This is a genomic window from Clostridia bacterium, from assembly GCA_017620395.1.
Lineage (GTDB): Bacteria > Bacillota > Clostridia > Oscillospirales > RGIG8002 > RGIG8002.
In genome coordinates this window covers 1-57671 of record JAFZQJ010000020.1, presented here as the reverse complement: position 1 = coordinate 57671, position 57671 = coordinate 1, and the positions used below count along the sequence as shown (strand labels likewise).

General features: G+C 57.9%; 47 protein-coding genes and 1 pseudogene (1 of these 48 running past the window's edge). 3 read left to right on the top strand and 45 right to left on the bottom strand.

The features are described 5' to 3' along the window. The 5 genes in view from J5441_03770 to rbfA are tightly spaced (at most 44 nt apart) and all read right to left on the bottom strand, a layout consistent with a single transcriptional unit that may run on beyond the window. A protein-coding gene (locus tag J5441_03770; protein MBO4934273.1) for a helix-turn-helix domain-containing protein crosses the window boundary here: on the bottom strand, positions 1 to 893 show its 5' portion. Its footprint begins 193 nt before the window's first position; only the first 893 of its 1086 coding nucleotides appear in the window; it begins with the start codon at positions 891 to 893; its stop codon lies off the left edge, out of view. A 44-nt stretch (positions 894 to 937) separates the two neighbouring features. Continuing rightward, positions 938 to 1858, bottom strand: a complete 921-nt coding sequence (gene ribF, locus J5441_03765; protein MBO4934272.1) for a riboflavin biosynthesis protein RibF — start codon at positions 1856 to 1858, stop codon at positions 938 to 940. After that, positions 1855 to 2718, bottom strand: a complete 864-nt coding sequence (truB, locus tag J5441_03760) for a tRNA pseudouridine(55) synthase TruB (GenBank protein MBO4934271.1) — start codon at positions 2716 to 2718, stop codon at positions 1855 to 1857. Before truB ends, ribF begins: the two co-directional genes overlap by 4 nt. Further along, entirely contained in the window at positions 2715 to 3653 is a 939-nt protein-coding gene (locus J5441_03755) for a DHH family phosphoesterase (protein MBO4934270.1), read from the bottom strand. The genes truB and J5441_03755 overlap by 4 nt, the downstream gene beginning before the upstream one ends. Then, positions 3646 to 4020, bottom strand: a complete 375-nt coding sequence (gene rbfA, locus J5441_03750) for a 30S ribosome-binding factor RbfA (GenBank protein ID MBO4934269.1) — start codon at positions 4018 to 4020, stop codon at positions 3646 to 3648. Before rbfA ends, J5441_03755 begins: the two co-directional genes overlap by 8 nt. Positions 4021 to 4334: 314 nt before the next feature. Between rbfA and J5441_03745 the strand changes: the two genes are divergently transcribed. Next, the gene (locus J5441_03745) at positions 4335 to 5837 is read left to right on the top strand and encodes a carboxypeptidase M32 (GenBank protein ID MBO4934268.1); all 1503 of its coding nucleotides are present in this window, start codon (positions 4335 to 4337) and stop codon (positions 5835 to 5837) included. Positions 5838 to 5937: 100 nt separating this feature from the next. Here the strand turns inward: J5441_03745 and J5441_03740 are convergent, their stop codons facing one another. Further along, positions 5938 to 10431, bottom strand: a complete 4494-nt coding sequence (locus tag J5441_03740; GenBank protein ID MBO4934267.1) for a hypothetical protein — start codon at positions 10429 to 10431, stop codon at positions 5938 to 5940. Positions 10432 to 10973: 542 nt separating this feature from the next. Here J5441_03740 and J5441_03735 point away from each other — a divergent pair. Together J5441_03735 and groL are read left to right on the top strand one after the other, a co-directional pair. Beyond that, on the top strand, positions 10974 to 11258 hold the full coding sequence (locus tag J5441_03735) for a co-chaperone GroES (GenBank protein MBO4934266.1): 285 nt from the start codon (positions 10974 to 10976) through the stop codon (positions 11256 to 11258). Between the two features lie 21 nt (positions 11259 to 11279). Further along, the gene (gene groL, locus J5441_03730; protein ID MBO4934265.1) at positions 11280 to 12908 is read left to right on the top strand and encodes a chaperonin GroEL; all 1629 of its coding nucleotides are present in this window, start codon (positions 11280 to 11282) and stop codon (positions 12906 to 12908) included. A 158-nt stretch (positions 12909 to 13066) separates the two neighbouring features. Here the strand turns inward: groL and J5441_03725 are convergent, their stop codons facing one another. The 39 genes and pseudogenes from J5441_03725 to J5441_03535 form a co-directional block, all read right to left on the bottom strand. Next, positions 13067 to 16162 (bottom strand): tyrosine-protein phosphatase, encoded by a 3096-nt coding sequence (locus J5441_03725; protein MBO4934264.1) that lies wholly within the window; start codon positions 16160 to 16162, stop codon positions 13067 to 13069. 135 nt (positions 16163 to 16297) lie between these two features. Beyond that, complete coding sequence (locus tag J5441_03720) at positions 16298 to 18721, bottom strand: tyrosine-protein phosphatase (GenBank protein ID MBO4934263.1); 2424 nt, start codon at positions 18719 to 18721, stop codon at positions 16298 to 16300. 203 nt (positions 18722 to 18924) lie between these two features. After that, on the bottom strand, positions 18925 to 22539 hold the full coding sequence (locus J5441_03715) for a bacterial Ig-like domain-containing protein (GenBank protein MBO4934262.1): 3615 nt from the start codon (positions 22537 to 22539) through the stop codon (positions 18925 to 18927). Positions 22540 to 22724: 185 nt separating this feature from the next. After that, a complete protein-coding gene (locus tag J5441_03710; GenBank protein ID MBO4934261.1) occupies positions 22725 to 25625 on the bottom strand; it encodes a tyrosine-protein phosphatase in 2901 nt (966 codons plus the stop codon). A gap of 76 nt (positions 25626 to 25701) precedes the next feature. After that, positions 25702 to 28797, bottom strand: coding sequence for a tyrosine-protein phosphatase (locus J5441_03705; protein ID MBO4934260.1), 3096 nt, complete (start codon positions 28795 to 28797; stop codon positions 25702 to 25704). A 559-nt stretch (positions 28798 to 29356) separates the two neighbouring features. Beyond that, positions 29357 to 29893: a DUF2284 domain-containing protein gene (locus J5441_03700; GenBank protein MBO4934259.1), complete on the bottom strand. Its 537-nt coding sequence runs from the start codon at positions 29891 to 29893 to the stop codon at positions 29357 to 29359. A gap of 5 nt (positions 29894 to 29898) precedes the next feature. Beyond that, positions 29899 to 32085 carry a family 78 glycoside hydrolase catalytic domain gene (locus tag J5441_03695; GenBank protein MBO4934258.1) on the bottom strand — a complete coding sequence of 729 codons (2187 nt, stop codon included), beginning with the start codon at positions 32083 to 32085 and terminating at the stop codon, positions 29899 to 29901. 37 nt (positions 32086 to 32122) lie between these two features. Next, positions 32123 to 32626 carry a hypothetical protein gene (locus tag J5441_03690; protein MBO4934257.1) on the bottom strand — a complete coding sequence of 168 codons (504 nt, stop codon included), beginning with the start codon at positions 32624 to 32626 and terminating at the stop codon, positions 32123 to 32125. A gap of 43 nt (positions 32627 to 32669) precedes the next feature. Next, positions 32670 to 33350 (bottom strand): DNA alkylation repair protein, encoded by a 681-nt coding sequence (locus J5441_03685; GenBank protein MBO4934256.1) that lies wholly within the window; start codon positions 33348 to 33350, stop codon positions 32670 to 32672. A gap of 9 nt (positions 33351 to 33359) precedes the next feature. Next, positions 33360 to 33914 (bottom strand): biotin transporter BioY, encoded by a 555-nt coding sequence (locus J5441_03680; GenBank protein MBO4934255.1) that lies wholly within the window; start codon positions 33912 to 33914, stop codon positions 33360 to 33362. Positions 33915 to 34025: 111 nt separating this feature from the next. Next, positions 34026 to 35285 (bottom strand): adenylosuccinate synthase, encoded by a 1260-nt coding sequence (locus tag J5441_03675; GenBank protein ID MBO4934254.1) that lies wholly within the window; start codon positions 35283 to 35285, stop codon positions 34026 to 34028. A gap of 153 nt (positions 35286 to 35438) precedes the next feature. Next, complete coding sequence (locus J5441_03670) at positions 35439 to 36389, bottom strand: hypothetical protein (GenBank protein ID MBO4934253.1); 951 nt, start codon at positions 36387 to 36389, stop codon at positions 35439 to 35441. A 16-nt stretch (positions 36390 to 36405) separates the two neighbouring features. Then, a complete protein-coding gene (locus J5441_03665; GenBank protein MBO4934252.1) occupies positions 36406 to 37059 on the bottom strand; it encodes a hypothetical protein in 654 nt (217 codons plus the stop codon). A gap of 22 nt (positions 37060 to 37081) precedes the next feature. Beyond that, entirely contained in the window at positions 37082 to 37969 is an 888-nt protein-coding gene (locus tag J5441_03660) for a hypothetical protein (protein ID MBO4934251.1), read from the bottom strand. A 63-nt stretch (positions 37970 to 38032) separates the two neighbouring features. Beyond that, positions 38033 to 38548: a hypothetical protein gene (locus J5441_03655; protein ID MBO4934250.1), complete on the bottom strand. Its 516-nt coding sequence runs from the start codon at positions 38546 to 38548 to the stop codon at positions 38033 to 38035. A gap of 64 nt (positions 38549 to 38612) precedes the next feature. Beyond that, positions 38613 to 39005 (bottom strand): endonuclease domain-containing protein, encoded by a 393-nt coding sequence (locus J5441_03650; protein MBO4934249.1) that lies wholly within the window; start codon positions 39003 to 39005, stop codon positions 38613 to 38615. A 48-nt stretch (positions 39006 to 39053) separates the two neighbouring features. Continuing rightward, positions 39054 to 39443, bottom strand: a complete 390-nt coding sequence (locus J5441_03645) for an MmcQ/YjbR family DNA-binding protein (GenBank protein MBO4934248.1) — start codon at positions 39441 to 39443, stop codon at positions 39054 to 39056. Then, positions 39440 to 40486 carry a M42 family metallopeptidase gene (locus J5441_03640; protein ID MBO4934247.1) on the bottom strand — a complete coding sequence of 349 codons (1047 nt, stop codon included), beginning with the start codon at positions 40484 to 40486 and terminating at the stop codon, positions 39440 to 39442. Before J5441_03640 ends, J5441_03645 begins: the two co-directional genes overlap by 4 nt. Positions 40487 to 40504: 18 nt before the next feature. Beyond that, positions 40505 to 40918 carry a nucleoside 2-deoxyribosyltransferase gene (locus J5441_03635; protein ID MBO4934246.1) on the bottom strand — a complete coding sequence of 138 codons (414 nt, stop codon included), beginning with the start codon at positions 40916 to 40918 and terminating at the stop codon, positions 40505 to 40507. Then, positions 40915 to 41484, bottom strand: a complete 570-nt coding sequence (locus tag J5441_03630; GenBank protein ID MBO4934245.1) for a hypothetical protein — start codon at positions 41482 to 41484, stop codon at positions 40915 to 40917. The genes J5441_03635 and J5441_03630 overlap by 4 nt, the downstream gene beginning before the upstream one ends. Before the next feature lie 71 nt (positions 41485 to 41555). Then, positions 41556 to 41864 (bottom strand): hypothetical protein, encoded by a 309-nt coding sequence (locus J5441_03625; protein ID MBO4934244.1) that lies wholly within the window; start codon positions 41862 to 41864, stop codon positions 41556 to 41558. Between the two features lie 23 nt (positions 41865 to 41887). Then, a complete protein-coding gene (locus J5441_03620) occupies positions 41888 to 42178 on the bottom strand; it encodes a DUF4298 domain-containing protein (GenBank protein MBO4934243.1) in 291 nt (96 codons plus the stop codon). A 2-nt stretch (positions 42179 to 42180) separates the two neighbouring features. Then, positions 42181 to 43044 carry a PHP domain-containing protein gene (locus J5441_03615; GenBank protein ID MBO4934242.1) on the bottom strand — a complete coding sequence of 288 codons (864 nt, stop codon included), beginning with the start codon at positions 43042 to 43044 and terminating at the stop codon, positions 42181 to 42183. 15 nt (positions 43045 to 43059) lie between these two features. Further along, positions 43060 to 44628: an ATP-binding protein gene (locus tag J5441_03610; protein ID MBO4934241.1), complete on the bottom strand. Its 1569-nt coding sequence runs from the start codon at positions 44626 to 44628 to the stop codon at positions 43060 to 43062. Positions 44629 to 44641: 13 nt separating this feature from the next. Beyond that, positions 44642 to 46315 carry a serine/threonine-protein phosphatase gene (locus J5441_03605; GenBank protein ID MBO4934240.1) on the bottom strand — a complete coding sequence of 558 codons (1674 nt, stop codon included), beginning with the start codon at positions 46313 to 46315 and terminating at the stop codon, positions 44642 to 44644. A gap of 45 nt (positions 46316 to 46360) precedes the next feature. After that, positions 46361 to 46660 carry an STAS domain-containing protein gene (locus J5441_03600; GenBank protein ID MBO4934239.1) on the bottom strand — a complete coding sequence of 100 codons (300 nt, stop codon included), beginning with the start codon at positions 46658 to 46660 and terminating at the stop codon, positions 46361 to 46363. An 82-nt stretch (positions 46661 to 46742) separates the two neighbouring features. Then, complete coding sequence (locus tag J5441_03595) at positions 46743 to 47369, bottom strand: N-acetyltransferase (protein ID MBO4934238.1); 627 nt, start codon at positions 47367 to 47369, stop codon at positions 46743 to 46745. A gap of 26 nt (positions 47370 to 47395) precedes the next feature. After that, a complete protein-coding gene (locus J5441_03590; GenBank protein ID MBO4934237.1) occupies positions 47396 to 48340 on the bottom strand; it encodes a hypothetical protein in 945 nt (314 codons plus the stop codon). Positions 48341 to 48349: 9 nt separating this feature from the next. After that, positions 48350 to 48901, bottom strand: coding sequence for a GNAT family N-acetyltransferase (locus J5441_03585; protein MBO4934236.1), 552 nt, complete (start codon positions 48899 to 48901; stop codon positions 48350 to 48352). Positions 48902 to 48919: 18 nt separating this feature from the next. Next, positions 48920 to 49432: pseudogene (locus J5441_03580) on the bottom strand (adenylate kinase). Positions 49433 to 49454: 22 nt separating this feature from the next. Then, the gene (locus J5441_03575) at positions 49455 to 50036 is read right to left on the bottom strand and encodes a YdeI/OmpD-associated family protein (GenBank protein ID MBO4934235.1); all 582 of its coding nucleotides are present in this window, start codon (positions 50034 to 50036) and stop codon (positions 49455 to 49457) included. Continuing rightward, positions 50033 to 51232 carry an HD-GYP domain-containing protein gene (locus tag J5441_03570; GenBank protein ID MBO4934234.1) on the bottom strand — a complete coding sequence of 400 codons (1200 nt, stop codon included), beginning with the start codon at positions 51230 to 51232 and terminating at the stop codon, positions 50033 to 50035. The genes J5441_03575 and J5441_03570 overlap by 4 nt, the downstream gene beginning before the upstream one ends. A 38-nt stretch (positions 51233 to 51270) precedes the next feature. Beyond that, a complete protein-coding gene (locus J5441_03565; protein MBO4934233.1) occupies positions 51271 to 52278 on the bottom strand; it encodes an HD domain-containing protein in 1008 nt (335 codons plus the stop codon). A gap of 220 nt (positions 52279 to 52498) precedes the next feature. Next, a complete protein-coding gene (locus J5441_03560) occupies positions 52499 to 53596 on the bottom strand; it encodes an endonuclease/exonuclease/phosphatase family protein (protein ID MBO4934232.1) in 1098 nt (365 codons plus the stop codon). A gap of 68 nt (positions 53597 to 53664) precedes the next feature. Then, positions 53665 to 54558, bottom strand: coding sequence for a GNAT family N-acetyltransferase (locus tag J5441_03555; protein MBO4934231.1), 894 nt, complete (start codon positions 54556 to 54558; stop codon positions 53665 to 53667). Between the two features lie 138 nt (positions 54559 to 54696). Continuing rightward, on the bottom strand, positions 54697 to 55449 hold the full coding sequence (locus tag J5441_03550) for a hypothetical protein (protein ID MBO4934230.1): 753 nt from the start codon (positions 55447 to 55449) through the stop codon (positions 54697 to 54699). 14 nt (positions 55450 to 55463) lie between these two features. Then, entirely contained in the window at positions 55464 to 55673 is a 210-nt protein-coding gene (locus J5441_03545) for a hypothetical protein (protein ID MBO4934229.1), read from the bottom strand. Between the two features lie 74 nt (positions 55674 to 55747). Next, positions 55748 to 56707, bottom strand: a complete 960-nt coding sequence (locus tag J5441_03540) for a hypothetical protein (GenBank protein ID MBO4934228.1) — start codon at positions 56705 to 56707, stop codon at positions 55748 to 55750. Between the two features lie 215 nt (positions 56708 to 56922). Then, positions 56923 to 57671, bottom strand: a 749-nt coding sequence (locus J5441_03535) for a GNAT family N-acetyltransferase (protein MBO4934227.1), incomplete at its 5' end; no start/stop codon positions are given.

Below are 57671 nucleotides of genomic sequence, written 5' to 3'. Positions count from 1 at the left end.
TTCTGGATCGTGAACAGCGTTTCGTGATCGAGACTGTCGATGGTGCCGGACTTGAAGACCTCGTCCATATACATCTCGCACAAGGTCGTCGGCAGATGGTAGATAAGACGCGCTATGCCGAGCGTCGCGTAATTGACGACGTTGTTCTCCGTCTCGAAGACCTTTCCGACCTCGATGGCGGTCTGCGCTTCCTTGAACGCACGGGCAAGCTCCGCGACCGAGGATACGACGTTGCTGACGCCGACGGTCGCATCCGCGAAAAACTCTCCCTTAAGAGTGTCAACGATCGAGAAGCCGAGTTTGTTTAGCGTCGTCGGCTCCTTATGCTCTTTGACCTCCTTGACGATGGCGATCTCATTCTCGCTGATGCGGATGACAAAATCCTGATTCTTCTCGGGGAAAAGATTGCGGATGACGTCGAAAAGCGATATGTCGGTCCGCTCGTCGATACGAACGAGCATAACGACGCGGTCGACCTCGTTGTTGATCTGGAGCTCCCCTATCTTGTTGCGGAGCTCGCCGGGAAGTATGTTATCGAGCAGCACGTTCTTTATGAACGCGGCCTTGTCGTATTTTTCGTCGTAATACGCCTTTATGTTGTCGAGAGACACCGACAGGATCGCAGCGGAATACTTTGCGCGCTCGTCGTCGCCGTCGACGAAGACGGCGTAATCCGCCTTAGTCAGCCAACCGAGCTTTTTATACGTCCTGCCGGCAAGAGAAAGGGTGTCGTTGGTGTACGACAACTCGTCCATTATGCCGCCGAAGGACTTGCCTATCAGCGAAAGGTCGCTGCATGAAACGACGACGTTGTTATCGTCGATAACGCCTATCGTTCTGCCGACAACGTCCTTCATCTGCTGGATCACAGTCTGAAACAGTCTGTTTGACATTTCTCATCTCTCCCTTATTGTAAACTTGAAGATTGAATCAAGATTTAACCGTTAAGTATCTTTTCGGCGGTTTCTTTGTCGCGCTCGATCCTGAGCCTCAGCTCTTCGAGGCTTTCAAAGTAAACCTCGCCGCGAATGCGGGCTATGTACTCGACCTCCACGATCCTGCCATAGAGGTTTTCGTCGACTCCGAAGATGTGGGTCTCTTCGGTGACCTCCTGGCCGCCGACCGTCGGACGTGTACCGACGTTCGTGACGGCGCCGTGCCGCACGCCGTCGATGATTGCCCGGGTGGCGTAGACGCCGAAGCACGGAATAAGTCTCCCCTGCGGGAAACGATTGTTGATAGTCGGGAAGCCTATGCTCCTGCCGATCTGCCTCCCGTGCTCCACGGGGAAATCGGTCGAATACGGGCGTCCCAGCGCTCGTGCGGCGGAAGCGACGTCGCCCTCGACAATGAGACGGCGTATGCGCGAACTGGAAACCGGCTCGCCGTCGAGCTCGACCGGCGGTATGACGGTCAGCTCCGCGCCGTTCGCGCTGAGCAGCTCGCCCAGCTTTTCAGGTCCGGCGGCGCCGCCTTTGCCGAAGCGAAAGTTGAAACCGCAGAAAACGCGCTTCGCATTCAGCTTGCCGATGACGATCTCCTCGACAAAGCGCTCCGGCGTGTATTCAAATCCGCCGTTTTTCAGGTCGAAATAGCATATCTCGTCCGCGCCGCATGCGTATATTCCGCGTTCGCGGAGCGCGTTGCTCATTATGCGCGGCGCACGGGCGCGTGTTTCGATGAAGTCGCCCGGCAGATCGGGAAACGTCAGCGCGCGGGCGGTAAGTCCGCCTTCGGAAGCGGCGGACGCCGCTTCGCCGATGACCTTCGCGTGACCTATATGTACGCCGTCGAACGTTCCGAGCGCAAGCGCGCAGGGCGGCAGCGGCGTTTTTATATCATCGCAGTTGAAGATCAATTCGCTTCCTCCTTGATAACGTACATCGTGCGCACCTTCATCCTTCCGCCCTTGCTGTCGAAGAGACCGAGGAAGCCGTGGGCGGCGTCGAACATCTTGTACGTCCCTTCCGGAAGATCGGTAGGGTTGCCGGCTCCGTTGAGCAGAAGTCTGCCCTTGCGGTTGCTGACGGTGACGCTCTCGAAACCGGTCAAGGCGTTCTCCACGGGAAGCATATGCTCCGCGAAGTTCGACTTCGCCTCCTCGAGCGAAACGCAGTCGTCGACAGTGAAACCGCTGCCGGCAAGACGGCGGAGCTCCCACAGGCACGCTCCGCAGCCGAGCTTCTCGCCTATATCGCGGGCGAGGGCGCGTATGTACGTTCCCTTCGAGCATTCCACCTCGAAGGTGAGCGTATCGCCTTCCGCGGAAAGCGGAAGGATCGAGTATATCTCTATCCGGCGCGGAGGGATCTCAGGCGCTTTGCCGGCGCGCGCGAGGTCGTAAAGCCGCTTGCCGCGCACCTGTATCGCGCTGTACGCCGGGGGCGTCTGAAGCTGCTCACCGACGAAGGACGCGAGCGTTTCCTCAGCGTTCGCGAGGTCGGGCGCGGAGCCCGAAACGGTCACTTCTCCCGTGCGGTCGAGCGTGTCGCTCGTCACGCCGAGTTTTACGGACGCACGGTACTTCTTTCTGCCGACGGTGAGGTAGTCCTGAAACTTCGCGCATCTGCCGAAAAGCAGCGGCAGCACGCCCGTCGCGAACGGGTCGAGCGTTCCGGCGTGTCCGATATGGCTCTCGTGAGTCGCCTTGCGCATAACGGCGACGACGTCGAAGGAGGTGAAGCCCTCCGGCTTGTCGATGCAAAGTATACCGTTCACGCGTTCCTCCGCAGCTGATCTTCCATAGCCGCCTTCACCCTGCCGAGACAGTCGGAAAGCTCTCCGTACACGTTCGCGCCCGCGGCGCCCTCGTGCCCGCCGCCGCCGAAAACGGCGCAGAGCGCGGAGCAGTCGAAGCCGGGGTTGGAACGCGCCGAAATCTTGTATTCATTCTCGCCCGTGCGGCGAAGCAGGACCGCGCCGACGACGCCGTCCACCTTGCGAAGTTCACCGGAAAGTCCGTCGTAGTCGTCCTCCGAGCAGCCGCGCAGGTCGACGTGCGAAACGGCGAGTCTGCCGCCGGCGAATATCTCGACGTTGCCGTAAAGCTGGCTGAGCAGCTTCACGCGCTCCGCCGAAACGGTCTCGAAAAACGCTTTGTTCATCGAGCTGAAGTCCGCGCCCGCTTCCATCGTTTCGGCGGCGGCGCGCATGGTCTTCGGCGTGTTGTTGCGGTATCTGAAGCAGCCGGTGTCGGTGCTCAGCGCGGCGTAAAGCGCCGTCGCGATCTCGCGCGTCATGCCGACGCCGAGGATGCCGAGCAGTTCGTATACCATTTCGCCCGCGGAGGCGGCGTTCTCGTCGAGCGCCGTGAACTTTGCGTAGCGCTTGTTGCTCTTGTGGTGGTCGATGCAGAGGTCGGCCCGCTCACAGTACGGCGCGAGTCCGGCCGCAAGCTGTGTTTCGGCTACGTCGACGGCGACTATGAAGTCCGGCTCGAACTCCACGGGAAGCCGCTCCGCGCCCGAAACGCATATCAGGCTCGGCGGGATCTCGTCCGGATTCGCGACGAAGCAGCGCTTGCCCAGCGCCATCAGCGCGTGCAGTAAGGCAAAGCCCGCTCCGACGGTGTCTCCGTCGGGGTGCGCGTGAGTGATTATCATTATGCCGTCGGCGGCTTTCAGCATTTCGGCCGCCCGCTGCAGATCAGTCATTCTCTTCCCTCTCGGTATGCTCGTGCGCGACGCTGTCGTCGATAAGCTTTGATATGCGCGCGCCGTATTCCATCGAATCGTCCGGTATGAAGACGAGCTCGGGCGTGTGCCGCAGGTCGAGCCTGTGCGAAAGCTCGCCGCGGATAAAGCCCTTCGCCGCTTTCAGCGCCGCGACTACCTTCTGCGTCTTCTCCATGCCGGAAAGCGTGCTGACGTAGACCTTCGCGACGGACATATCCTTCGACATTTCGAGCCGCGCAATGGATACGAACTTGCCTTCAAGCTCGCGGCTCTTGACCTCTTTGAATATCGAATCAAGCTCGCGCTTTATGTTTTCACTTGTGTTCCTGAACGCATGAGACGCCATGATTTCTCCGTTCCGCGGTTACACCGCTCGATTACGGCTGATTGGCGATAAGGACAATACGCCTGACAAACGGTCAAATCCGGTGTTTTCCGGCTTGTTGTCCTCGCCGTGCTATAACCCATTATTCAACATTTTATATTATAACACCTTTTGTGAAAATATCAAGGAATCTGACAAAAAATTATATGAATATTTATAAGAAATATACAAATATATTTTGACCGCCGGCGCGGCAAAAGGCATTTTTCACTTGTAATCCCCCGCCGCGTATGCTAAAATAGCATTGTGAAACGATTGTATGAGGAGGAATAATAATGACTGCAAAGGAAGCGCTCGAAAAATACACCGCGCTGGAGAAGACACTTTTCGCTCTCGGACACGCGGAATCAATGCTTTATTACGACGGAGCGACCGTCGCGCCGAAGGGCTCGGCGGGAGTACGCGCCTCCACGTTGGGCGAGCTTTCGCGCCTGACCTATCAGTTCGCGACTTCGCCCGAAACGATCGAGATCGTCGGCACGCTCGCCGCTGATCTCGATTCGCTCGACGCCGTAACGCGCCGCAAGGTCACGGAGAACGTCCGCGACCTCGAGCGTATGCGTCGCGTGCCGGAGGACGTCTTCGTCGAATACACCGAGCTTTCCGCCAAGGCAGACGCGGTCTGGCACGACGCCAAGGAGAAGAACGACTTCGCATCCTTCGAGCCGTATCTGCAGAAGATGTTTGATATGACGAAGCTCGTGCGCAGCTGCGAGGAACCCGGCAAGGACCCTTACGACACCGCGCTTGACGCCCACGAACGCGGACTCGACCGCGCGACCTGCGACGCCTTCTTCGCCGGACTGCGCGAAAAGCTCGTGCCGCTCATCAACGAGGTCAAGGAGCACGCCGACCGCGTCGACGACACGCCGCTGAAACGCCGCTTCCCCATCGAAAAGCAGCGCAAGTTCTCCGACTTCGTCATGGGGCTTATGGATATCGACCCGAACCACTGCGTGCTCGGAGAAACGGAGCATCCGTTCACCATCGACTTCTCGCGCGACGACGTGCGCATCACGACGCACTATCACGAGAACGCCTTCGCTTCCTCGATGTACTCGGTCATCCACGAGGGCGGCCACGCGCTTTACGAGCTTCACACGGGACGCGAGCTCGCCGGCACCGAGCTCGGCAGCGGAGCATCCATGGCGATACACGAGAGCCAGTCCCGCTTCTACGAGAACGTCATCGGGCGCAGCCGCGAGTTCTGCTCCCTTATCTACCCCTGGCTGAAGGCGGAGTTCGCGCCCAACCTCGACGACGTCAGCGAGGACGATTTCTACCGCATGATAAACAAATCCGAGCCGTCGCTTATACGCACGGAGGCGGACGAGCTGACCTACTGCATGCACGTTATGGTGCGCTACGAGCTTGAAAAGCGCATGTTCACCGGCGAGTTGAAGGCGAAGGACCTCCCCGCCGAGTGGAACCGGCTCTATAAGGAATACCTCGGCGTGGACGTGCCGGACGACAGACGCGGAGTGCTGCAGGACTCCCACTGGTCGAACGGCAACATCGGCTACTTCCCCACCTACGCCATCGGTTCCGCCTACGGCGGGCAGTATATCGAGCGCATCAACCGCGACTTCGACCTCTTCGCCGCCGTCAAAGACGGCGACTTCGCCCGCATCAACGGCTGGCTGGAGGAGCATATATGGAAGTACGGCAGGATGCTCGACCCCGTGCCGCTGTTCGAGTCGGTCTGCGGCAAGTTTGACGTAAATTATTACGTCGCCTACCTCGAGAAGAAGTTCCGCGACGTTTACCGGCTCGGGTAACGCAAAGAAAAGCATGAGAAAACGCCTCCCTCGCGGGAGGCGTTTTTCGGTTTTTTCAGCGCGGGCGGTCGAAACCGTCCCTACGGGACGCCGCCTGCGGTCATCTTATATGTGGCACCGGAACGAGCGAATCCGGAACCGCGAGCTTCGCGGCGACTCTCAATATCATCAGCGCGTCGTAAACGGTGATCTCGTCGTCGCCGTCGACGTCGCCGACCAGATAATCATGATCGGTCGCATTCGCGAGCTTCGCGGCGATGCGGAGCGCCATAAGCGCGTCGTAAACGGTGATCTCGCCGTCGTCGTCCATATCGCCGTACATAAACGCGCCGACAGTGAAGTTCTCGCTAAAGGCGCAATAGACGCCGTCATCGTCTACCCACCCGTCTTCGTAGTGCATGCCCTTGACGTCTTCGATCTCGTCATAGTCGAAGCGGTATCCCTCCTTCGGCGCGAGATACACCCTCAGCCAGTACTCTTCGCCGTCTTCAAAAACGTCGTGATTATCAAGCTCGCGGGCGCTGAAGAATCCGTTGCCGCTGACGTCGTCGGCGTACGTCACCCATTCAACGTCGGTTATGGTATACGGCGCGCCGGATGGCACCGAGAGCTTGAGAATGTTGGAAATAGCGGTCTCGCCCGCCTTCGGCCTTTCAAAACCGTTTATCTGCACCGAGGTTATCGTCTCGCGATACGGCTCCTCCGCCGCGATATAATCCGTGAGAACGTAAAGCACGTCGTCGTAAAGCTCCACGTCGGTGATCTCCGCGTCATAGCCGGGCATCGTGATCTCGGGGAGCGCGTAGGGGTTGAAAACATATCCCTCTTTGGCAACGAACCACATACACAGTTGATACCTGCCGGGGGACCTTAAATGCGGAAGCTCCTCAAATACCTCGCCGGACGGCATTCCTTCATCATAATAGGAGTCGTACCAGAACAGTTCATCGAACTCATATCCCGCGCCGGAAGGCAGGGAGATGCCATCGATGTTATCCCTCACCTTTTCCCCGATTATCGGGTTATGGTAGCCGTTGACGCGGATCTCGCTTATCGGCTTCGGCTCGTTCTCGAAGCCGGACGCCGTGACGGTGCAGGTCGCGGTCGCGCCGCCGGGAACGGTGGCGGTCACCGTGACGGTGCCGTTCTGCCAGCCGTGGAGGTAGATCACACGGCTGCTCTTGCCCGGCGTAAACGAAACGATCGAGGGATCGGAGGATTCAAAGACGATGCCGTAATCATAGATATCCGGCGCTTCAAACGGCCGCAGCTGCACGCCCGCGTACACGTCGTTCCTTTGCGGAGTGACGGTATAGTTTTCGCTCGCAAACTGGGCGCCCGTCGCGTATGTGGGAACGCACTTTATGCTGACGTAGCGGCATTCGCTCTCATCGGTACCGCCGGAGATGTTGATGCCAAGCTCGGGCTTGTAGGGTTCCTTCTGCGTACCGTGAATAGAGCCGGGCAGGTATTCTCCCTGCTTCAGGATCCCGATATCGTAATAATCGTTTGAAACTGAGAAGTAACTGCGTCCCCAGGTATCGATTGCCTCTCCGTTGAATGTAGTGTAGCAAAGAAGCTCGGCGTGACCGCTGAGATCCAGATCGGCGCAGTCGAGCGCCGCCCAGTCGTAACCGCTGTCAGTCTGCGTGGCGACGCATGTCAACTTGGCGTTGTCTTCCACCGAAATACACGGCGTCATATCGTTGAACACAAGCTTCGCGCCGTGAGCGCCGGTCAGCGAAACCTCAACCTCTTCGCAGAAATAGATATTCGTGCCCTCGCCGTAGAGCCCGTAACGGTCGTAGTATCTCGCGTCCGTCGTCAGGGAACCGTCGCCGATGAAGCGTATATACTTTTCGCCGAAGCCTGTGAAGATACCGTGGGGATGGTATTCGTCCTCGTCGTCGCCGCAGGCGTAAGGAAGGACGTTCTCGCCCTTAAGAACGATGAAGAGGCGCTCTTCGTCGAGGTAAAGCTGCGCGGAGCAGTCACCGTCTTCATGCCAGTCCTCGCCCCGGAGGCCCGTGGGCCTGTAGTTATCCAGCACCAGAACCGGGGTGCTGCGGAACCACAACGCGTCAAGGCCGTATTCCAAATCCAGCTCGGACGGCTCGTATTCGCCCGCCTCGTAGAAGCGGACGGTGCCGTCGCCGTAGACGTCGTCCTTGTTGCGGGTGTTCACCTGTCTGCCGCTGACCCAGACCTTGAAACCCCTGGGCTCGAACGCCACTTCATCGGCGTAGGAGTTATCCTCGTTCCGCACGGAGCCGTCGACGATCTTGCCGCCCGAGGGACGGAGAATGTTGCTGTTTTCAAGCGTGATCGATTTGAAGTTGAGAACGGCGTAAGACGCCTGAGAAGCCACCCAGCTGTCTTTGATGACGAGCTTTTCGCTGTTCAGACCCTCGATGCCGCTGCTGCCGCCCCATACGTTGACGTACGCCTTATCGAAGGTGAGCGTCGCGCCTTTGCTCACGCGGATGCCGATTGACTCTCCGCGGAGCTGAAGCGCGTCCGTTCCCTTGATGGTGGTATCCGCCTCAACGAGGAGCGCCGCGTTGCCCGCGCCGTCGGCGCGCAGCTCGCATAACTCGTCCGGGGCCTGTATGGTGAGGCCCGGAACGGCGGCGCGGATCATGGTCTGGCCGTTGACGGTCGCGCCCTTATATATGAACAGTGTCTTGTTGCGGGCGTCGTAAGAAAAGGTCCCGGAAAAGTCATCCTTGTTGAGCGTGGTCACCTGAATGCCGCATATCCAGAGATTATATTTGCCGATTATTGAAACGGCTTTCGCGGGGGAGTTGTCGCCGCCGACGATGTTGCCGTTCAGCACTCTGCCGTAGGAGGGCTGATCGATCCCGCATCCGTCGAGGGTGACGGAGCTGAAGTTGCGCACCGCGCCGGACGCGGACGCCGCGGTGACGGTGCAGTATTTGAACTCGACGGACGCGGTGTTATTGCCGTAGATGCCGTATCCGCTCGCGGCGATGCTGAGCTCGGTATCGTCAACGGTGAGCGTCGCGCCGTCCTTCACGTTGATCCCTATCTGCCCGCCGACGAGCTTCAGATTGCCGGGGCCGGCGATCCTCGTATCGACGAAGGCGACGATATCGGAGGCGTTCGACTTGCCGGTCAGGGTGACGTCGCCGACCGTGTATATAGTCAGGCCTTCGCAGGAGGTGTTTCCGATAACGACGCCGTCATATCTGATATCGCCGCGGAGGATAAGCTCGTTGGTCGAGGGCGAATACGTCGCGTCGATATTGTTTCCGCCGAGGATGTGCTTCATGTTTAAGCTCGTGACCTCGACGCCCGCGACGGTGAAGCCGTAGACGACCTTCGGTTCGATGGTGACGTCTTTCTCGACGTTGCCTTCGCTGTCACGCACGGCGCCGTCCTTGATGCGCGGGAAATACGGATACGTTATCTCGCAGTCGGTGAGGGTTATATTGCGGAAATCGTATATGGCGCCGCCATCCGAATCCATACGCACGGTGCTTTCGATAACGGCGAGGCTCGTGCCCATCCGGCTGCTGCCGCGGATGGCGTAATTGGATGTGGTCATGTCGAGGTTCGCGTGGTCGATCGTCAAGGTCGATCCCCACGGCATATAAATGCAGCTGTACGTACTCTCTACAGTCAGTTTGCCCCTGCCGGTGATCGTCAGATCCCAGTCCGATTTGATCGCGTACGAACAATCCGTGGTGAGCTTGGAGTCCAATGTGACGTTGATCTTCAAACCGTCTCTGATATCGCTGTATATAAGCTTATCGCCCGCGTCCGGATAAGTGAAATCGTAATTGCCGCGAATGGTGAGGACGTTCGTATCGGCGTCGAACTCAAAGACGCCGTCGCCCGTAACGTCGGGCGCGTTGCCGTTATTCACGCGGAAACCCGCGATCCAGAGGTCGTATTCGATGGCGATGGTGACCCAGGATGCCGGCGAGGTGCCGTTGCCGGCGACTATGGAGCCTTCCCTGACCGCCGCGTGCGTCGGAGCCAGCAGATCGCAGCCGGTTATCGTTACGCCGCCGCGGAAGCCGTAAACGGATCCCTCGTCCGTCATGCCGTCAAGGAAGCTCCGGTCGAAGACGATCTTTTCGTTGGTGGGCCCGTTCGTGCCTGTGAAGCCGTATTTGCCGCCGACGGTGATGCGGGCTTCGGACAGGGTGATCTTCACCTTGTCCTCCGCGTGGACGCAGGAGGAATAGTCGCTGTGCAGCGTCAGCATGCCGGGACCCATTAATTTGACGTCCTTGCTCGAGTTGACGACGACGCCGCTCGCGGAAAGCGTCGGGTCGAACGCGGTGGTGTAGATAATAAGATTGCCGCCCCAGTTGTCAATAAGCTTGTCGCCGTTATAGTTATAGCTTTTGTAAATGAAAAGCTCATTGTTATCGGGACTGAAGCTGAACGCGCCGTCGCCGAGGACGTCGTCTTTGTTAGCGTCCGTGACAAGCACGCCGGCGATGGAGATGCCGTAAGACTCCGTCGTCGCCGCGGACGCGGTGATGAACGCCGTCGGCAGCAGGCCGAGCAGCATCGTCAGCGCGAGGATAGCGGAAATGAGTTTGGATACGTGTTTTTTCATATGGGGCGCCCTCCTTAGTAGGTTGGGGTTATGCTTATAATTATATTTATTGTATCACGGATTTGCCCCGCGGTCAATGGGAAAAACGGAAAAAGCAGGCGCGCGCCATCCTGAGCGGAGCCGGAGGCGGAGTCGAAGGATCCCGCGTTTCCTTTTGTCATCCTGAGCGAGCGCAGCGAGTCGAAGGATCCTGAAGGAACGGCAGTGTAAAAGAAAAAGTGTGTATTCGGAATCGGCGATTTACCGTCTGCTCCGAATACACACCTTTGTTTATGTATAACCGTTTTCTTTAGGATCCTTCGACTTCGCGGCTTTCAGCCGCTTCGCTCAGGATGACAGGCCGACCGCTGCGCTGCGTGAGATCCTTCGACTTCGCGGCTTCGCCGCTCCGCTCAGGATGACAGACCTCCCCCAAATGTTAATTTTTTTTGAAAAGTTGCAATAAACTCTTGCCAATTGGTAAATAATGTATTAAAATACCATTTGGCACTCGGAGGTAAAGAGTGCTAACAGCGTTAATAATCTTCAAAGGAGGAAATAATATGAAAATCGTTCCGTTGCTCGACAGAGTCGTTCTGAAAATGACCGAGCAGGAAGAAACCACCAAGAGCGGCATCGTGCTGCCCGGCTCCGCCAAGGAGAAGCCCCAGGTCGCCGAAGTCATCGAGGTCGGCCCCGGCGGTATGGTCGAGGGCAAGGAGGTCGTCATGCAGGTCGCCAAGGGCGACAAGGTCATCACCTCCAAGTATTCAGGCACCGAGATCAAGCTCGACGGCGAAGAGTATATCATCGTCCGCCAGTCCGACATTCTCGCCGTTGTCAAATAAGCTTAAAGGAGAGAGATAACCATGGCAAAGCAGATTATTTACGGAGAAGAAGCGCGCGCGGCGCTCCTCAAGGGCGTCAACAAACTCGCGGATACAGTCAAGATCACGCTCGGCCCAAAGGGCAGAAACGTAGTGCTCGATAAGAAGTTCGGCGCTCCGCTGATCACCAACGACGGCGTCACCATCGCCAAGGAGATCGAGCTGGAGGACGCCTTCGAGAACATGGGCGCGCAGCTCGTCAAGGAGGTCTCCACGAAGACCAACGACGTCGCGGGCGACGGCACCACCACCGCTACCCTGCTGGCGCAGGCGCTCATCACCGAAGGAATGAAGAACGTCGCCGCCGGCGCCAATCCGATGGGCGTCAAGCGCGGAATCGCGCTCGCGACCGACGCGGCCGTCGAGGCGATAAAGGCGAACAGCAAGAAGATCTCCGGCAACGAGGACATCGCGAGAGTTGCGACCATCTCCGCCGGCGATTCCTCCATCGGCAATCTCATCGCCGAGGCGATGGCGAAGGTATCCTCCGACGGCGTTATCACCGTTGAGGATTCCAAGACCGCCGAGACCTACAGCGAGGTCGTCGAGGGCATGCAGTTCGACAGAGGCTACATCTCCCCCTACATGGTCACCGACACCGACAAGATGGAAGCCGTCATCGACGACGCGCTCATCCTCATCACCGATAAGAAGATCTCCAACATTCAGGACATCCTGCCTCTGCTCGAGAAGATAGTCCAGAGCGGCAAGAAGCTCGTCATCATCGCCGAGGACGTCGAGGGCGAAGCCCTCGCCACCCTGCTGGTCAACCGTCTGCGCGGCACCTTCGTCTGCGTCGCGGTCAAGGCCCCCGGCTTCGGCGATCGCCGCAAGGAGATGCTCCGCGACATCGCCATCCTCACCGGCGGCGAAGTCATCACCTCCGACCTCGGCCTCGAGCTGAAGGACGCCACGCTCGATATGCTCGGCACCGCCAGACAGGTCAAGGTCCAGAAGGAGAACACCATCATCATCGACGGCAGCGGCGACAAGGAAGCCATAGCCGCCAGAGTCGCGCAGATCCGCGCGCAGATCGAGGAGAGCACCTCCGACTTCGACCGTGAGAAGCTCCACGAGCGTCTCGCGAAGCTCGCCGGCGGCGTCGCCGTCATCAAGGCGGGCGCGGCCACCGAGACCGAGATGAAGGAGAAGAAGCTCCGCATCGAAGACGCGCTCGCGGCCACCAAGGCGGCCGTCGAGGAAGGCATAGTCGCGGGCGGCGGCATCGCCTTCGTCAACGCCATCCCCGCCGTCGAGGCGCTGATGAAGACCGCGGAAGGCGACGAGAAGACGGGCGTACAGATCGTCCTCAAGGCGCTCGAAGCCCCGATCAGACAGATCGCGCTGAACGCCGGTATCGAGGGCTCCGTCATCCTGAGCAACATCATCGGCAGCGGCAAGGTCGGCTACGGCTACGACGCGCAGAAGGGCGAATACGTCGATATGCTCAAGGCGGGCATCGTCGATCCTACCAAGGTATCCCGCTCCGCGCTGCAGAACGCTTCCAGCGTCGCGGCGATGGTGCTGACCACCGAGTCCCTCGTCGCGGACATCAAGGAGCCCGAACCTCCGATGCCCCAGGGCGGCGGAATGCCCGGCGGAATGTATTAAGCCGAAGCGACAGGATACAGGCGAATATAAATAAACGACCCCCGAATCTCTCGATTCGGGGGCTGTTTTTTATTCTGCGATACGATCGTTTCGGAGAAGCGGCGAAAGCTGCGCAGGATGATTACGCATCCTTGCGGTCGACCGCGTAAGGCGCGGAATCATACGAGCCCCGCGGCTTTCCGCAGGATGCGCAGCGCGTCGGAAACAGTTATCGCTCCGTCCCCGTCGACGTCCGCGGATCTGAACGCCGGTCCCTCGGGCTGAGTAAGCCCGATCGCCGCGCGGAGCGCCGCAAGCGCGTCCGCGACGGTGACTTCACCGTCGCCGTCAACGTCGAAGAGGTTGGCGACTATCTCGATATCGAAAGACGCGGTAAAGCCGTTATACCTGACCGTCAGAGTCTGCGTACCGAAGGCGGTGTTGTCGAAGCCGCTGACCATGCCGGCGGTAAGGTCTATCACCTCGCTGTCGCCGTCGCTGTAACTGACGGTGAGCTTTCCGCCCGCAAGGTCGAGCTCTTCCCTGCCTTCGACGTACGAAACCTTAGTCGGAGGCGTTACCTCGATGCCGGTAACGTCCGCGACGCGCTCGAGGAGGTTCGCCCGGATGGCGTCCATCTCGCCGTCGGTCAGTCCGACCGCGCGGAGGTATCCCTCGCAGCCCTGCTTCAGCGTTCCGCCGGGCGCGTAGTTGTCGATGAGCCACTTCGCCGTTTTCGTTATTCCTTCATAAGCCGTGATCGTGCGGCCCGTGCCGCCGGCGAACTCGGTCAGGAAGGTCATTTCGTAGTCCTTCAGAATATCGTCGAGCGAAACGCCGCAGATGCCGAGCAGGAACATCGCGAGAGTTCCGGTGCGGTCGCGGCCGTAGGTGCAGTGGAAGTACGCCGGGAAGTTATCCGCGTCTGTGAAGGCGCGGAGCGCGTTGACCGTTCCCTGAACGTAGACGCTGGTCAGGTCGGATATCGTCGTCTTCTCGGAGTTGTAGTACATCGCTCCGCCGTATTCGCCGGAGAGGTACCAGTTGACGTCCGCGCCGAGCGGAGAGCCGGTGTTCGACCCTCTGCCGCGCAGGTCGACGTCGGTCTTTATGCCGAGGCCCGCGGCCGCCGCGATGCCCGCCGCGGTGACGTCGTCCATCTCCGCGCCGCGGTAGGCGACGCCGTATTTGACGCGGTATTTGCCGTCGATAGTCTTCCAGCCGCCGAGGTCGCGGGTGTTCGTGACGCCGTCTATGCTGAGGGTGCGGACGGTGTCGGCGGTGTAGAAAACGCCGCTGCTGACGCTTCCGCCGCCTTCGACCTGCCAGACGTACCAGGTATCGACAAGCAGATTCTGAAGCGAAAGCTCCGTGCCCTGCACGGTATATTCCTTCGCGTTCGAGAAGTCCGCGTTCCCGGTTACGGGATCAACGTCGCTCGTCAGGCGCACGGTATAGGTCTCCTGCGGAGCGCGGCTGATCCAGCGCAGCACGACCGGGTCGCGTTCGTACGCGTCGGTGTGCGATCCCATTCCGAAGTAGATGCCGGAGTAGTCGTCCGACTTGCCGGGGTAGTAATCGTGAAGCAGCTCGTCTATCTGCCAGTTGCCGTTCGCGACGGTCTCGCCCTGCGTCGGGTAGAGCGCCATAAGCGCGTTATCCCCCATCGCGAGATAATCGTCGAGCATCTGTAAATCGTCAGGGGTGACGCGCCCGTCGCAGTTCATATCCGCAGCGTATGCGGCGGCGCCTTCGGCGGTACCGCCGAGGTCGCGGATAAGCTCGAGGTCGTCGGCGTTGACCTCGCCGTTGAGGTCGACGTCGCCCTTGAGAACGTCTGAATAGTCGGGCTCGACCTTCGCTATCTTCTCAACGGTCACGTTGTCGAATGCGTAAACCGTGCCCGCGTCGAGCGTGGCGAGGAACAGCGTTACCTGCGTCGTCCTGCCGGAGTTGAACTCGAAGGAGCGCTCCTCCCAGCCGTCCGTAGCGTTGCTGAAAACGCCGCTCGTGCCGTTTATCGCCTCGTAGACGTTCACGTCCTTCTGCACGCGGAGCTCGCCTCTGCCGGAGCCTTTGACGCGCTTCACCTGCGCGGTCACGCGGTAATCGCTCATGGAGTCGACGCGGATATACTGTTTGGCGAAGCCGTCGACCTTCATGGCGTAATTGCTGCCGCCGAAACCGCCGGAAACGATCGACGAAGTGCTGTTCGGCTGCCAGCCGTTCGGTGTGCCCGCCTCGAAGTCGCCGTTATTGATATAGCCCGCCTTATCGGAGGCGGTCAGCTTGCGGAGAGTAATGTCGTCGTAGAGGCAGACGGACGCGGCGTCCTCGATATCCACGCGGATATTGATCGAAGTGTTGTCGCCGCTGTTGAAATCCCAGACGTGCCACACCCAGACGGGGGCGGCGTATCTGTGCCACGGGCTCGTTTTGTTGAGCGTGGTAAGAGAGGAGGCGGCGGAGTTGTTGCCCTTGGCGTTGAAATAGTGCGCTCCGGCGCCCGCTTCGCGTTTCACCCATCCGGAGAGGCGGTAGTCCGTGTTCGGTTCGACGGTGACGTTCTGCTGGATCTTCGACCACGCGCTGCCCGCGACTCTCGCGCAGTAGCCGCTGCCGTCGTGGCCGCCTTCGACTATGGAGCAGGTGTTCGCCTTGCTCCACGCGCCGAACTCGCCGAGCTCAAAGTCGCCGTTGGAGATGAACCCGTCGTTACTCGGCTTCGGCAGCGGCTCGAGCTTGATATCGTCATAGAGAAAAACGGAGTTGGCGTCTTCTATCGTAATACGCGGTTCAACGCTGGTATAACTGCCGGAATTGAACTCCCACTTGTGATACACCCAGTCGGAATCGGTATACTTGAAATACTGCTTCGTGCCGTTGATGGCGCTTATATTCGCGCCGTCGCTGCCCTTCGCGTAAAGGTAGTGAGCGCCGGTGCCGGAAACGCGCTTCACCCAGCCCGAGAGGCGGTAGTCCGTGTTCGGCTCGATCTGCACGGCCTGATAGATGCAGGACCATTGACTTCCCGCGACCTTCAGCGCGTATCCGCTGCCGTTATGACCGCCTTCAACTATCGACATATTGCCGTAAAGGATCGACCAGTTCGACATGTCGCCGGTCTCAAAGTCGCCGTTGTAAAGGTAGCCGTCAAAACCCGGAGCCGCCGCGGACGCGATCAGTCCGAGCGGCAGTACGCCCGCGCAGGTAATAAGCATCGCAAGCGCGAGAACGACCGCGAGAACGCGGCTGCCGATAAGTGTTTTTTTCATATTCAGCGCCCCTTCCGCCGCGTTGCCGCGGCGCGAGATTATTTGATGATTTGATTATAGCATTTCAACGCGAATAAATCAAGCGGAAAAACACCGGCGCCTCCGTTAGGAGGCGCCGTAAAGTACGTATTTCATTTAAGCTCCCGCCGCAAGGCCTGCCGCGGCGCGGAGTATGCGGAGCGCGTCCGAAACCGTTATCGCGCCGTCGGCGTCGACGTCCGCGGCGGCGAAGGCTTCTTCGCCGAGCTCCGCGAGCCCGACCGACGCACGGAGCGCCGAGAGCGCGTCCGCGACCGTGACCTCGCCGTCGCCGTCAACGTCGCCGGGAAGCGGCTCGTCAACCGTGTTAGGCTCAAGCATATTCGCGCGTATCGCCGCAATTTCGGCATTTGTCAGTCCCGCAGCGCGCAGGTACGCTTCGCAGGACTCCTTCAGCGTGCCGCCGACCGCGTAATTCGCAGTCACCCAGTCGATCGTCTTATTGAGCGACGCCAGCGCGGCGGCCGCGCTGCCTCCGCCTCCGCCGAACTGCGACAGGAAGGTCATTTCGTAATCCCTCTGTATATCAAGCCTGGAAACGCCGAGCATACCGAGCAGCAGGAACGCCAGCGTGCCGGTGCGGTCGCGGCCGTAGCTGCAGTGGAAATACGCCGGGAACTTGCTCGAGTCGGCGTAGACGCGGATGGCGTTTATCGTACCTCTGACGTGTCCGCCTGTGAGGTTTGAAATCGAACTCGAGCTGTCGGTGTAATACATCGCGGCTCCGTTCGGGCCGACGAGATACCATTCCGCAAGATCGCCGAGCGGCGCCTGAACGCCTTCGCTCTGCGTGCGCAGGTCGACGTCCGTCTTCAGACCGAGGTCCGCGACCGCCGTCCTGCCGGCGTCGGTTATATCGTCGAATTTCGCGCCGCGGAAGGCAACGTTCTGTTTCACACGGTACTGCCCGTCCTCCGTCACCCAGCCGCCGAGGTCGCGGGTGTTGGAAACGCCTTCGATCCAAAGCGTGCGCACGGTCTTCGCCGTGTGGAAGGTTCCGACCGCGGAGCGTACTCCGGCGATTTCGACCGCCCAGTAGTAATCCGTATCCGCAAGAAGGTTTTGCACCGAAAGCGTCGTTTCCTGCGCGATATACCTCTTTGCGTTCCTGAGTCCGGAGTTATCCGCGAGCAAAACGGTATAGCTCCGCTGCGGTACGCGAGACGCCCAGCGCAGTACAACGGGATCGCGCGCGTACTGATCGTTGCGCGCGGCGATGTTCGAATAGGCGTCCGATTTGCCGGGCGTGTAGTCGTCGGCGAAAAGCTCCTCCACCTGCCACGCTCCTCTGGCTACCTCTTCTCCCCTAATGGGATAAATCGGAACTGCCGCGTTGTTCTCGGGATCGAGCACAAGCTCCAGCAGAGCGACGTCGTCTGCGGTCACGCTGCCGTCGCAGTCCATATCAGCCGCGTAGAATGCGGAGCCTTCAAGCTGCGTTTCGCCTGCGACGTGAGCGCTCGCGAGCGCTGCGTCCGAGGCGGAGAGGTCGCCGTCGCCGTCGACGTCGCCCTTTATAACGCCGCTGTAGTCGGGACCGGTGATCTCTTCAAGCGTAATATCGTCGTAGTAAAAGCTCGCGCCGCTGTCGAGCATCTGCAGAAAAACGGTTATCTGAGTGGCCGGTCCGCTGTTGAATTCGTAAACGTGCTCGAACCATTCGCGCTCGGTCTCGGCGATTATTCCGTCAGCGCCGTTCGCGAACCCGATGACCGTGTCGCCCCTGCGAACGGAAACCTGATTCCTGCCGGTGCCTCTCGAACGCTTCGAGTGTACCGTGAGGCGGTAATCGGTCATGCCCTTGACTCTGATCGACTGCTTCGTGCAGACGCCGGGATCGCCCATAAGCCTGATTGCATAGTCGCTCCCGTTCCTGCCGCCGGGATAGAAGGTCGAGGCGCCGTTTATCAGCCAGCCGCCGGCCGTGCCGAGCTCGAAGTCTCCGTTTCTCACGCAGCCGTCGCCGCTGCCGGGGCCGAGTTCCTCGATGAGTATGTCGTCATAGAGGAACACCGAGTCGGGGTCCTCTATGCTTATGTAAAACTTCAAAGAGGTGCTTGAACCGCTGTTGAAATCCAGCACGTGCTGTATCCACCTGTCGCCGGCGTATGAGAACCAGGTCTGTGTGCCGTTCAACTTTTCGCAGTTCTGGCCGCTGCCGTTCTGCGCGTAGAAGTGATGCGCACCGGTGCCGGAAACGCGCTTCACCCAGCCGGAAATACGGTAGGCGGTGTTCGCCTTAACGGTTATCGACTGATTGCAGTTCGCCCACGCCGTGCCGGCGAAGCGCATCGCGTAGCCGCTGCCGTCGTGGCCGCCCGCAACTATGGTTGCGGATTTGCCGAGATTCCAGCCGCTTGCCGCGCCGGTCTCGAAATCGCCGTTGTAGATGAAGCCGTCGAAGCTCGCGTTCGCGGCGGATGCGGTCAGCGCGGGCGGAATCACACCCGCGCACGTCACGAGCATCACCAGCGTCAGAACGACCGCAATAACGCGGCCTCCGATAAAAGTCCTTTTCATATCCAGCGTTCCTTTCCCCGCGTCAATTGACGCGGCGCGAGATCATTATACTATGATTATAGCATTTCACGACCGATAAATCAATAAGGAAAAACGGCTGCTATTGTCATTGAGTAATTACGGCAAAAAACGGCAGCTCCCTTTATCGAGAGGGAGCTGCCGGAAATCCATTATTCAGGCGGAAATGATAGCCCGTGTTCGTATTACACTAAACTGCTCGGATCCGCTATCTTCGCGGCGACGCGCAGTATGCGCAGCGCGTCGGAAACGGTGATCTCACCGTCGTGGTCGACGTCGGCGATTCTGAACTGAGCCTCATCCTCAAACGTCGCGAGCTGCGCTGCGACGCGGAGCGCCAGGAGAGCGTCGTTGACGCTTATTTCGCCGTCGCCGTCGATATCGCCGGGAATGACTTTCTTAACGACCGTCACGGTGAAGGTGTCCGTTTTTTCGCCGTAGGTGACGGTGACGATATGCTCGCCGACTGTGGATTCGAAACCCTCGAGCGTATACGCGTCCGCGGCGAGCACTTCGGACGTATTATTGTCATAGTACGCCGTCACTTCGATTCCTTCCGCGTCGAACTCCTCGCCCTCGACGTATTCGAGCTTGGTCGGGAGCGCGGTGACCTCGATGCTTTCAAGCGTCTTTGCGGCGACGTTCACCGTAAACGCGGCGGTCTTTCCGCCGTAGGAGACCGTTATAACGTGCTCGCCGACGGTGGATTCGAACCCCTCGAGCGTATACGCGTCCGCGGCGAGCACTTCGCTCGTGTCGTTATCGTAATACGCCGTGATCTCAAGTCCGGCGGGATCGAACTCCTCGCCCTCGACGTAGTCGAGCTTGCCCGGCAGGACGGTGACGTCGATGCCGGTAAGCGATTTCGCGGTTATCTCGATCTCGAAAGTCGCGGTGAACTCACCGTAAGTGACCGTCAGCGTCTGCGGGCCGACGGCGGTGTTGTCGAATCCGCTGACCATGTCCGCGGTGACGTCAATCTCTTCGGAGGAATCGTCGTCGTAATACACGGTAAGCTTGGCTCCGGTAACGTCGAGCTCATCCTTGCCCTCGAGGTAAGCGGTTTTGTCCGGCAAGGCGGTGACCTCGACGCCGGTCGCCTCAGGCTCTCCGCCGATGCGCTCGAGCATATTCGCGCGGACAGCGGAGATCTCGTCGGCGGTAAGACCCGCGGAGAGCAGGTATCCCTCGACCGCTTCTTTCAGCGTTCCCTCGGGAGCGTAGGTCTCCTGCAGCCAGTCCATCGTCCTGGTAAGCAGCTTGGTGTGGCCGCTGGCGCTGATGCCGCCGCCGCCCCACTCGGAGAGGAAGGTCAACTCGTAATCCGCGAGGATGTCGTTTCTGCCGACTCCGCACAGACCGAGCAGCATAAGGCCGAGCGTGCCGGTACGGTCGCGGCCGTAGCTGCAGTGGAAGTACGCCGGGAAGTTGCTCGCGTCGGCGTAAACGCGGACGCCTTCGACGGTACCCGCGACATAGGGACTCGTCAGGTTGCCGATGGAAGCGGCTTCATCGGAATAGTACATAGCCGCGCCGCTGCTGCCGACGAGGTGCCATGCCGCAAGATCGCCGAGCGGCGCCTGAACGCCCTCGTTCTGCGTGCGCAGGTCTACATCGGTCTTTATGCCGAGGTCGGCGACGGCGGCAAGGCCCGCGTCGGTGATGTTATCGAATCTGGCGCCGCGGAAAGCGACGTTATATTTGACTCTGTAAAGGCCGTCTTCGGTGATCCAGCCGCCGAGGTCGCGGGTGTTGGAAACGCCTTCGATCCAGAGGGTGCTGACGGTATTCGCGGTGTGGAAGGTGCCGACCGCGGACTGAGCTCCGTTGACGTCGATTGCCCAGTAGTAATCGGTATCGACGAGGAGGTTCTGCAGGGTCATGCCCTGATGCTCCTCGTTGTTGTTCTGGATGAGATACTCCTTGGCGCCTCTCAGGTCGGGGTTATCCGCGAGCAGCAGATGATAGCTGCGCGCCCCGCCCCGCGGAACGAGCCAGTGAAGCTCGATATCGTCGCGTGCGTACTGATCCTTGCGCGCGCCGATGCCGGAATAGCCGTCGGACTTGCCGGGAGTGTAGTCCTCGAGCAGCGTGTCGACCTGCCACGCGCCCTTGGCGACTTCCTCGCCGTTTATCGGGTAAAGGAGCACGGCGGCTCCCTCTTCGGAGAAGAAGCCGCGCAGAAGCGCGACGTCGTCCGCGGTGATCGCGCCGTCGTAGTTCATATCGGCGGCATAGGCGGCTTCGCCCTCGAGCGTGATCTCGCCGTCAAGGTGCTGCTGAAGCAGCGTAACGTCGTTCTTATCGAGGTCGCCGTCGAGATCGACGTCGCCCTTCAGAACGTGACTGTAGTCGGGGCCGGTGATCGGCGCCATCGTTATGTCGTCATAGAGGAAAGCGGAACTGCCGTCGACAATCTGAAGGAAGACGGTTATCTGAGTCGTCTTCCCGGAGTTGAACTTGTAGACGTGCTCGCACCATTCGTCGCCGGTGTCGTCTATGGTGCCGTCATAACCGTCGAGCGGCTCGATGACGTTGTCGCCGTTCTGGACGAAGAACTTATGCGTTCCGGTGCCGCTGACGCGCTTGACGCGGACGGTCAGAGCGTAGTCGGTCATACCGTCGACCTTGACGGCCTGCTTGACGTTCTTGCCGTAGCCGCCCTCGAGCTTCAGCGCGTGGCCGCTGCCGTTGCGTCCGCCCTCGACGATGGAGGAGGTGCTGTTGATTATCCAGCCGCTGCCGACGCCGGTCTCGAAGTCGCCGTTGGTGATGTATCCGTCGGAGCTCGCGGTGGCGAGCTTCTCGAGCGTGACGTCGTCATAGAGGAAGACGGAGTCGGGATCCTCGATCATCATATAGATCGTGATGGACTCGAAGGACGCGCTGTTGAACTCCCAGACGTGCTGCACCCAGTCCTCGTTGGCGTAGGTGAACCACTGGTGGGTATCGTTGAGCTGAGTCAGCTTCTCGTTGGCGGGGCCCTGCGCGTAGAGGTAGTGGGCGCCGGAGCCGCTGACGCGCTTCACCCAGCCGGTGAGGCGGTAGTCGGAGTTCGGCTCGACGGAGATGACCTGCTTGATGTGCTCCCACTGCTTGCCCGGAGCGCTGGCAGCAAGCTTCGCGCAGAAGTCGCTGCCGTCGTGGCCGCCCGCGACGATGGACGCGCCCTTCGGGAGAGTCCAGTGCGCTTCGTCGCCCGTCTCGAAGTCGCCGTTGTAGATATAGCCGTCAAAGCTCGGAGTCGGCAACTCCTTTAAGGAGATGTCGTCATAGAGGAAGACGTCATCCGCTTTTGAATTTTTAAAGTAAATACCAACAGTTGTCAGCGTTCCGCTGTTAAACTCAAAAACGTGCTTCACCCATTCATCACTGGTATAATTGAACCACTGCTTTGTGCCGTTTATACCGGGGCGAATGTTATTGGTGTCATTCGGATCGTAGATGTAAATATTGTGTGAACTCGTTCCGGCAACGCGTTTGACCCAGAAGGTCACGCGGTAATCGGTGTCGGGCTGAATGTTGACTTTCTGATAAAAGTACGACCACGCGCTGGAAGATTGAAAGCGAACGGCGTATCCGCTGCCGTTATGGCCGCCGGTAACGATAGACGATCCGCTGTTCAGTTTCCACGGACTTGCCGTGCCTGTTTCGAAGTCGCCGTTGTAGATGTAGCCGTCAAAGCTCGGGTCCGCCGCGGACGCGGTGATCCCCAGCGGGAGAACTCCCGCGAAGGAAAGCACCATCGCAAGCGTCAGAACGACCGCAAGCACGCGGCTGCCGAAGAACGTCTTTTTCATAATTATTTCCTCCTCTGTAACGCCGCGTGAAGGCGGCGTATATTTGCACAAGTTTATTTTATCATTTTTTACGCGTACAGTCAAGCGGTAGTTTGAAACAAACACGACGCCTCCCGTGCGGGAGGCGTCGCGTTTTTCGTAATTATCGGGGGCTTCGCCCGTTGCGGCGGCTTTTAAGAAAAATCCTAAAGCGTGCCCGGATCGGCGAGCTTCGCGGCGACGCGGAGGATCATCAGAGCGTCGGCAACGGTAATCTCGCCATCGCGGTCGACGTCAGCGAGTCTGAACTGAGCCTCGTCGGCGAAGGCCGCGAGCTTCGCCGCGACGCGGAGCGCCATAAGCGCGTCGTTGACGCTTATTTCGCCGTCGCCGTCAATATCGCCGGGCATCGCGCCGCTGACTACGGTAACGGCAAAGCTGTCGGAGAAGCCTCCGGCGGATACGGTTACCGTATGCTCGCCGGGCGACGACACGAAGCCTTCGAGCGTATACGCGTCCGCGGCGAGCGTTTCGCTCGTGTCGTTATCGTAATACGCCGTGACCTCAAGTCCGGCGGGATCGAACTCCTCGCCCTCGACGTATTCCAGCTTCGCCGGCAGGGAGGTTATCTCTATACTTTTTATGCTCTTCGGAGTTATCTCGATGTCGTAGGTCGTGGTCGCTCCCATGTATTCCACAGTCAGCGTCTGCGGGCCGACAATCGTGTTGTCGAAGCCGCTGACCATGGATTTTTCCATCCAAATCTCCTCGGTGACGCCGACGTTGTAGCGGACGGTTATCTTGCCGCCCACAACAAGGAGTCTGCCCTTCCCCTCAAGGAAGGAAAGCCTGCGCGGAAGAGTCGTTACCTCGATGCTGTCCGCTTTGATGGGCGTGCCGTCCGCCGCTTCAAGCAGGTTTTTGCGTATCGCCGTTATCTCGTCCGCCTTGAGCCCTGCGGCGAGCAGATACTTCTCCGTAGATTCCTTGAGAGAATCCGCGGGATACGTCTCCATTATCCAGTTGAGCGTCTTTGTGGCCGCCTCGTCGGATCTTATCGTCATATTCTGCTCGCCTACGTATGACAGGAAGGTCATTTCGTATTCCTTCACTATATCGTAATACGAAACGCCGAGCATGCCGAGCAGGAGGAAGCCTACCGTGCCGGTACGGTCGCGGCCGTAGGCGCAATGGAAGCACGCCGGCAGATTCGCGGGGTTGGTAAATACGCGAAGCGCGGCGATCGTGCCCTGCGTGTACGAGCCCTTGAGGTTGCTTATGCTGTTGCCTCCGGTCGTGTAGTACATCGCCGTGCCGTCCGGGCCCGCGCGGAGCCAGGTCACGTCGTCGCCGAGCGGGGCGACGAGTCCTTCGCCGTCGGCGCGCAGGTCGATATCCGTCTTAAGACCGAGGTCGGCGACCGCGGTTCTGCCCGCGGAGGTTATGTGATCGAAGTGCGCGCTGCGGAACGCGACGTCGTATCTCACTCTCGCCAGACCGTCCTCGGTCAGCCATCCGCCGAGGTCGCGGCTGTTTGTGACTCCGTCGATATAGAATGTGCGGACGGTCTTCGCGGTATGGAATACGCCGGCGGCGAATTCGCCGCCGCCTTCTATCATCCAGTAGTAGTCCGTGTCGACGAGCAGATTCTGTATACTCAACTCGGTGCCGCGGGCGACGTACGATTTGGCGTTCGTGAAGTCGGGCGCGCCGGTCTCGGGATCGACCTCGTGAGTAAGGAGAATTGTGTAGCTCTTCCTTCCCGCGTTGCCTATCCACCGCAGAACGACCGGATCGCGCGCATACTGGTTGGTGTGCGTTCCCATGCCGAAGTAGATGCCGGAGTAGTCGTCCGACTTGCCGGGATAGTAGTCGTGAAGCAGCTCGTCTATCTGCCAGTTGCCGTTTGCGACGGTCTCGCCCTGCGTCGGATAGAGCGCCATGATCGCGTTGTCTCCCATCGCGAGGTAATCGTCGAGCATTTGTAAATCTTCGGGTGTGATTCTGCCGTCGCAGTTCATATCCGCGGCGTAGGCGGCCGCGCCTTCGGCGGCGCCTCCGAGAGTGCGGATAAGTTCAAGATCGTCGGCGTCAACGCCGCCGTCGAGGTCGACGTCGCCCTTCATGACGTTTGAGTAGTCGGGCGCGGGGTTGTTTATCTTCTTCACGGTCACGTTATCGTAGAGGTAGACGGTTCCCGCGTCGAGCGCCGCGAGGAAAAGCGCCACCTGCGTCGTCTTGCCGGAGTTGAACTCGAAGGAATGCTCCTCCCATCCGTCCGTCGCATTGCTGAAAACGCCGTTCGTGCCGTTTATCGCCTCGTAGACGTTCGTGCCTTTCTGCACGCGGATCTCGTGGCTGCCCGTACCGCTGACGCGCTTCGCCATCACGGTCACGCGGTAGTCGCTCATGGAGTCGACGCGGATATACTGCTTGACGAGACCGTCGACCCGCATAGCGTAGCTGCCGCTGTATCCGCCGGCGACAACGGAGGAGTTTCCGCTCGGCTGCCAGCCGTTCGGGATGCCGGCCTCAAAGTTTCCGTTGGTGAGATAGCCGGCCTTGTCCGAGGAGGTCAGCTTGCGGAGGTTTATATCGTCGTAAAGGCATACCGACGCCGCGTCTTCGATTTCTATGCGAACGCTGATCTGCGTATTGTCCCCGCTGTTGAAATCCCACATGAACCAGTACCAGTCCGGCGTTGCGTATCTGTGCCACGGGTTGGTATTATTCAGCGTTTCAAGCGTGCTGACGGCGAGTCCCTTCGCGTAAAGGTAATGCGCGCCGACGCCCGCTTCGCGTTTCACCCAGCCGGACAGCCGGTAGTCGGTGTTCGGCTCGACGGTCACGTCCTGATACGCCTTCGAGTACGCGGCTCCGGCTGCTCTGATGCAGTAGCCGCTGCCGTCGTGGCCGCCGGCGACGATAGAATAGGTGCCCGCCATATTCCACGCGCCCGCGCTTCCGAGCTCGAAATCGCCGTTGTAGATGAATCCGTCAAAGCTCGCCGTTTCCGCGGCGGCAGGCAGTACGCCGACGAAGGACAGCGCAAGCGCCAACGTAAGAATCAACGCCGTAAAACGTTTGACGAGTATCGTATTTTTCATATCGTTTGCTCCTTTCACTAAATCGCCGTCGGCGAAAGCATACGAGCCGGCAGACTGTCGGCTCGTAAAAGCGTTATTACAGAGTGTCGGCCAGCTTCGCGGCTACGCGCAGTATGCGCAGCGCGTCGGAAACCGTTATCGCGCCGTCGCCGTCCGCGTCGCCTATCGCGATTGCTTCCGGCGTTTCTTCCGTGAGCCTCGCGGCGATACGCAGTGCGACGAGCGCGTCGGAAACGGTTATTACTCCGTCGCCGTCCATGTCGCCGCGTATTACCGTCTCAACGACGGTAACCTCGAATTGCGCGGTGAAGCCTTCATAGGTAACGGTGAGCGTCTGCACGCCTGCGGCGTTTCTGTCGAATCCGCCGATCATATCTATGCTCATCTTAACCGTTTTTACGGTGCCGTCGCTGAAGGCGACGGAGAGCTCGCCTCCCGCGGGATCGAGCAGGTCGCCCGCGTAATACTCCGTCTTATCGGGTACGGACGCGATCTCGATTCCGGTAACGGCGGTTTCCTCGGGAACGGGCTCGAGCATATTCGCGCGGATCGCGGCGATCTCGCCGGCGGAAAGTCCCGCCGCAAGCACGTACGCTTCGATAGACTCCTGAAGCGTCCCGCCCTGCGCGTAGTTCGTCTGGATCCAGCTTATCGTTCTGTTGAGGAGCGAGACGTGCCCCTCGGCGCTGAGTCCGCCGCCGCCCCATTCGGAGAGGAAGGTCATCTCGTAATCCTTCTGTATATCGACTTTTGAAACGCCGAGAAGACCGAGCAGAAGCAGACCGAGCGTGCCGGTGCGGTCGCGGCCGTAGCTGCAGTGGAAATAGGCGGGGTAGTTCGCGGGATTCGCGTAGGCGCGAAGCGCGTTGATCGTGCCGTTGACGTGGTTGCTGCCGATGCGCTCGATGCTCGTCGAGTCGGTGCCGTTATACATCGCGCAGCCGTAGTATCCGGCGAGGTACCAGGTAACTCCGAGCTTTTTCAGCGGCTCGTTGACGCCCTCGTTGTTGCCGCGCAGGTCGACGTCGGTCTTTATGCCGAGGTCGATTATCGCCTGCTTGCCGGCTTCGGTGAAGTCGTCGAACTTCGCGCCGCGGTACGCGATGCCGTATTTCACGCGCTGAGTGCCGTCCGCGGTTTTCCAGCCGCCGATATCGCGGGTGTTGGAGACGCCCTCGATCCAGAGGGTGCGGACGGTATCGGCGGTGTGGAATGTACCGATATCGGAGCGCGCTCCGCCGACCTCGACCGCCCAGTAGTAGTCGGTGTTTACCATGAGATTCTGTACGGAAAGCGTCGGCTCGGAAACACCGTATGTCTTCGCGCCGGTCAGAGCTGGGTTATCCGCGAGCAGCACGGTATATTCCGCCGCTCCCGCCGCCGGCATCCAGCGCAGAACGACGTCGTCGCGCGCGTACTGGTCGGGGCGGCTGCCGATGCCGGAGTATTCGTCCGACTTGCCGGGTCTGTAATTCGTAAGCAGCTCATCTATCTGCCAGGAGGCGTTCGCGACGGTCTCGCCGCGGGTCGGGTAAAGCAGAACCGGCGCGGAGCCGTTATTCAGGTAAGCGCGGAGGAGCGAAACGTCGTCTTCGTTCACCCTGCCGTCGCAGTTCATGTCCGCGGCGTATTCGGCGGCGCCTTCAAGCTGCGTTCCGCCCTTCACGGCGCTTACCGCAAGGGCGAGGTCGGCTTCGTCAACGGCGGAATCGAGCGTAACGTCGCCTTTGAGCACGCCGCTGTAGTCAACGGCCCCGATCTTTTCGAGCGTTATATTGTCGTACAGAAAAACCGAGCCTGCCGCGTCGACGCTGAGGCAAACGGTCACTACGGCCGTTCTTCCGCTGTTGAATTCGATCGACTGTTCGTGCCACTTTCTGTCGGTAAACGTGATCTTGCCGTCGGTTCCGTTTATGTTTTCCAGAACGGCGTCACCCTTTTTGGCGAGGATGCTGTGAGCGCCTCTGCCGCTTATTCGCTTGATGCGAACGGTGAGACGGTAGTCGGTAAGTCCCTCAACTTTTACGTTCTGAGTTACGGCGGTGCCCGCGCTTCCGCCGACCTTCAGCGCATAGCCGCTGTTGTAGCCGCCGGTCACGACAGACGTGCCGTCGTTGAGATTCCAACCGCCTGCGCTGCCGGTCTCAAGGTCGCCGTTCGTAATGTATCCGTCAAAACTCGCGGTGCAGAGCTTTTCAAGCTTTATATCGTCGTAGAGGAAAACGGAGTTTGGGTCTTCAACGGTTATGTAAACTTTTATGTAAGAAAACGTGCCGCTGTTGAACTCCCAGACGTGCTCCACCCAATCGGTAGTCGTCTGGTTGAACCACTGCTTCGTGCCGTTAATCGCGGAGATGTTTCCGCCGTTCTGATCTTTTGCGTAAAGATAGTGCGCGCCGGTGCCGGAAACGCGCTTCACCCAGCCGGTGAGACGGTAGTCGGTATGCGGCTCGACCTCTACGTTCTGTGACGCCGAGCTCCATTGACCGCCTTCCATTCTGAAGGCGTAGTCGCTCCCGTCACGGCCGCCCGCGACGATTGCCGCAGGGCTTTTTATGCTCCACGGATTGTAGTCGCCGGTCTCAAAGTTGCCGTTGTAGATGTAACCGTCAAAGCTCGAGGGCAGGAGTTCTTTTATGGAAATATCGTCGTAAAGAAAGACCGAGTCGGGATCTTCTATAACCATATCAATGTTGATAGTGGTGAAGCTGCCGCTGTTGAATTCCCACTTGTGCATCACCCAGTCGGAGTCCATGTATGTAAAATACTGCCTCGTACCGTTGATCGCCGCTATCGGCTGATCGGTCGGGCCCTTCGCGTAGAGATAGTGCGCGCCGGTGCCGGAAACGCGCTTGACCCAGCCGGTAATACGGTAGTCGGTGTTCGGACTGACCGAAATCTGCTGTTTGACGTGAGTCCACGCAACGCCCGCGACCTTCAGCGCGTATGCGCTGCCGTCACGGCCGCCCGCGACGATTTCCGAGTTGCCTCCGAGCTGCCACGGGCTCGCCGTGCCGGTCTCGAAACCGGCGTTTACTATGACCGGCTCGTCAGGGCTTTCCGCGGATGCGGTAACTGCCGGCGGTATAACTCCGGCGCAGGAAACGAGAACAACCAGCGAAAGTATGATCGAAATCACACGGCTGACGGAAAACGATACGGTCTTTTTCATAACTGTTCCTCCCTCGCGTTGGCAACGCGAAAACAAAATGATGTTCGACGCGGATGAAACCGCAATTTAATACAATTATATTATAGCACCAAACGCGGACGCGGTCAACATATCAATTACCCCGTTTTTCCCCTTTTTTTCTTTGGTTTGAAAAAAGACGTAAAAAACACGCTTTTCGCATCTTCCGCGTATCCGCTTTTCAGAGGCTTTTCTACGGCCTTAAAGCGCCTTAAATCGGTGTATATGAACAATATTCATATGAATAACACTAATATCGATAATATTCATATAGTATACAATCCGCATAAACAAAGGTTTGTTTAAGTTTACAATTTTTACGCCTGAAAATCGGCATTTTTGCGTTTCAGAGCGCGATTTTTGCGTTTTCCGGCGCAAAAACGCTTCGTTCAGATCGCCTTTCGGCAAAAAACAAAATAAAAAACGCTCCTTGAGAAGCGTTTACAGAGTTTCTTTTTGATAATTTCCCCGTTTGGGACTTTTCTGTCGGCTCAGGGGAAGCGCAGACCGTTTTTCCGGTGTTTTTCGCGGGTTTTCGGCGTCAGAAAAAGAGCGCGCCGAAATACGTGACCGTGTTCGCGCCGTTAATATAGTTTATTCCCGCTTGCGCGGCGACTTCGCTTACCATAAAGCCGTAGCCCTCGAGCGAGGGATGCAGCGAATCGGGAAATCTGCACGGCGCGTCCGGATAGGTGCATTTTTCGCACTTTACGCACCCCTCGTTCGCCATAAGCAAACCTTCCGGAAGATCCGCTTTAACGCGCTGCCAGAGCCGCTCAGCAGCGGCGTGAAAATCCTTCGCGCCCGCCGTCATACCCTCGAAATCGAAGGAATCGTCGAGGTCGTATTTGCGCGAAAAAATCATCGCCGCGCCATACTTTTTCAGCCGTTCGGCGCATTCGGAAACGGTGCCGAACGCCGGCGGGCACGCCCAGGTCGCGCCGTAGCGGCGGCATACGTTGCTTTCGCACATTTTCCTGACTTCTTCGCTCGTTTTCAGCTCCGAAACGGGCACGAAACCGTATTGGAAAAAGCCGGTTTCATCGGCGGCGCGCGCCGCAAGCTCTATTTTATCCATCGCAGTTACTGTATTATTATGTTCCGTCCGCGTTTCAGATGCATAGACATTCCGCGGAACTCGAATTCGCCCTCGATATCCGTTTCCACAACGAAGCCGGCGTTGCCGTCCGTCTTCTCGAAGCTGACGGATACCACGCCTCGCGGCGTGTCGATATGACCCGACGCCTTGCTTACCTGCGGGATATCGACCGGCTTTACGACCAGTTTTTCCCAGCCGTGCGAGTCCTCCGGCTGACGAATTCCGAGGATATATCTGAACAAATACCTGTCGGACGAGCCGAACATCGGATGATCGAGCGAGCGCGCCATATCCCAGTGCTCGCAGAGAGTCGTCATACCGTGGTTTTTCCACCAGCCGAAGCTGCATTCCTTTTCGGAGGTCATCAGCATAAACGCCAGATCCTCCCTGCCGCGCTCGAAGAGCAGGCGCAGGGTTATATCCGTGCCGAAAATGCCGGTGTAAAGGCGCCGTTCCGCCTCGACGGATGCGACGAGGTTATCCCACGTGCGTTCGTCGCCGAGCCCGAGATCGACCGCATAGCAGTTGCCGAAAAGGGTGTTTTTCGCGAAATCTCCGGTCGCGGGATCGTAATAGTTTTTGACGATAACGTCGAGCAGAAAGCGTTTTTTCGCCTCGAAGGCGGGTATATCCTCTTCAAAGCCGAGCACCCGCGCCGCTTCTATCGCCCTGCAAAGCGAACGGACGTAGAAATACGCGGTGACGTAAGGCGGCGGGAGCGCGACGTTCATACGCTCGCCCCAGCCGATCGGGACCGCCCACTCGCCGAGCCAGCTCATACGGTCGTTTTCGTCAACGTACATAACGCCGTCCGCGCTGACGCTGTCGAGATACCCGAAGTACTTTTTCGCCTGCGGATACATCTCCTTCAGCGGCGCGATATCGCCGTATTGCCGCCAGAACTGATACGGCACCTCGATTATCGCGCAGCCCCAGCCGCCCGGGCCGCCGCCCGAAGGGATATACGGCGCCGTGTGCTGAACGTGGCCGCTTTTTCTGTCCTGACAATCGGAGATATCCTTCATCCACTTGCGGTAGAAGCTCTCGCAGTCGAGGATATTCATGACCGCCTCGCAGGTAAGCTCGCCGTCGCCGGTGTAGCCGCGGCGCTCCATATGCGGACAGTCGGACGGAATGCCGCCGTGCATATTATTGAGCTGCGTGCGGACGAAGGCGTCGTGATACCAGTTGAGCGTCTCGTTATCGCACTCGAAGGCGGCGGTCACGGCGACGTCGGTGTGTATCACCTCGACGCGAAGCACCTTCGCGCAGTCGCTTATCTCAAAGTAGCGGAAGCCCGACCACTTGAACATTTCGCTGTATTCGCGGACTCCGCGGCAGTCGTATTTCATCCACTGCCAGTGGTGATAATTTGCGTCGATCTCCCCCTCCGGCGTCACGCCTTCGCTGTGGCGGATGCCGACTCCGCAGGGGCCGTCGGTCGTGAAAACGACTCTGCCGGTGATGTTTTCGCCGACGTCGTAGGTTATATGCCCGTCGCGGCGGGAGATCTCCTTCGGTGTTATCGTTCTGATTATCCGGTCGGGCGGGCAGTCGGAGAAGTAATAGTCGGTATCCGGCACGTCGGTCAGCTTGACCGGCTTCCAGCCGGTGAAGGCGCATTCCGGCTCGGAAACGTCGGGGATATAATAAGCGTCGTCCTGTATCTCGCAGCAGTAGAGATTGCAGCTCAAAAGCGGCGACTGCGCCCAGACGGCGCTTTCGTCGGAGACAAGCTCGCTGCCGTCGGCGAAGACGACACGCCACGCGGCCTTCACTACGCCGTAGGGCTTTATCCACTCGTCCTCCTGCTTCTCCATATCGCCGTGGGCGTACCAGCCGGGGCCGAGATGCACGCAGAGCGCGTTTTTGCCTTCGACGAGATAGTCGCTGATGTCGTATTTTACCGGATATGTGCGGCTGCCGAGCTCTTCGCCGCCGTCCCTGACGCAAATCAGATCGGGGTTGTAGTGATAGCAGCTGTTTAGCGGCAGGAAAAATTCGTCGCCGACGCGGCGGCCGTTGATATAAAGATTCGCGTAGCCAAGACCGCAGAGCGTGATTTCGGCGCTTTTGCAGGGCGCCTCGAACTCCGCGCGGATATACGGCGAAATGCATCCTTCCTCGCAGGTCACCCATTTGGCGTTTCCGAATACCTCGTTGAACTTCATACTATTTTCTCTCCTCTCATCAGGCAAATCCTTCTATTCAAACACTATACACAAAAACGGGCTTGAGTTTTCCGTCTTCTTCAAAAACGTTATCCTCTTTTGCCGCGTTGACGAGTTCTATAAGCTCGACGGCGTTTTCTATGCGGTCAAACAGCCCGTAGTCATTCACTCCACACGAAAGATTGGATTGCAGACTTCGGAAAAACTCCCCGCCGTTATTCCCGAAAAAAACAGTATACAGCGGAGAAAGATACATCGAATCTCCGGATACGTCATAACCAAGGAAATTGCCGTTTACACCTTTGGGGAAATCGACCTTTTTCTCCCCGAAAACAATTATCCCAAGCTCTTTTATATGGTCTGTTATACTCAACAAAGCGAACAGATTATTTTCCGAAAAGGGTATATTCTCGCCATCGAATAAACTCAAATATTGTTTGATATCCTTTTTATTAAAGTATCTGAAAATATCTGCTCCCTCTGTTTCTATTCCGCCGTATACTCTTTTGGATGGTACTAAATCAATATATACCCTGTTCATTTCAGCGCCTCCTTCGAGCGTTATGGACAAATAACCAACAGTCTCACTTATTCTTTTTAAGACCGCGCAGGTATTCTTTTCGCTCATCGGTAAGTCGGCGGCTCTCGATCGCCTTCTGTATCGCCTTGTTGTGCGTCCAGACGTCCGGCAGACCGCGCTCGATGAAGGGCAGCGCCGCCTCGTATTGCTTCGCGAGCGCGGTGGCGAAATACCACGCCGCCATCATCTTCACGTAATATTCGCCGCTCTCCACGGAGGCGACGAGCGCGGGATACTCCGGCTTGAACGCGGCGTCGAGAAAGAACGCCATAAGCATCCGTATGCCGAAGCGCACGGTATAGGTCTCGCTGGAGGCGATCCACCCGCGCGAAAGCGCCTCGAGCCGCGGCAGATCCTTTTTCAGCGCGGGCGGCGTAACGCAGTCGCAAACCGCCCAGTTATCGATATACGGCAGGAAGCGTTCCAGCTCCGCGGCGCATTCGTCAAAGCCGCGCACGCGCTCGACGATGAAGCCGTGGAGCAGGTTTTCCTCGTGATACTTATGCGGCAGAACGGCGAGGAACTCCCGCGCCTCCGGCGTTCCGGCAAGCTCGCGGGCGAGCGCGCGTATCTTCGGCACGCGCACGCCGAGGAAGCGTTCGCGCGGGATATTCGGAGTCAGCTTCGCGCTGAAATCGGCGTATTCCGGCTCGGCAAGAGCCGCGAGGCGTTCGGTAACGTTCATTCGTTTCTCCTACAAATCGACGCGCTTTTTCACGATCTGCGCGAGCTTGTACGCGCCGAGGATCTTGAGCACGTCGGGGATTATATACGGCAGCACGCAGAGCGTCAGCGCCGTCCAGACGCCGATGCCGCCGACGTTCCTCGTATAAACGTATACGAACCAGCCGGTGCCGAAGGCGTAGCAGAGCAACAGCGAAGCGAACGCCGCGGCGAGCGTTTTCAGCGCCGTCGGTTTCTTTATCAGCACGGCCTCCGCCAGCCAGCAGAAGAGCGCGGAGAGCAGGAAGCCCCAGATATAGCCGCCGGTCGGCCCGAGCAGCGCTGGCAGCCCCGGCTTGAAGCCGGAGAAAACCGGAACTCCGACGAGCCCGAGCGCGATATAGAGCGCCACGGAGAGAGTGCCTTTCAGCCCTCCGAGCGTGAAGATCGCCGCGTAAACGCCGAATATCTGCAGCGTGAACGGCACCGACGGGATCGGCACCGTTATCCACGAGCATACGGTTATAAGCACCGCCGCGAGCGCGATCTCCACCGCGCCTCTGATTCTTCTGTCGGTAATGGCCATCTGTTTTTCGCTCCGTTTTGCATCGGTTTCCTGACTTTTATGATACCACCGGCGGCCGGATATGTCAAGACGGCAGGGCGCTCCCTGCCGTCTTATTTGCGTTTTTTCGCGTTATTTTCTCAGATACTCATCTCTTCCCGCTCCCACCGAAACGTAGCCGATACGGCAATTTACGGCGTCCTCGAGGTATTCGACGTAACGCCGCGCCGCCGCGGGCAGCTCGGAGTAGCTGCGGCAGCCGGAAACGTCGCCGAAGCCGTCGACGTATTCGACCACGGGCTTCGCGCGGTCGAGCCGCGCTCCGCTGGGGAATTCGCGGGTGCGTTCGCCGTCGATCTCGTAGGCGACGCAGACGGGGATCTTATCCATATACGAGAGCACGTCGAGCTTCGTCAGCGCGAGCTCGTCCGCGCCCTGCATCTTCACGCCGTAGCGCGAGGCGGGCACGTCGAAGGGGCCTACCCTGCGCGGACGTCCGGTCGCGGCGCCGTATTCGCCGCCGGCGGCGCGGAGCTTCTCCGCCTCCTCGCCGAACATCTCGGCGGTGAAGGGGCCTTCGCCCACGCAGGTGGAATACGCCTTCATTATGCCGATGACGTTATCCAGCTTCATGCCCGGCACGCCGGCGCCGATGGGCGCGTAGGCGGCGAGGGTGGTGGAGGACGAGGTGTAGGGATATATGCCGAACTCAACGTCGCGCAGGGCGCCGAGCTGCGCCTCGAACATCACGTTTTTGCCTTCCGCGACCACGCCGGTCAGGAAGGCGGTGACGTCGTTCACGAACGGCTTGACCGCTTCGCCGTAGACGCGCAGCCACTGCGCTATCTCTGCGGCGTCGATCTTCTTTCCGTAGCCGGCGAAGGTTATGTTTTTCCACTCCACGAGGTCGGCGAGTTTCGATTCGAGCCCGTCGTCGAAAAGGTCCTCCATGCGCAGGTCCTTTTTCATATACTTATCGGCGTAGACGGGGCCGATGCCGCGGCGGGTGGAGCCGTATTTCTTATCCGCGAGGCGGTCTTCCTCCATTATGTCCTGCATCTTGTGATAAGGCAGGCAGATGATCGCCTTGCTGCTTATTTTCAGGTTGGCGGGGGTGACGCTCACTCCCTTTTCCGCGAGGGAGGCGATCTCGCCGTGCAGATGCTCGAGGTCTATCACCATTCCGTTGCCCATCACGTTGACGGTGGTCTCGCGGAGGATGCCGGAAGGAAGCAGATTCAGCACGAATTTGCCCCGTTCGTTGACCACGGTGTGCCCCGCGTTGTTGCCGCCCTGATAGCGGCATATGACGTCGTAATCCGACGAGAGCAGGTCGACCATGCGCCCCTTCCCCTCGTCGCCCCAGTTGATGCCCACGACTGCTGTCAGCATAGCGTTTTACCCCTTTCCGAAATCGCCTTGAAAGAAAAAACAAACAACGAAAAATATTATCACTTTCACGCTTTAATGTCAAGAAATAAATAATGAAAAATATATGAAAAACAACGCCCTGCGGCGTTGTTTTATTCCTTTTATCCTATCGGCTCATTTACGGTGCTGCTCTTTGGTTATATCTTCCCACAGAAACGGAATATGCTTATGCGCTCCGAGAACGGGGCACGGCTCGAACTTCATCGGTTTGTTCCCGTTCTGCGACATCACATAGCCGCTCATATTCTCCGACGCATACTCGGTTATGCATCCTTCGGCGTTTCTGGAAAAGGTGTATTTGTTTTTCTTCAACAACTTGCTTCGGACACTGTAAGAATCAACGTATGCGGTTTTAAGCATTTCACCATCATATTCAAATGATTCGACGTTGATTTCTACACAGCGGTCATCAAAGAAAGTCAGCGCAAATTCGTATCTATTGAGCTTGCCGTTCTCATAACGGCATTCCGTTATGCCTTCAAGATCTTTGTCAAAGGCGTTGAATATAAACGAAAACGTCCTTTCCGGCTCTCGGTGAAAGAGCTCGATGCTGTATATGCCGTCCAGATCGGCAGCGTATTTCTTGACACAGATCAGATATCCGTCTTTGTCAAAAACATACTCATAATCGTACTGCCCGGGCTTTGGGGTACGTTTATACAATCTGCCTCTGCCGCTACCTGTGACGTACATATCCGCTGCACTCGGAGAATAGTAGCCGCGGTGTATGCACTCGCCGCCCTTTGAATACTCGCTCCGGTAAGCCGCAGCTTCCGCGGCTTTTCGCATATCTTCAAACGAGCTTTCATACTGCCGTTTCAGCTCAAAAAATTTTCGATCCAGCTCATCATACGGCTCGCAGTCTTTGAGATTTTTCTCGGATTCACAATACGCCGTTTGCTCCTTGAATATCGGATGATTATGTAAGATGTCGTCCTGCGCTACTTTCAGCGCCTTATCGAACAGTTCCGCCGCCAACTTTTCGTATCCCTCGTCACCAAGAGCTTCGCGGAGGATCATCTCTTGTTCTGTCAACTCGGCGGGATCGTCGTGCGATTCTTTCATATCCATTCTCCTTTTGTCAGTTCTTCGGCTCGTCTTTCAAAACGGCGAGCAGGAAGGTCCATATCAGCAGGATATAGCACACCGTCTTCGGCAGCATCAGCATACCGAGGATCGGCAGCAGTCCCGCGGCGACCGCGACGGGCAAATAGAATACAAACGACAGCGTCACGTAAAGCCAGACGAAACGGAAGCGTTTCAGCTCTCCGCGCCTGCGGAAATACAAAACGACGATCAGCGCGCCGAGCGCCGCGAAGGGCAGGTTGCGCAGCACGCCCCAGAGCACGCCGCTTTCATTCGTCAGCCAGCCGTTCTGCGGGAAGGCGCAGAGCGCGAAGCGCAGCGCGGCGAGCGCGTAGACCGCGGCGGCCAAGCCCTTCGTCTCCTTCGCGCCGTAAAGTCCGCGCCATATGTGATACATAAGCACGTAAAAGACCGTCATCGTCAGCGACGTGACGAGCTTGCCGACGCCGAGCCAAAGGGTGAAGTCCGCTTCGCAAAAATAATTGAGCACGCGCGGCACGAGATGGAACGCGTCCCCGACGCCGAGGATAAGCGCGGCAAAGCCCATCAGCTTTTCGGTTTTGCCGCGCGCTTTCGCAAGCATGACGCATCCGGCAATTATCGCGAAAAGCAGATAGAGTATATCGAACGTCGATTCACCGTATTTCATACTGCTCCTTTCAAGCGAATGACTATTTCCCTTTGCGTTTCTTTATCGCAACGGGGATCGCGACGGACGCTGCGCCCGCGGCGGCCGCGCCGACCGCGATAAGTATGATCGGCAGGACGCCGTTCGGCTTGTTCCCGGCGGGCTCGCTGCCCTGCGGAGCTTCCGCGCCGGAGGACGGCTCGTCCGCGAATATCTCACCGGGGTCGCCGACGGCGTAGACGTAGCCGCCGAGCGAGGTATCGGTAAAGGTGAGGTAGTCGCCGTAAGCGTCGTGCTCGAGGCGGGTGTCGCCGGCGAAGTCAACGTCGCCGTTTTTGACGCGGTAAAGCCGCGCGTCCGCAGGCACGCTGCCCGCGGGGAGCTGAAGCAGCGTCTCGCACGGGAACGGCAGTTCGGCGCCGGCACCGAACTCAAAGTCCACGCGGTATTTTTCCGCCGGCTCTACGCTCTTGCGCAGGTAGCGGAAGCCGTTTGCCGCCGCGTCAAGTTTTTCGCGCAGGGCGGCGAAGTCCGCTTCGGTCATATTATGCAGCGCTTCGAGTTCATCTGGAGAAAGCCAGCTTTTCATAAAGCGCACGGTCATCAGATAGGTTCCGTCCACGCGGCGCGAGAAGATGAACATCTCGTCGATCTCCTGCTTGGCGGCGTCATTGACAAGCTGGGCGTCGGGCGGGATCACGACCTCGAGGCCGGTGTTTTCGGGCGGGTTCTCCGGCGGGTTGCCGGGGTCGTCGCCGGGGTTATCCGTCCCGCCGTTGTCTCCGTTGCCGCCTCCGTTGCCTCCGTTACCTCCGTTGCCGGAGCCGCCGGAGTTTCCTCCGTTTCCGCTCCCCGAGCCGCCTCCGTTTACAGTGCCGCCGCCGAGGACTTTGTAGAACTCCGTCCTCGTGCTCGCGCCGTATTTCGCCATCGCCTGATACGGCGTTACGCCCGTGCCGAAGCGCGAGGCGTTGTAGGTGTAGTATTCGTGGCGTCACCACGCGCCGGCGTCAAGCTTTGCGCCGTCCGGCGGGTAGACGCCGTGCCCGATCTCGATCTTCTGCCCCTGCGAATCGACTGTGTACCAGCCGGTGCCGTAGCAGACGGTGCATTTGCCGGGCTGACCCATCTCGTTGCACTTGCACTTGAACTTCTTCTCGCCCCAGCACGCGTCGCAGAGGTATTTGCCCGTGCCGTTGCAGTTCCAGCAGACGCTGCTGTCAGGCAGGTAGCCGCTGCCGTCGCAGCCGATGGGGGTGCCGTCGCCGGCGTGGTTCGTGCCGCATTTTCTCATACCGTCCGCGTCGCAGAAATCACAGCGAAGCCAGCCGTCTCCCGTGCCCTCCGGCGTATTCTTGGGGTCGCAGAGCCCGCATTTGCCGCTGCCGTCGCAGATAACGCAAACGGCGTAGACCGTGGCGGCGTGAGTATGCACGGCGAAAAACGGCGCTATGACAAGCGCCGGAAGCAGCAGCGCCGCGGTCAGTATAAAAGCAATGGTTTTTCTCATACGTCCCTCCCCGGTTGTTTCTTTATCTTCGGCGCGGTGAGCGCGAAGCTCGCGCCGATCCGTTTCAAGCCTTCCCCTTGAGGGGAAGGTGCCCCGAAGGGGCGGATGAGGTGTCAATGTGATTCAATATATCCTCACATACCCCTCTGAAATTCTTTTTCACATCGAGATTAGTGTATCTTAAAACAGTCAATCCCAGACTACTCAAAAACTTGTCTCTCGCCTTATCGCCTGCTATGCCGGCTTCCGCATAATGCTGCGAACCGTCGAGCTCTATCACCAGTTTTGCATCCGCACAATAGAAATCCACAATATACCTGCCTATTACCTTTTGTCTGTTTACGGTAACGGACAGGGTTTTAAGGAAGTCATACCAAAGATGGCGCTCTTCCTTTGTCATATTCTTTCTCAAACTTTGCGCATTTGGTTTCAGATCCGGATTTCGTGTTTCGTTCATTTTACACCTCATCCGTCTTGCCGCCTGCGGCGGCAATCCACCTTCCCCTCAAGGGGAAGGCTTTTCGCACTTCGTCTTTATCTTCGGCGCGGTGAGCGCGAAGCTCGCGCCGAGGAGCATTTTCACCGTTTCCGCGTCGGCGGAGCCGTCGAGCGCGACGGTTATCCAGTGCGTCTTGTTCATATGATACGCGGGAAAAACGCCGGTCTGCTTCGTCACAGAGCCGACGAGCAGCGGATCGCATTTCAGGTTGACGACGTCGATATCGCCCCCGCCCGCGAGCTTCAGCTTCGCACGCGGGATCGTCATTATCAGCGCGAACCACTTTTTGCTCCCGCCGTGGCGGAAGACGTGATTATCGGGATAATCCATCCACGGCGCGTCGGGCGACGCGCCGTACTGCTCCGATATGTATTCCGTCAGTTCGGCTCTTGTCATCGTTTCAGCAGGTACGCGGCGAGCAGGTCGTAAGTCGCCTTCAGCCCGTCGACGTGGGTACGCTCGTAGCCGTGGCTGTTGGCGGTGCCGAAGCCGATGGCGGCGTGGCGGATATCGTGGCCGGCGACGAGACTGACGTCGCAGTCGGTGCCGTAATGCGGGGTGAAGATATCCATCACGAAGTCTACGCCCGCTTCGATCGCGGTCTGCCGCAGTTCGTTCGTCATTCCCCAGTGGTACGGGAAGCGCGAATCCTTCGCGAAGATCGTTACCTTGTGCTCGTCCGAGGTCTGATCGGGACCGGTAGGCGCGATGTCGACGGCGAGCATATCGCAGACGCCGTCCGGCAGCCAGGAGGTGCCGTGGCCGATCTCTTCGTAGGCGGCGAAGTAGAAATACGTCTTGCGCGGGAGCGCGGCGCCGCATTCCTTCAGCGCCTTCAGCGCGGTCAGCAGGATAGCGACGGCGGCCTTGTCGTCGATGAAGCGCGACTTGATATATCCGCCGGAAAGCTCGAGGCGCGGCTCGAGCGCGATCATATCGCCGGTGGCTACGCCGAGCGCCGCGACGTCTTCGGCGTTTTTCACGTCGCAGTCGAGCACGACGCAGACGTTTTTGCGGAAGTCCGGCGGCGTGTCGCGCAGCTCCTCCTCGGTAACGTGGACGGAGTTCGGCGTGCGGCATACCGCGCCGGTGAAGACCTTGCCGTCGCGCGTGTGGACGCGGACGTTCTCGGTCATGCAGTAGAAGGGATAGAGACCGCCGACGGGGCATACGTTCAGCGTGCCGTCGGGGTTGACCTTGCGCACCATCAGGCCTATGTCGTCGAAGTGCGCGGCGACCGCGAGGGCTTCGCCTTCGCCGCCGAGGTCGGCTACCACGCCTCCCTTGCGGGTGACATGATAGGCGTATCCGAGTCCGTCGAGCGCAGAGCAGATAAGGGACTGTATTTCTTCATACTGTCCGGTGGTGCTGTCGACGGCGAGCAGCTTTTTGAAGGTTTCGAGGCAGTAGTCCGCGTCAAAGGCGGGTAGCTTTGTCATAAGATTACTTCCCTTCGGTTATTTCAGTATCCCGTCGAGGATCGGGTATATCTCGTCCTCGTTCGTATACGGGTGGATGACGAAGTAGGGATCGCCGGTAAGCATCGCGGAAAGCTGCGTCTTGCCGCGGTCGTAGAAGACGTGGCAGGGCTTGCCGAGCTTTTCCGCGTAGGCGAGCTCGTAGCCGACGCCGAGCGACGGGCAGGTGCATTCCGCGACGAGCAGGTCGCATTCGCGCAGCCAGGCGGTGTCCTGGTCGTATATCGTGGCTTCCGCGGATGCGGAACCCTCGAGCACGCTCAAAGAAAGGTCGCCGACGTGCTCGGTAAGCACGGTATCGGTACGGTTTATGTACGCGATGATGCGGCGGTAAAGCTCCGCGTCGACGCGCCCGCCGCGTATCGAGCCGGCGAAGTAGATTTTTTTGTTCATACGATCTCCTCCGCTTCCTCGTTCAGATCGAGCGCAGGCAGGACCGCGCCGTCGACTTCGATCATCAGGTTTGAAAAGAAAGCTGCAGCCGTTTCGACGTCGGACGTCTTCACGGTCAGGCATCTCTCATCGGTAAGCTTTGCGCATATTTCGGTTTCTTCCGCATTATAGACCGCGATCACCGTTTTCGAAAGCTTCCCGACGGTAAGCTTTTCCGGCGCCTTGCTCTTCATGAAACCTACAAGCGCGTCGAAGCCGTTTTCGTAATCAAGCCCTTCTATCCTGACGTCGACCGTCTTTCCGTCTACCGTCGTAAAGACGCAGGAGTCATAGTCGCCGGGCGCGGCCGAATAGGCGGCGCCGGACCTGACACGAAGTTCCACCGGCGGCTCGGTGCCCGAAATCCACCTCACTTCCGCCTTCTCCCATTCGCCGGGCTCGGACGAGGATACGTCCGGCTCCGACGACGGGGCGGACGGCGCTTTCGCGCCGCAGGCGCAGCAGCACACGGCGAGCGCGGCGATGAGCAGCGCGGCCGATATCTTTTTCAGCGTTTCTGTTTTCATGCTTTCTCCTCCGGCGGTTGACCGCGGTTATCGCAAAGCGCGGCGAAACGCGTATCACTTCGTTTATTATCTCACTTCTGTTTTTTGAACGCCTTGAATCTGGCGATGGCTTCGTTCAGCACGGGCGCGAGCTTCGGCTCGATCTTCGTCATCGCGCCGGCGGAAAAGATAACGCCGTTCAGCTCGCGTTTGGTCAGCTCCTTGTCAGGAGTTTTGACCGCGTTCAGCAGCGTTTTCGCTACGTCGCCGTACTTTACGCCGTACTCACCGTTAGCTACTTTCGGAGCGACGGTAGTGGTCACGAATTCAAGCGCGCCGACGGAAAAAAGATCCGATACCTTCGGCAGCGCGATCTCTTTGGAACGTCCGAAAAGTCCCATAATCATACCTCTTTCTGTTGATATCAGTCTTTATTCAGAGCACGCAGACGTGCGGCTCTGTCGAGAAGATCGTAAACGCCGTCCTCGGAGAGCACTCCGCGCTTCAGCTCCGGCGGGAGCCTGCCCTCCTCGTCGGCGGCGAAGTCCTTTTTCCACTCCGGACCGGTGTAATACGCCTCAAGCTCCGCGAGCTCCGGAGCGAGCGCCTCGAGCGCTTCGAGCGCGGACTCCGCCTCGCAGACGCTTCGCGAGAGCTTGTCGTATATCTCTTCGTACCGCTCGATGCGGAGTATCCGTTTGCTTTTGCGTTCCATGCTCACGCCTCGATACCGCATCTGGCAAGGAATCGGGTCAGCCCCTCCGGCGTTTCGTCTGCGAGATCGAGCCCCGTATCGCCGAGCGGCACCATCTTGTTCGTCCCGTGGTAGTCGCTGCCGGCGGTGACGTACAGTTCGAACTGCCCGGCGAACGCGAGCATGTCGCGGGTTATCCTCGGCGTGAAGCCGGAATAGAAGCACTCGACGCCCTCGAGCCCGAAGCCGGTAAGTTTTTTCAGCCGCTCCTCCATCTCGTCGCCGAGGATGAGCTGGTCGCCGTCGCCGTAGGTCGGGTGCGCCAGCACGGGGACGCCGCCGCCCGCAAGTATGCGCTCTATCGCGTATTCCGGGCGGATATACTCGCTTCTGAAGCGCTTGCGGTTGATGAACTCGTCTATCGCCTGCTTTTTGTCGTCGGCGTAGCCGAGCTTCACCATGAGGTTGGCGATGTGCGGCTTGCCGGGGTTGTCCAGCGCGAGCAGCGCGCGGACTTCGTCCTCCGGGAAGGTGAAGCCGAACTCGGTTTCGAGAAACTCCAGCCGCGCGCGGACCTTCTTCATACGGTTGTTGTGGCCGGTTTCCGTCAGCTCGCGGATCGGCGCGGAATCCGGGTCGAAGCCGTAGCCGAGGACGTGATACTTCCCGTCCTCGTCACGCGTTGAGAACTCCGCGCCGGTGACGTAGGTCAGCCCTTCGCCCAGCAGCGCAGGTATAATTCCGCACGCCTTGACCGCGTCGTGATCCGTGACCGAGAATACGTTTATCCCCGCTTCGCGGACGCGCGCGACGATCTCCTCCGGCGTGTCGGTGCCGTCGGAGACCGTTGTGTGCATATGCAGGTCGATTTTTAAAGAAATGCTCATTTTAAGCCGGATACCTCAGATATTCTTCTTCAGCGTCAGGACGTTCTTGCCGTCCTTGTACTCGTATGCGACGTCGTCCATGATCTTTTTCGTCATGAAGATGCCGAGACCGCCGATGCCGCGTTCCTCGGCGGAAAGCGTCACGTCGGGATCCTCCTTGGCGAGCGGATCGTACGGCACGCCGTGGTCGACAAAGGTTATCGTGACCGCGACGGGATCGCCGGAGACCTCGACGCGAACGATCGCGTTGCCCTTGTCGGGCGCGTAGGCGTAGCTCGAGATGTTGACGAATATCTCCTCGACCGCGAGGTCGATCTGCATCTGCGCCTTCATCGGGCAGTCCGCCGCTTCGAGGCGTTCGTCGACGAACGCCTGAACGTCGTCGAGGTTTTCCGAAATCGCTTCTATCTCAAGCTCGTCGGGGTTGAAAAGCAGGGTGTCGTTCTTTTCGAGCAGCTCTATGAGGCGGCCGCGCCAGAAGTCGATCTGCTTCCTTCCCTCTTCGGTATCCATACCGCCGCGGCGGATGGAACGGCGCACGAGGCGCGCGTAGCCGATGATCTGAGCCTTTTCCTCCACCTCGCGGATCTTCGCCTCGCACCTCGTGCCGAGGTAGTCCGCGAGCGCCTTGCGCCAGAACTCCTTAGAGGTCTCGTAGTCGTAGCCCTGGAACTTCTTTATCAATTCGCGGTCGACTTCGTAGAAGCCGACGAAGCCGTTATACATACTCGCCAGCTCGAATATCGGGTTGCCGACGGCGAGGGTGTCCATATCGATGATAAGCACCTCGTCGTTCTGCAGCATGAGGTTGCCGGTGTGGTAGTCGCCGTGGATCATGTGGTCGTCGTGCGGAACTGCCTCGACCATATCCACAAGCTTTTTGCCGAGCCCTTCGGGCAGGTAGTCCACCATAAAGCGCGCCCAGGAAATGACGGTGTCGCGGATGTCCGGCAGCTTGCCGGCAGGCACGAGCGTCCCGTGGATCGTCTTCAGCATTTTGACGTATTCGCCGACGCACCAGTCGCGCTTCTCCGGCTCGTTTGTGATTATCTTCGAGAAGGAGTTGGCGTCAAGCATCTCGAAAACGGTGCCGTAAGAGTCGCCGACCTTGACGACGTCGTAGGAGATCGAAGTCGGGATGCCGAGTATAAGCGCGAGCTTGGCGACCTCGCGCTCGTGACGGATGTCGTCGAGCGCGTCGGCGTTGTGATACACCTTGACCACGGTGTCGCGGTTGTAGCGGTAGACCGTTCCGTTCGCGCCGCGTCCGAGTATTTCGCAGCCGTCGACGGAGACGACGCGGTACGCCTTCTCCACCGTCATCATTTCGGTAAAGCCGGTCATGTCGAGAATCTCGTATACCTCGGAGCTGACGCCGGTGATGCGCAGATCGGGGTAGGTTTTTTTCAGGCGCAGGATAACGCGCAGTCCGGCGCTGGAGATGTACTCAAGCTCCGAAGCGTCGATCACGAGCGCGTCGATCTCGGCGCCGCCGATCTCCGCGAGGATGCGCTGTTCGTTTTCGGCGGAGTTGTTGGAGTCTATCCTGCCCGCCATTTTTATGGTAACGGTTTTTTCTGCCATGTCGTTCATCTCCTTATTCTTGCTTCTCCGCCTCGGCGGGTTTGCTCTTGTATTCGACGCAGAGCATCGTCAGATCGTCGAACTGCTCGGCGCCGGCGACGAAGCCGTCGACCGCGTCCTGCACGTTTTTCAGCACGCCCTTGGGCGGCGCTGACGTATCGGAGTTCAAAGCGGCAAGCATACGCTCTACGCCGAACATGTTGTTATCGGCGTCGTTGGCCTCGGGCACGCCGTCTGTGTAGACGAACAGTTTAGCGCCGGGCTCGATCTGCAGTTCGTAGCCCTTGTACTTCACGCCGTCCATAGCGCCGACGGGCAGACCGTGCTTATCCTTCAACAGTTCGAAGGAACCGTCCGCGTGCTTTAATGCCGGGTATTCGTGGCCGGCGTTCGCGGCGCGGAGCGTACCCGTCTTTAGGTCGAGTATGCCGAGCCAGAGCGTGACGAACATATCCGCCTTGTTGCGCTTGCAAATGGCGCTGTTGACAGCGGTCAGAACGTCCTCCGGCGCGAGACCGGTGCGCATCTTTTCGGAAACGAGTATGTTCGTTACCATCATGAAAAGCGCGGCGGGAATGCCCTTGCCGGAAACGTCGCCGATGACCATGCCGAGATGCGTATCGTCGATCATATAGAAATTGTAGAAGTCGCCGCCGACCGCCTTCGCCGGAGTCATGGAAGCGTGGATATCGAAATCCTCTCTTTCCGGGAACGCCGGGAAAACGTTCGGTATCGAGTTGACCTGTATCGTGGTGGCAAGCGAAAGCTCGGTGCCGATACGCTCCTTTTCCGCGGTCGCGACGGTCAGGTTGTCGATGTAATTGACCATATCGGTTTCCAGCGTATCGACGGAGAGCGCCATGTCGCGAATCTCTTTGATGGGGCTGACGCCGCTGAGCGTTTCGCCCTTCGTATTCTCCTTCGCGAAGCGGGTGGTTTCCTCGGAGACCCTGCGTATCGGCCTCATGATACGGCGGCGCAGGAACAGCGAGAATACGACTCCGGCTATGACCGACAGGGCAAGCGTCCACGCGGCGACGTTGATGATATAAGGCCGCCTCGCGTCCGCGAGCTCACGCGTCGGGCGCTGCATGCAGAGTATTCCGGTGACTTTGCCGGAGGTGTTCCTTACGGGCACCAGCGTGGTTATATGCGGATGCTGGCCGTCGGTCGTGTTTATGCGGAAAAGCGTCTCGTAAAGCGACTCTTTGTCGTAAAGCCGCTTGTACTTCTGACGATACTCGTCGTTCGTCGTATCGCGCTTGAAGCCGAGTTCCCACGGGGTATAGTTCGTATCGTCGACGGAATTGTCGACGGCGTTGAATACGGAAACGAATCTGCCGTAATCGCTTTGGTCGACGACGATGACGTAGACGAGCGAAACGCTTATCTTTTTGCAGTAGGTATCGAGATAGTTCTTCGTGCGCTCGTACTCCTCGGTGTTACGGCCGGCGAGGTAATCCTCAAGGTGATTTCCGTTGACGAGCATCGCGGCGGTGTCGGCCATGTGGTAGGTCGTCGTTGTGTACTCTTTCTTGAACGCGTCGGTATAGTTCACCAGACCGATGATACTGACGATAACGCCAAGCAGGACGAGAAGCAGCACGACCGTGCCGATTATGTTGACCGTCATACTGTTGCGAAACACGTTCAATAATCTGAATCTACTCTTCTTTTCCTCTTTCATCAGAAACAGAAGGCTCCTTTCGGTTTGTCCGCGTTGCGGAAAGTATTACTCGATGGTCAGGATCTCCGAGAAGCCGGTGATGTCGAATATCTCCATGATCGGCTCGCTGACGTTGATAAGCTTCATCTCGCCCTGCTTTGCCATCGCCTTCTGCGTTGAGAGCAGAACGCGCAGGCCCGCGGAGGAGACGTACTCCAGCTTTTCGAGGTCGAGGGTCAGCTCGCCGACTCCGGCGATGCCCTCCTGCAGCGCGGCTTCCAGCTCGGGCGCGGTGACGGTGTCGAGGCGTCCCTCGAGCGCGAAGCGGGCTTTTCCGTTTTCGGACGTTTTGTTGATGTTCAGCATGATGTTTCTCCCTTTCCGGTTATTATTTCGTTCCGCGGAGAGCGGAATCGGTTTAACGCGGGCGTTACCCGCTTAATAAAAACTAATCGAACAGCTGCCCGGGCAGCTTCAGCTTCTCTTTCGGAGGGAAGCGCTTGTCGAATTCCTCAACGTCGGAGTCGGAAACGTAGTACCCTTTCGGCGTCTGATAGACGCCGGTCACGCCGGTGAGGTAACCGCGCTTCAGCTCCTTGCAGAGGAAGAAGGACGAATCCGCGTCCTCCGGCAGATCGTGGTATCTTATACCGAAGCGGCTCGCGTAATCGAAGCCGCACTTGCCGTAGAAACCGATGTTACCCTCGAACAGCACTGCTCCGAAACCGAGCGCGGCGGCCTTTTCAAGCGAGAAATCGAGCAGCTTTTTGCCGTACCCCCTGCGCTTCAGCGCCGGGGTAATGCATATCGGTCCCATCGTAAGCACGTCGGCCGTTCCGCCGCCGTCCGCTTCGATGAATGTGCGCATAAACATATTCTGCCCGATGATTTCTCCGTCCTTTTCCATCACGAAATCGAGCTCCGGCACGAACGCCGGATCGCCGCGCAGCACGTGGATCACGTAATGCTCGCTGCAGCCCGGGCGGTAGACGTTCCAGAACGACTCGCGGACGAGGTTTTCGACCTCGGCAAAGTCTTCCTCCCGTTCCGGGCGAATGATATAATCGTTATCCATTATTATCTCCGTTGGTATTATTCTTTCTAATCCGTCGCCGACGCCATTATCACGGCGAAGCGGTCAAGCGTTTGGTCGTAGACCGTCAGGCAGAGAGTTCCCCACCACTCGCGGCCGTCGTCGAAGTATTCCGACCAGTCGGTAGTCCATTCGTATACCTCGAGGCCGTCCGTCCCGTTCGGGAACAGCGCGGCGTTGACTTTGTCAAAATCAGCGTCGGTATACACGCTCCCGTACGGCGGCGAAAGGAACGCCCTCCGGTAGCTGAGCTTACCGCCTTCGTCCCCGGGAGCGAAAAGCTCCGCCGGCGTAATCGGCCTCGCTTCCGCTTCGGCGGCGTCGTAGTCCCATATCGCTTCGCCGTAGTCACTATCGGTGAAAAGCTCGCGGCAGGCGCGGATGAGCGCCGTCCGGTGCGCGTTTTCACCGGTCGCGTTACGCTCGTTTTCCACAAGGCAGTAGTCGACGGCGAGGTCGGGGTATCCGGCGATCAGTCCGGCAAAGCGTTCGTCCGTTATTATATGCTCCGGCGGCGTCGGGACGCTTTCTTCGGCGGTTCGGAGCGCCGTTTTTCTCTCGGCCTGCGTCGATTCGATGCGTTTCTTCTTCGGCTCGCCGCCGAAAACCCGCTCCGCTTCGTCTATGCCGATATCCCCCATGCCGGCGGCGTATTCGGCCATACGGCAGAAGTCGCGCGCGCCGTATTCGCGGCCGGTTATCGAAGCCGTCGTTCCGCCGCCGCGGAAAATATCCAGCAGCGCCGACGGATCGAACGCGTTGTGCACCGCGGTCGTGAAGCCGTCTTCGCCTGTTATGTAAAGACACGGCTCGTACGGATGGCAGGTAAGCTTGTACGCCTTTCCGTCCGCGGCGAGATACGGGCATCCGTCTTTCAACCCGAGCGCATAGCGGTCGTCGCGGTACGCGACGTCGTCAAAGACGATACCGCGCGAAGCTTCCGGTTCCTTCATACTTCTCCTTTATTCGCGTCCGCCGGACCTGAGCCAGTCCTCTTTCGTCAGGCGGTTCATATACTCGGTGTGTTTCACGCCGGGTATCCGGCACGGTTTATCGGGCACGGTGTGGTGGTAAACGAAACCGCACTTTTCCTGCGCGCGCTTCGACTTCGCGTTGCCCTCGTAGTAGCCGCACCAGAGCGCTTCGCAGCCGAGCTCGGTGAAGGCGCGTTTCTGCAGCGCGCGCACCGCCTCGGGAATGTAGCCGTTGCCCCAGAACGGAACGGCTGCCCAGAAGCCGACCTCAAGGTCGCCGTCGGCGATATCTCCGTCCGTTTTCTCCGGCTTGAAAAGTCCGATACTGCCTATCGGGCGGTTATCCTCTTTCAAGCAGACGGCGTAGGTCTCGGGAGCGGAAAGCACGGTGCGGATTATCTCGCGGCTGTTCTCAACGCTCGTGTGCGCCTCCCAGCCGGCGGCGGGGCCGACGCGTTCGTCCTTCGCGTATTCGTATAAATCCTCCGCGTCCGATTCCTCCCACGGACGCAGTATGAGGCGTTCGGTTTCGATCGTCATTGATCCTCCGTAGAAGTTGATAATCGCGTTTATCGCCTCTTCATAGTCGCCGTCTATCAGCGCGACGCGCTCGCCGGCGGCGCGAAAACCCTCCGCGTATCTGCGGTTATCCGCCTTGATCTCTTCGATATCGCATTCACCGCAAAGCCGCGCCTCTATATCCGAGGCGTGCGCCTTTATATCCTCGAAATGCGCGTCCGCGTAGGCGTCGGTGAAAGCGAGGCAGATAAAACGAACGTCGGCAAGGTATTCTTCGCTGAAATCTCTCCGCCATCCGAAAGGGATATAGCAGCCCTCGACGATAAGATTCTGCTTATTCTCTATCGCCGTCTTTATCATCTCGCGGACGATCGGCCACAGGTATTCCGTCAGCGCGTCGTCGTCCTCGGGCGTGAGGTCCGTGTTGCCGCTGCGGATGAGCCCCATCTTCAGATGGTCTGCGGAAAGATACGGGTATTTGTATTTCCCGAGCATCCGCTGCGCAAGCAGCGTTTTGCCCGTGTGCGACGCTCCGGTTATTATGATTATCATAATGCTTTCGCTCCCGAAAAAGTCAACGGTAATACTTCTCTATCCCGCCGTAGCCCATGATGAGCTTGCCGCGGCGGGTCTTCTCGATGAAGCTGTTCAGCCGCTTCGCGAACTCTTCGGGGCGTTTTCTCGCCGCCTCGATATAGGCGACGCGGATGCGCTTGTAAGGCTCCGAAAAGCGCTGATAGTTCTCCCACACCGTTTCGTCCGCTTTAAGCGCGTCGGTTATGTCCCGCGGGAAAACGAACGGCGCTCTGATTATCGGGAGCACGCTTTCGCGCACCGAGGGGTGTATCATTCCGCGCGCGTCGAGCCATATAAGACGCTCGATATTCGGGCGGGAGTACGGGCTGCCCTTTTTCCGCGGCGTGAAGCGGCGGGCGCAGTGGAATTCGTCCGGGCGGCTGTTGGTGCTGTCTATCCAGCCGAAGCAGAGCGCCTCCTCGACCGCGTCGTTGTAGGAGAGCGCCGGCTCGCCGGAATCCTTCGTCGGAAAGACGAACCATATCTCCGAATCCGTCTCGAAATGCGTGGCGAGATATTCGCGCCATTCGCGCCTGTCGCTCGTGTAAAAAGTTTCGATTTTGTCGCGTCCGTCGCTCATACTTTTTCTCCGTCAAACAAAACGAGGAACGCCTCGAGTAAGACGGGGTCGAACTGCGTTCCGCTTCCGTTCACGAGCTCGCGGCGGATGACGTCGCGCGGAAGCGCCGCCCTGTAGATACGAGAGGAGTTCATCGCATCATAGGCGTCCGCAATCGAAATTATGCGCGAATGCTCGGGTATGTCCGCGCCCGCGATGCCTTCTGGGTATCCGCTGCCGTCGTAGCGCTCGTGGTGGTGTATCGCCGCGGAGGCGGCGTCCTCAAGATCGCTGTATTTCGAGAGGATGTTGCCGCCTATGGTCGTGTGCGATTTTATTATCGCGAACTCCTCGTCGGTCAGCTTGCCCGGCTTGTTCAGCACGCTGTCCGGGATGCCTATCTTGCCTATGTCGTGCAGCAGCGCCTCGCGGTGAAGCTCGTTCACTTCCGCGGGCTCCATGCCGAGCGACTCGGCGAGCGCAACGGAGTATTCCATGACTCTGAACGAATGGCCGTTGGTGTATTTATCCTTCGCGTCGATCGTGTACGCAAGCGTTTCCACCATTTCGTCGGAAAGCCGCTCGAGCTTCTCGGCGCGCTCGGTCGCGGCGCGCGTCTGCTTCTCGACCTCCGCGTGAAGCTGCTCGGTGTAGTCGATCTCGAAAAGCACGCTCTTGTGGTACTGTATCATCGCTATTATCGTGAACGCCGCGATCCCGATGAATACGAGCGGGAAACGCGCCATAAGCGTGGGCGAATAATGCTCCGCCATTTTCTCCTTTATCGGCGTATAAAACAGGATTATATAAAGCAGAGAATGATACAGCGACAGAACTATTCCGTATCTGATGCTGACGAAGTAGCAAAGTCCGATCGGCATGAAAAGCGACCAGAAGATCGCCGTGCCGTCCCCCATTCCGGTCAGGGCGTAGACGGTAAACATGACCGTGCAGAAAATGCTCGGTATCGCCGCGGCGATCTCGCGCTTTTTCAGCACTCCGGCGATAAAGCCGCAGCTCGCGCCGCCAATAAAGGTGAGGATCGACGGTATAAGCATAACCACGTCGCCATTGATTACGTTCATGACTATCAGAACGACGCCGAGCAGCGCGGTCGCGACGCTGACGCTGGTCAGCGCGATAAGATTCGCTTTCAGACGGCTGCCGACGTATATGTTTCTGCCGAGCGTTTTCCACAGGCTTTTAAGCGATTTCATTAAAACGCCTCCGAATACTTAAAGCGTAGTATGTGAAGTTATGCGCTTTCGCGAAGCAGGAAATCCTTATCCTCGTCTATCATCTCGAGCATGATCCTGCCGAACTTCTCGTCGAACTGGGCGCCGAGCCCGTTCTCGATCTCCTCGCGTACCTTGCTCTGCGGCATCGCGTCTCTGTAGCTGCGCTTGCTGGTCATGGCGTCGTAGGCGTCCGCGACGGCGAGGATCCGCGCCTCGACGGGTATCTCGTCGCCCTTCAGGCCGGAGGGATAGCCGGCGCCGTCGATCCTCTCGTGGTGGCGCCGCGCCCCGACGGCGAGCTCGGGCATTTCCTCGATCTTGTCAAGTATCCTCGCGCCGGTCACGGTATGCTTTTTGATGACGCCGAATTCCTCGTCGGTCAGTCTGCCGGGCTTGTTGATTACGGCGTCCGGCACGCCGATCTTGCCGACGTCATGCAGGAGCCCCATCATAAAGACGTCCTCCTGCGCTTTATCGCTCATACCGGCGCGCCTCGCGATCTCGCGCGAATACGTGGCGACGCGTATCGAATGGCCTCTGGTGTACGGGTCCTTCGCGTCGATCGCCTCCGCGAGAGTCTGCACGACGTGGAAGTTGCGGTCGGAACGCAGGGCGCTCGTGACGAAGAGCTTAAGGAAGAGTATGTTCGCCGCGAAAACGATGACGCCCCAGGAAAGCTGCAGCCAGAAATTGAACTCCATCGACAGCTCGTATTCCGGCGGCGCGAGCCTGCTGATTATAAAGCTAGCGATATAAAACGCCATGCACACGCCGCCGAGGATAAGCCCCGACACGCGGCGCTTTTTAAGCTTGACGCTGGTGAACTCCGCGCAGAACGCAAGCGCGTTCATACCGATGAGGGTCACCTGGAAGCCGGCGCTCACGCCTACGAAGCACACCGCCATAAACATATGCACCGCGACCTCGAGAAGCACCGAGACCGAATACAGCCACAGCATTCCCTTTTTTATCATCAGCAGAGTGCCGAGATAAAACACGATGGAGAATACGTTGAAATACGCCATCGGTTTAACGCCGTAAGCGTTGAATAACAGGAACATCCCGATATGTATCAGGAAAAAGCAGATTGAAAGTCCGTAAGCGAGATACCGCACTTTGCGCGCGTCAACTGAACTTTTCATAACGTCCTCCTATCGTGTTATTGAATTATCGACCGAACGGCTCTTCTATTATGCCGCCGGACGGCCTTTTTCCGTATAGCGGCAGCGACGCCGCTTCCGCCCGTCACGGCTCAAGCGTGAACTTTATTACGACCGGGTTGTGGTCGGTATACTTGAATCCGGCGTCGATATTCTGCACGTAGCCGCAGGTCACGTTGTCGGAAATTATGAAGCCGTCAAGAATGACGACGAAGCTGTCTTCGGAATACGGGATATCCGTGTTGCGCGTGGATGGGACCACTCCCTCGGCGTAGTCGGTGCATCTTGACAGGCCCTCGGGGATCAGCTCCGCCGGGAAGGGCTGGCACCAGCTGAACAGCTCGGTCACGCCGGGGTCGAAATACTTGACGGAGCCGCCGGTGAAATCGTGGTTGTAGTCGCCGCCGCATATAACGTAGTTGCCCTTGTCGTACTCCGCCTTCATATCGTTCAGTAGCATCTCCATCTGCGCGTTGCCCTGGGAGGCGTCCGTGCCGTAGGCGGAGGCGTGAATGTTGAAAAGCACGAGCTCCCTGCCGTTGTCGACGGGGACGCGGGATACGCTGTAGCAGCGGTCGAGGTCGAGTATCTTCTTTACTCCGGTCGCTATCGGCAGACTTCTGCGCAGCGAAGAGGTTATATTCGCACGGCTCATCGTAAGCAGGCCAGAGTTTGAGGCGCCGTGCGGATGCAGGATCGGGTACATCAGATAAGCGGAATGATAGTTCTGCGCGAAAACGCTGTCGAAGCCGCCCGCGCTCTTGAAAAGCCCGATCAGCCGCTCCTCCTGATCGACGTGGAAGCTGCGGTCGGAGTCGGTGTCGACCTCCTGGAAGAAGACGAAATCCGGCTCGAAGGAAAGCGCGGTCTTCGCGGCGCCGTCGACGCATTCGAGGACGCTCTCCTCGGAACGCGCGCGGCTCTCCTTGCCGCCGTCCATGAAGAAGGTGAAGTCCGGCGTGTACGCGCCGAAGCCGATGTTGAAGCTGACGGCGGTGTATTCCCTGCCGGTGACGGCGGTTTCGGCGGCGCCGCCCTTGACTTCAAGGACCTTGTTGTCTTCGATGCGGCTGTAGCTGATGAAGACGTATGCCACGTAGCCGCCGGCGACGAGCAGTATCACCAAAAGAACGGCGACGGGTATCTTCCACCACAGGCCTTTTCTCTTTTTAACGGTTTCCATAACGCCACACCCTTTCAAACGGTTTGACCGCAATTTGAATAATAAAACCGCTTCAGAAGTTCAATCCGTCATACTCTATCGCCTTTAAGGTCTTTATCAACAACGTAGTAACTATGTCCTTTAGGTAAATCAGTCAATTCGCAGGCAACGTTATAACCGCTTTTCAAGAAGAAACCGACGTTCCAGTCATATACTTCTTCAATGACTATTTTGTTTGCGCCCTTTTCTTTTGCCTTCTTTTCAAAATGTTTTATGAGCCGCGTCCCGAGTCCTTGATCACGATATTCTTCATCGACCCATATCTTCCAGACATATGCCGTGTCGTATCCGCTCACGCCCGCCATGATCGCGGCGACGGCCTTGCCGTTTTCGTCGACAAGCTTCCGGTTGATCTTGATGTAATCGTGTTTTGGATTAAGGAATGGCAAATTATACTCGTAAAGCTTATCGCCGATCTTTTCCCCGTCCTCCTCGGTACCATCCGATATCTGATACGCAATCTGCTTACAGGGTCGTTTAGGTTGTTCTTCATCCAGACGTTTGAACAATTCATAGTCCTCGTGTCCGAGGGGATGGTCATAAACCGTTCCGTAAAGCGCGTATCCGTGTTTTAAATAAAAAGGTTTAGCCTGAAAATCCCCTGTGCCCAGAACTGACAAATAGCAGCCTCTGTTTACTGCAATATCTTCCAACGTCTGCAAAAGGTGCGAACCCAGTTCCTGCCTGCGGTATTTTTCATCTACCCACAAGTCATCAACGAACAGACAACCCCATGGATAGATATATCCGACACATCCGGCAATTATATTGCCGTCCTTGTCTGATATTTTTTTACAAATTGTCTCTTCTTCATCACCGAATCCGTCTGCAGGCGGAACGAGCTTAAAATTAAGCTCATTAACAAGATTCTCAATTCGTTCCGAATCTTTACGGGCACTTCTTCTTAATTTTAAATTCTCCATATTTTTCCCTCTTAGTTTTTTGTCATTAATACCACCGTCTCGACGTGCCTCGGGACAACAGCGTGAATAAAATGACACATATCTATGCTGTAGTCACGACCCTCGGCGTCAGGAATATGCCGTTGACCACATGAATTCTTATTCTTCACTCGCTTTGTATGGATGAAATACAGGCGTTCCATCTTCGAGATCAATCGAACCAACACACGATTTGGCAAGATAAGACAAATCTACAAGACTATCGCCGCTTTTCATCTCTGCCGAATAAACAACATAGAAGATTGGCACTTCTTTCGGATCGCCCGTGTATGAGGATGGAGATTGAGTTGCTACAAACCAATCGTTTTCCGAATTTGTGTTTTCATGCTCCAATGATGTGCATATTACTTTCGATTGTTTTGTTTTCACATTAAAAACGGATATTTCGGAACGATGCATACCCGATCCCCATGAAGAAGCAATCAGCAAATCCATTGTTCCGTCCGCATCGTAATCCCATGGAACGGCATTGAAAAACCCATATCCACCAAAAGAAGGGCAGATTTCAAAGACTTCGCCGTCTATCAATGCGAACGATGCGCACGAATCACTGAACTTAAAGATTTTGATATCGGTGCTCTCTGACACTGCGCTTGGCGTAACATTATAACAATGTTCTTCATCAAGGTCATAGCCGGAGAGCAGTCCATCGCCTTTAACAGTTCCTAAGATGGACATGAACTCCTTCACATAATCTTTTGAACATTCAGTATGCATCCACTCTTGTGTATCAATCTGTGATGTTTCAGATTCCGAACCGTTTGCTTCAGATTCATTGGCAGTGGTTGAGCATGAAGATAAAAGCATACAAAGAAATAACACAACTAAGAAAACAGCAGTAAGCTTTCTCATATCCCAGACTCCTTTCACATTTTTGTTATCAATACGACTGATTCCACATGCGCGGTGCGCGGGAACATATCTATGCCCTGCGCCTTGACGGTCTTGTAGCCGCGCTCGGCGAAAAGCTTCAGATCGCGCGCCTGGGTGGCGACGTCGCATGAGATATATACGACCCGCTCCGGCTTCTTCCCGCGACGGCCCTCTTGTAAAAGCTCCGACAAAGTTTTCGGCATAAAGGATGCTATCGCCGCCGTTATGTTCCCATACGCATCTTACTGTCATAGCTTTCTCCGTAAATCCCGTTCTGTCATTCCGCGGGATAGGTCTCCGTTATCCACGTGCGCCACTCTTTGTACGCGACGCTGAAGTTTTTGCCGAACGCCTCTTCAAAGGTCTTCTGCCCGAAGCAGAACAAGCTGAGCTGTTCAAAGCCGTACGCCTCGTCAAGCCAGGCGAGGAAAGACGCCGCCGTGAACGCCGTCAGCACGGTATCTCCCTTTTCTTTGTCTTTGAATCGCGAAAAGTCGGGTTCAGCCGTTACAGGCAAACTCTCGCAGTAGCTTCCCCAGTGCGTCAGACCTTTTTCAAAGCTGACCCGCGCGCAGGCGTCATAGAAGGTGCGATAATCCGCGGCGGTCACGTTATCGGGATCGATGCCTCCGGCGATGCACTGATTATAATAAGGGAGCTCCGGAACGACCGGCCACTGCTCGATAACTTCTGTATACGGATCGATACAGGTGCCGACGTACCACGCGTAGCCGAGATGCTCCCAGCCGACGGCGTCGCTGTTCATCAGGGCGAGCAGATACAGAAACTCTCTGTGCGTCCCGATCTCGTTATACTTAAGCGTGATCTGCTCCTCATCCGTCTGATAATCATAAGAATTATCGAGCCTGATCACGACCGGAAGCTCCGCGAGTTCGGACGGATACGCGGTCCCCGCGTTTTCACGCAGATACTGCCGGATAAAGCTGATGCTTTTCGCCGTTCTGTCGATCAGACCGGGTAATTCCGTCTGTTCGTCCACGCCCAACTGCCGCAATAAGACGAGATATGCGTGGAACTTAAATCCGTCGCCTTCAACGTCCACCGCCTGCGCGTCTTTTATCTCATCCGGAAACGAAAGCGACGCGTAGTCATTTGTTCCTTTAACGTGAACTATCTGAGTTTTGGCGTCATATTCGATCGACGGCTTCATACCGCATCCGGTCAAAGCGCATATCGGTATACAAACAAGCAGCAATGCAGCGATTATTCGTTTCATGACGACTCTCCTTTTACGATTCGACTGCCTCCGTCACACTCTCGTCAGCAGCGCGACGGTCTCGACATGCCTTGGGATAAAAGCGTGAATAAAAAGATCAGTATCTACACTGTTGTCACGACTGCCCTCGTGGAGCAGTTCCCGCTTTCTAAAACGGTCGAGTGGGCAGCGTTGACGGCATCATTTCCGCAAACCGGAATTTGTCAGTGTGCCAGTCAAAGAGGCTTCTCCATGCAGTACATGGTATGTCCTTTCGGATAATCCTCGAGCACGCCGGTTACTCTTTCATAGCCGTTCTTTTTGAAAAATCCCACATTCCAATCAAATGCTTCAATAAACATAGCGTCAGCACCGTTTTCCTTTACCTCCCGCTCTAACTCGACAAGGAGCTGAGAGCCGATCCCTTGATTACGGTACTTTTCTTCCACCCAGAGCGCATCTATATCTGTGCCATTCCAGCCATCAACACCGCCGACAAATCCGGCGATGATCTTTCCGCTTTCGTCCACGATTTTCTTGCTCAGAGAGATGTATTCATGCTCGCGAGGTGCAATGGCGCTGTCATATTCGTGTAATTTGTCGGAAAGGATTTCTGCGTCCTTTTCGTCACCGCGCTTGATCTCATATTGTCGGTGACTTGACGGTATATAATCTGCGGAAGGGCAACAAAGCCGCTTTGTCATAAAAAAGTGGTCATGTCCCTTCGGCACGCCTGTCATGGTGTCGTTGAGCATATAACCGTGTTTGTCGTAGAACGATTTTGCCTGCCAGTCAAAGGTTCCGACCATTGCGAGATAACAGCCGTGTTTTCTTGCTTCACGCTCAGCCTCCCGTAGGAGTGCAGAGGCCATCCCCTGCCGGCGAAACGCTTCTTCCACCCACAGGTCATAAATCGATGCCGTTCTCAGACCGTCAACAGACAAAATGCATCCGCCGAGGAGGTCCCCGTTTTCATCGGTGACGA

Coding starts and splice junctions, on each gene's coding strand:
- J5441_03755 (MBO4934270.1), bottom strand. CDS start 3,653: ATGACTGATCTGCAGCGGGCGGCCGAAATGCTGAAAGCCGCCGACGGC.
- rbfA (MBO4934269.1), bottom strand. CDS start 4,020: ATGGCGTCTCATGCGTTCAGGAACACAAGTGAAAACATAAAGCGCGAG.
- J5441_03745 (MBO4934268.1), top strand. CDS start 4,335: ATGACTGCAAAGGAAGCGCTCGAAAAATACACCGCGCTGGAGAAGACA.
- J5441_03740 (MBO4934267.1), bottom strand. CDS start 10,431: ATGAAAAAACACGTATCCAAACTCATTTCCGCTATCCTCGCGCTGACG.
- J5441_03735 (MBO4934266.1), top strand. CDS start 10,974: ATGAAAATCGTTCCGTTGCTCGACAGAGTCGTTCTGAAAATGACCGAG.
- groL (MBO4934265.1), top strand. CDS start 11,280: ATGGCAAAGCAGATTATTTACGGAGAAGAAGCGCGCGCGGCGCTCCTC.
- J5441_03725 (MBO4934264.1), bottom strand. CDS start 16,162: ATGAAAAAAACACTTATCGGCAGCCGCGTTCTCGCGGTCGTTCTCGCG.
- J5441_03720 (MBO4934263.1), bottom strand. CDS start 18,721: ATGAAAAGGACTTTTATCGGAGGCCGCGTTATTGCGGTCGTTCTGACG.
- J5441_03715 (MBO4934262.1), bottom strand. CDS start 22,539: ATGAAAAAGACGTTCTTCGGCAGCCGCGTGCTTGCGGTCGTTCTGACG.
- J5441_03710 (MBO4934261.1), bottom strand. CDS start 25,625: ATGAAAAATACGATACTCGTCAAACGTTTTACGGCGTTGATTCTTACG.
- J5441_03705 (MBO4934260.1), bottom strand. CDS start 28,797: ATGAAAAAGACCGTATCGTTTTCCGTCAGCCGTGTGATTTCGATCATA.
- J5441_03700 (MBO4934259.1), bottom strand. CDS start 29,893: ATGGATAAAATAGAGCTTGCGGCGCGCGCCGCCGATGAAACCGGCTTT.
- J5441_03695 (MBO4934258.1), bottom strand. CDS start 32,085: ATGAAGTTCAACGAGGTATTCGGAAACGCCAAATGGGTGACCTGCGAG.
- J5441_03690 (MBO4934257.1), bottom strand. CDS start 32,626: ATGAACAGGGTATATATTGATTTAGTACCATCCAAAAGAGTATACGGC.
- J5441_03685 (MBO4934256.1), bottom strand. CDS start 33,350: ATGAACGTTACCGAACGCCTCGCGGCTCTTGCCGAGCCGGAATACGCC.
- J5441_03680 (MBO4934255.1), bottom strand. CDS start 33,914: ATGGCCATTACCGACAGAAGAATCAGAGGCGCGGTGGAGATCGCGCTC.
- J5441_03675 (MBO4934254.1), bottom strand. CDS start 35,285: ATGCTGACAGCAGTCGTGGGCATCAACTGGGGCGACGAGGGGAAGGGG.
- J5441_03670 (MBO4934253.1), bottom strand. CDS start 36,389: ATGAAAGAATCGCACGACGATCCCGCCGAGTTGACAGAACAAGAGATG.
- J5441_03665 (MBO4934252.1), bottom strand. CDS start 37,059: ATGAAATACGGTGAATCGACGTTCGATATACTCTATCTGCTTTTCGCG.
- J5441_03660 (MBO4934251.1), bottom strand. CDS start 37,969: ATGGCGAAATACGGCGCGAGCACGAGGACGGAGTTCTACAAAGTCCTC.
- J5441_03655 (MBO4934250.1), bottom strand. CDS start 38,548: ATGAGAAAAACCATTGCTTTTATACTGACCGCGGCGCTGCTGCTTCCG.
- J5441_03650 (MBO4934249.1), bottom strand. CDS start 39,005: ATGAACGAAACACGAAATCCGGATCTGAAACCAAATGCGCAAAGTTTG.
- J5441_03645 (MBO4934248.1), bottom strand. CDS start 39,443: ATGACAAGAGCCGAACTGACGGAATACATATCGGAGCAGTACGGCGCG.
- J5441_03640 (MBO4934247.1), bottom strand. CDS start 40,486: ATGACAAAGCTACCCGCCTTTGACGCGGACTACTGCCTCGAAACCTTC.
- J5441_03635 (MBO4934246.1), bottom strand. CDS start 40,918: ATGAACAAAAAAATCTACTTCGCCGGCTCGATACGCGGCGGGCGCGTC.
- J5441_03630 (MBO4934245.1), bottom strand. CDS start 41,484: ATGAAAACAGAAACGCTGAAAAAGATATCGGCCGCGCTGCTCATCGCC.
- J5441_03625 (MBO4934244.1), bottom strand. CDS start 41,864: ATGGGACTTTTCGGACGTTCCAAAGAGATCGCGCTGCCGAAGGTATCG.
- J5441_03620 (MBO4934243.1), bottom strand. CDS start 42,178: ATGGAACGCAAAAGCAAACGGATACTCCGCATCGAGCGGTACGAAGAG.
- J5441_03615 (MBO4934242.1), bottom strand. CDS start 43,044: ATGAGCATTTCTTTAAAAATCGACCTGCATATGCACACAACGGTCTCC.
- J5441_03610 (MBO4934241.1), bottom strand. CDS start 44,628: ATGGCAGAAAAAACCGTTACCATAAAAATGGCGGGCAGGATAGACTCC.
- J5441_03605 (MBO4934240.1), bottom strand. CDS start 46,315: ATGAAAGAGGAAAAGAAGAGTAGATTCAGATTATTGAACGTGTTTCGC.
- J5441_03600 (MBO4934239.1), bottom strand. CDS start 46,660: ATGCTGAACATCAACAAAACGTCCGAAAACGGAAAAGCCCGCTTCGCG.
- J5441_03595 (MBO4934238.1), bottom strand. CDS start 47,369: ATGGATAACGATTATATCATTCGCCCGGAACGGGAGGAAGACTTTGCC.
- J5441_03590 (MBO4934237.1), bottom strand. CDS start 48,340: ATGAAGGAACCGGAAGCTTCGCGCGGTATCGTCTTTGACGACGTCGCG.
- J5441_03585 (MBO4934236.1), bottom strand. CDS start 48,901: ATGACGATCGAAACCGAACGCCTCATACTGCGTCCGTGGGAGGAATCG.
- J5441_03575 (MBO4934235.1), bottom strand. CDS start 50,036: ATGAGCGACGGACGCGACAAAATCGAAACTTTTTACACGAGCGACAGG.
- J5441_03570 (MBO4934234.1), bottom strand. CDS start 51,232: ATGAAATCGCTTAAAAGCCTGTGGAAAACGCTCGGCAGAAACATATAC.
- J5441_03565 (MBO4934233.1), bottom strand. CDS start 52,278: ATGGCGTATTTCAACGTATTCTCCATCGTGTTTTATCTCGGCACTCTG.
- J5441_03560 (MBO4934232.1), bottom strand. CDS start 53,596: ATGGAAACCGTTAAAAAGAGAAAAGGCCTGTGGTGGAAGATACCCGTC.
- J5441_03555 (MBO4934231.1), bottom strand. CDS start 54,558: ATGGAGAATTTAAAATTAAGAAGAAGTGCCCGTAAAGATTCGGAACGA.
- J5441_03550 (MBO4934230.1), bottom strand. CDS start 55,449: ATGAGAAAGCTTACTGCTGTTTTCTTAGTTGTGTTATTTCTTTGTATG.
- J5441_03545 (MBO4934229.1), bottom strand. CDS start 55,673: ATGCCGAAAACTTTGTCGGAGCTTTTACAAGAGGGCCGTCGCGGGAAG.
- J5441_03540 (MBO4934228.1), bottom strand. CDS start 56,707: ATGAAACGAATAATCGCTGCATTGCTGCTTGTTTGTATACCGATATGC.